Below are 55,912 nucleotides of genomic sequence, written 5' to 3'. Positions count from 1 at the left end.
CCCAACCGTTCTGCCTTCCGCGGTCAGTTCCTTGTGGTCCCTGGTCGTGACTTCGCGCCGCGCCTCGCCGAGTTCATAACGGCCACTCCTGCCAAGCCGCTCCTCGATGCGTGCCTTTGTGGAAATCGTGACCTCCGCTCCTGCCCGTTGCATCGCATGCAAGGTTGCCGTCAGGCCTTTGGGTCCGGAGGAAAACTCCGCCGGATAGCGCGAAACCGGAGTGATCCTGGCGTTACGCAGAGCCGTGTCCAGTCGATCGTCAATCGCCCGAACATTCTCTATGTCCGCAGGTACCCGGTTCGCGCTGCTTCGATCCGACCTGTCTTTCTTTTCGTGAGCGATGATGAGCGCAAACTGCAGACGAGTTCTTCCCTTCACGCCTTCGCTGACACTGAACGCGTAGGTTCGATCTGTGTCGCCATGCAGGCGGAAACCATCTTTTGCCAGAGAAGCAAGAGCACGAGCGATATCGTCGCGATTGGCATTCTCCAGTTCGTAGGTCAGGCGAAGAATATCCTGACTGCCTTTTCGGTTGTCAAACTCGCGCTCCCAGGAGCGGACAGCCTCTCGCAGATCAGTAACCTCACGGCCATCCTGGTCTTGCGCTTTCTCTTCCTTGCTCTGATAGGCGAGCACGTTGCGCGCTGACGCCGCGCCCGCCCCATAAGACAGGACTTTAACGACAACCGCATCGTTGCCAGAAGCACGACTGAAAGCCGAGGCAGCGCCGGGATGTTTGCCCTTGGGAAATCCAGCCTTTGCCAACGGTGGACGTGTTCTAGCCGCACCGCCGCCTCCGCCTCGGCGCCGGAGCTCGTCTTCGATAAGCTCGAAGTAGCTCGGCAGCCGGCGGCCTTCGGACCTAGACGCGAAGCGACTTTTGGACATGTCGTTCATCATGGTTCCTGATCAAGTCCGTGATATAGGTGGAGGGCCGGACATAGGCGGCGTCTCTGATAGCGTCGAGCGCGTCCATCACGTCCTCGAGTTGCTGCACGATCGCTCTGGCGGTTGGAGCATCCACGCTTTCTTCGGTGAGGAACTCCTCATTTCGAAAGGCAATTTCTCGCAGGAACTGGTGGATGTTTGCCAGTTGGCGATCATGTTCCTTGAGCATCGCGGGGATCTGCATGACCTCTCTAGTAACGATCAGCTTGGCGACGATGTTGACCGAGACATCCAGCCTGCGGGCAAGGGCTTCGAGATTGCTTAAAATGTGGGCCGGGAGGCGGAACATCACAGCTGGCTCGCGCATCTGATCACAATCCCCTTGCCTTCAGCGCCTCGACGATCAGCCGGTGGGTCGCCGAGGAGAGCTGTTCATGCTGTTCCAACGACACACGGAATATCTTGGTCAGCACGTCGTCATCGAGGTAGAGAGAGATACGCTTCCGCTTTGTTTCAGTGCCCGTCGAGGTACCTTGTGACGGCAATCGTCCGTGGCGGCGGTTCTTGGCTGGAATCCCCAGTTGCTGGGGCTCAACGCTCGCGATGGCTCTGTCGTCTTGTGCCTCGGGAGCCTCATCCGGCATCAACGTCTCAAGATCGATGTCCGTCGGCATGTAGGACGTGGCACTCTCTTCCACCTCCTTCGCCTGGTCCTCCCTGGACCGGGCAAGGGCAAGAATATTGCCGGCGGGCGTCCGTTCTCTCGACATGCGTTAGGCCGCTTCCGCCTGCAGTAGGCCGATGAATTCGTTGTTGATCTTCTTCACGAGATCAATCGCGTCGAGCACGCTCTCGGATGCTCGCCGCTTTGCCGATGGGGTGAGCGAGGAACTGTTCTCGATACTTGCCAGCTTGGAATAGAGCGAGCCGAAACCGGCTCCGACATCGCTGAAATGGTTGCTTTTCCGGATGACCGTCTCCACCATTGGAATCCGGCCGCTCGTCAGGATCGCATGAACCTCGGGAAGTGACCTGTTGTGCTTGAGCGCGATCATGTCGACGTAATTCCAGATGGCCGCATAGGGGATCGGCCCTGCAGCGCGCTTTTTGGATATTTCCTTCAGGATCGTCGCCACCTTGATTGCAGACGTGGCAGCGGTCGGCTCGGGGATGATCGGAATGAGGACGGCATCGCACTCGTGATAGACCTCGATAGCCCGTTGATGCACGTAGCCGCCGACGTCATAGATACGGATATCCGCTTCAGGTGCATCGGCCAGGCGGTCGCGAAACCTGTCGCCAGGTGCGACTCGCAGATGCAGCAACGTGCCGTCCGTCGGGAGCAGCCCGCGCTTCATTGAGACATTGTACCAGCGCGTCGATGACTCCTGCTCGTCGCAATCAATCAGGAGCGTTCGATGTCCCTGCTGCGCGAACTCGGCTGCGAGATTGACGTTCAGGGTTGACTTGCCGGCACCGCCCTTGAACGTCGAGATCGCTAGGGAAAGGGGTTTAACTGCCATAGAATTCTTCACCATCTTGTGTCGACTATTACTGATGGGCGGAAGGGAGTTGCATGTGCTGCGAACGATTGCAGAGATCCCCGCCGCCACGCTCTGGACGAACCAGCTCTTCTCTCGTCATGCCCGAAGTTGGGCTCGTAGCTCGCGCTGCCGCCGAGCGGCGATCAGATCCTCGTTCAGCCGTACCATTTGGCGTTCACGAGTTGTATCCGCAACCGGATCCCTTCGCGGCCAAAAGCGAAGGATTGGTAAAAACAGCAGCGCGGAGAATGTAATCGTAGCCGCTTTGAACCAAAACGAATGAGCGTAGAGACCAGTCGCCGACAGCCACAGCGCTTGCGTCCATTCTGCGGGGAGAAAGGCGTATGAGAATATCAACGCGACAACGTATGCGACGAACGACGCAAAAATCAGTCCCGCGGCCGACACTATGATAAAATTGGCGATCAGCACGACGAACCAGGCCGCCCGAAACGGGAAGACAACGACCTTAAGTGACTGCCTGAAGGCTGACATGTGCTTTTCTCCACGAGCGATTTTCAGTGCCTGGACAAAGGTACTCCAATCCTCACACCTTTTCTAGACTTGCACTGCAGTATAATTTTGTGCATCATCGCTGGAGCCAATTGATGAGGGACGAAAGCATGAATCCCGGCGCACGACGGCTCGTTCAAATCCTCTTCTGCACCATTGCATGCGCGACAAACGGAGTGGCGCTTGCGGCCGAAGAGGATGCCATCTCAAGATTTGTCGATTACTATCAAAAGGCCTACGCGGAGGGGCGCGATCTGGTCCCTGCCCCGCAAAAGCCCCTCGATATCCCCTCAATGGCCGACCGGCTCGACCTCCAATCTATCACGCCTGAAGGCGCACTGAGCGGAAGCGCGTTCCTCGCCGCCGACGGTACCGTCATTAAATTGGCAGGCGTCCAAGGCTGCCTCTCGACCGAGAAGATGGAATTTGCCGGCCTGCAGACCTTATGCTCTATGGTCTCGCTCGCCGGTCTAACTGCCATGCTCGAGGAGGCTGAGGCTGGCGCCGGCAACGCTTTCCCGTGCCATTTCCTCGGTCAGAATGCCGGCTCGCCGACCGTCCTTTTTGCCGAATGCTTCTTCATGAAGGACGGTGAAACACAATCGCTGTCCCAAGTGCTCATCAGCACCGGAGTAGCGTTCGCGGCACGCGATCGTTCGGGCCCGCCACTGTTTCCGGAATATGCACAGGCAGAGGAAGTCGCGCAGAAGGCAAGAGCCGGAATATGGGCGAGACCGCATTTCCTACATCCTTACGGTGAGCGCTACCGCGCCAATCCCTTGATGAACTGATGCGGATGAGGTTCCTGATGTTGATGTCGGCGCTCGCAGCCTCTGGCCTTTTTGCAGGCATGTCCATCACACCCATGCTCGCCGGCTCGAACCTCGCAGAACTTCCTCGCTCCCAAGCTCCGATTATCCCGGTCCAGGCGATTGAGAACAAAGCGGCCGCCGCGGATAGCCACGAAAGCGATGGGACCGAATTCGCGCCTTTTCCAGGACAGGCGCAGTTCGAAACCGGCGACACCTGGATTTCCGGCGGGCGGCGATATCGTCTCTATGGTCTGCAGGCGTGTTTGCGCGGAACCTCCATCACAATATCTCCTGGCGTTGTCAGGGATTGCGGCGAGCTCAACCTGATCATGGTCCAGGCGTTGATTAATGATACGAAGCCCGTCTGCACAACCATCAAGGATATAGATCAGAACAATGCCGTCGTCGGCTGCCAGACGACAACAGGCAAACGGCGCTATGACCTGGCAACGTACATGATCGCTGAGGGATGGGGATTCGCCGCCGTCGATACCGCCGGGCAATTAATCGTTCCCGGATACAGGGTAGCGGAAGAGAGCGCACGATCGGCGCGCGCCGGCCTGTGGGGCTATTCGGATATGCCTCACCCAGTCGCTATCCTCGCAGGTCGAGGGAGCGAAAAACGATGAAACTTGTTTCGCTGTCGATCTTGTTTTTGACGATGACAGTGGCGGCCACGACGGCACAAGTCCGGCCAGCTGAGATCCCGCGCCAGATTTATGGAAAAGTCCAGGTCGTCGATGCGACCACCCTCGAATTCAGAAAGGGCGCGGAGACCGTCCGGCTTGCGGGATACGAAGCACCTCGCCTCGAACAGACAGCAACGAGCGACGGCGTCGACTGGCCGGCCGGTCAGGTCTCGCGGGCCTGGATGATCCTTCGTACGCTTGGGCAAGACGTCAACTGCGCACCGATTGCTCGCGACGCCAACGGCGTGATCCTCGCACACTGCTTTGTCGGAGAGACAAACCTCGCCGCCACGGCGATCGCAGAAGGGATCGGCTATGCATTCAATTACCGTGGCGAACCTCAGGTTCCCGCCTATTTCGATATCGAGAGGAAGGCGCGCGGCCTCGGATACGGCGTCTGGTCATCGCCAGATCTCCTTCCGCCCTGGCTATATACCGCGTCGACAGCGAATGGGGAGAAAGCCAGGGCTTCCACATCGGAACCCGACACCAGCTTGCCCCTGCCTTTGCCTGTTATCCCGACCAAGTCACCCAATACCCACGACGTGCATGGAGGTTGAATGAGCCGTATTGCTGCAGCCGCTGTAGTAGTCATATTGCTGTCGGGGTCCGCTTCGGTAGCGATCGCCGAGGACAGCGCGACCCAGAAGCAGATAGACCAGCGCGATCCGGAGTTTTGCGGAGCCGGAGGCGCTGGCTGCGATCCCGCCGAGGTGCAACGTTGGAAAGTCGTTGGCAACAGGCTTGCCGATCTCTCGTCAGCCGATCTCAGCCAGTACGCTTACGCATGCGCCAAGCATCCAGATTGGAAACAAGACTGCGAAACAAGTCCTGTCGCTATCCTGAAACGGCTCGGGATCGAGGGATACTGAAGATGGCGCTGAACGAGCCTTCCGGAGGTGCTGTCTTGGCAGTCGTGGCCGCCTTCCTGGTCGGCACGGCTGGCGGCTCTGCGATCAATGCAGTCATCCGGAGCGACCGCGAGACCGATCTGGAACAAGCGGTCGCCCGACTGAAAAACGAAGCGTCACAAAAGACGATAACTGAGGTCCCAAGTGACGCGGAGGCAAGCGCTACGCTCACGAAATCCGGACGGTCGATGCGCGTTTCGGAATGCAAACCGCGCCAGGCAGCGCCGGGTGTGACGTGCTCAGGCATCATCACGACGACCGCTGGATCTTTTGCCGGGGCAAGCCAACCGGGTGTGCTCTCCTTCGCGAAAATCGACGGGGGTCTGGCGGAATCCAATGATAACGTCGAAGGAGCGGACGATGAGACAGAGACTACTATTGGCTGCAATCATCGCCGGATCGGCATTTACGCCATCGGCGGCGCCCGTAAAGGCCGAGGACGCGTCCTGGGGATGCCAGGTTCTGCTTTGCGCCGCGTCACAGAATCCGTCCTGGCAGGGCGTATCCTACTGCGTTCCGCCCATGACAAAGCTCATCGCGGCCATGAAGGAGCCGGGATTTTCGTGGCCTATTTGCCATGAGGCCAATGCCGGCAAACCGGGGCGAGAGACCTACGAAGACTGCCCGTCGGGCACCACGGTTGGCAGCAGTTCGCAGACTGGCAATGGCTGGAGTAGTAAGCCTGACCAATGTATCAGAACTGTTGATGTTTGCCGATCTCCAGGGCTGCGCGCTTCCGATGGCAATCAGAGCAATGTCGTGAGACGGCGGAGCTTCGGCGATCAAGGCGATAACTGCATTCAGCAGATCGCGACGCCGCGGCCGCGCCGTCCGGATCCCTATTACTTCGATATCCCGAACGAACAAGGCGTGAAGCAGAGGTTCTGGTTCAACCTGAACCATTAATCCACGTCGAACCAGTGTCACCGGAAGACCTTACGTCGGCTCGTCGGAGGTTTTCTTTTTCGTCCGACGGGTTCGCCACGCGGCGATCCGAGCAAGATCACTTTCCGAGATTCTGAACAACTCCTCGATCGTCACATTCCACTCGCGCTGCATCTTGTCGAGGGTCGACAGCTTGACATCCCGCATGCCGCGGGTGACTTGCGACATGTATGCTTCCGACACGCCAAGTTGGTCGGCCAGATCCTTGTTTGTCAACCGACGTTGAGCCTTCAACCGCATCAGGCCGATGGCGAGCCGTTCCTGGAAGGAGAGAGACGTCAGATCAATCCCATTCGAAACTTGATCGGTGTGATCGTCCTTCAACCGCGACATCGAACGACACCCTTACCCGGAGGTTCCAAAAACGCGTTCCCAAGCGATGAGGGCCTGTCACCAGCCGAATGGGCGCGCCGACAGTCGCGTGGATGCCGCAAAGTTCTACCGCTCATCCGATCCATAAGGCTGTCCAGAGACCAAAAAAGTTAAGCATCAACGCTCTATTCTTCATCTTCGTGTGCGACTTCAATACACCGCAGCAGGCAGGCTGTGCAAGCGACCCCAGGAACCCTCGAAATGCATGTCATAGTCACCTTGTAGACAAATCTCCGATTGCTCATAACTTTAACTGCAGTTAAATTTTTGATCTGTTTCTTGTAGTGGAGAGCACGGATGGTATGGCTCGAACGGTTAGGCTATCGGATCAACCTGCAGCGATTAGCGATAGCGATCCTATTTCTGGCGATCGCGTTCGTCGCTGCGCGGATGGCCTTTAGGGACAGTCTAACCCTTGGCTACGCGATGGTCATCCCGTCCTATGTCTTCCTGGCGGTCGTGATTGAAGGCGCTCGGACCGTGAGCGGAAGCTTCTGGGACATTCGCGGCTGGGCGGAGACGGTCGTGGCTGTCGCTGGTGCCGCGGGCATCGGGTATCTCGGCTTCAGTCTTTGGCTGATGGGGTACTAACGGCGAGCCATGCGTATCGTGGTCCGCAATAGCCCTGCCCATGTGTTGGCTGATTTGGACGATGGCGACGCCTTTGCGTTACGGGCCTGGTACGGCAACGCGAGCTCCGGCGATGATGAGGCAATTGCGCTTTCTGTTATCCGACGCGTCAAGGTCATGAATGGCTGGATCGAATGCGACTGCCTGGAGGCACAGCATCAGCCGTTGCTTGCACCGATCCAACAGGAACGCACCTTCACGCTGCGGCGGTTGACGCCGAAGGACAATGACCCTGGTCGGCATGAGGAGCGGCCGAACCACGCCCTTGCCTGCCCGTTTCACGTTGACAAGGACGCCAGCCCCGCTCTCATTGACCGCGGCTATCATCTTCGCCCCCCGCCCAAATCCGACCGCTCGTATATCGATGCCCTTCCCGCCATTCCTGATCGCCTGGCCGATGTCTCAGGTCAGGATCCCGCGCGACCGAGCGAACGAAACGACCGGCCGTCCAGACTGAGTGGCGTGCTATGGCGGATGCTTGATAGGGCGGGTGCGAACGTAATACCGCCGTTGCAAGATGGTGTTGATTTCACACTCGCCAATCAGTTGTCACGGTTGCGTTCCGCATCCCGTGAGCTCAGAGTGCTCAGGACCTGGACGCTGAACGCGCTACTATCGACTTGGGGCCCCGACTACTGGAATCCGGAGAGTCGTTGGCAGCAGCTGCTTGCGACCTCGCGGGCCGACTGGCCCGTTGGCCTTCGCCGCACCGGCTTCATGCTGTTGTTTTCGACAAGTGTTTCCACGCAATCCGTCATGCCGGCATCCACCTCGCGAACAATCGACATTCTCTCCAAGGTGCGCCAGCCGCTTCGGGGGGATCCGGCAACCCGAAGACCGTTCCTGACGCTGCTGAACGTGGATTTTCAGGACGACGATGAAGGCCCGGTTCGGGCTGTGCAAGCCTACGCCCAACCGGTCTACAATGGCGATACGCTCTTTCCCGTCGAGTCCGGGTTTGAGCGCGACGTTTCCCATCTGCTGCTTTGGCTTCAGCAATCGCTGTTCGATGCTGCTCCAGAACTCCGGATCTCCATTATCAAGCCCCTCTTCGCCATGAAAACGCCCATGGGCCTGTGCAGGCCAGACTTTGTTTTAGAAACTGCTTATAGAGATCAGCCACCGCGAAGACTGCTCGTCGAAGCCTTTGGGATGGAGATCGAGGAATATCGGAACGCCAAGGAAAAAACGATCCCCCGAATGAAACATCTCGGACCGATCTTTGCTGTTTCTCCCGAGGATCTTACCGAGGCGAATTCTGAACGGACCGGGCGCCGGCTGCAGGCGTGGGTCATAGACAAAATTGGCAATGGCTGAGACTGCGCCGGTACAGATGGACGATGATCGGCGCAACAAGATGGTTAAGCGGATAAATTCTCGCGCCTTTTGCTATGGCTGTAGCGAACCGCCATCAAGCTCGGATTCGGCTGCCTCGAGCAGAGCGGTCTGAACACGAGAGCCGATCTCCGGCAGGCAATTCCTGAACATGGTGGACACAAGCTCGTCTGCGAGTTCGGCAATCGTTGGCTTCAGGCCTGTCGGAAAGAGCCGATCCAGGTCTTTTGCATCCGCCCCTAGGCGTTCGAGTTCGGCATTGATGGCACGCTTTTCCACCGCACGCTCCTTGACCATCAGCCAGAGACCAGCGTTAGCCTTGGCCGCGGCAACAATTCTCTGGATACTCTCGTCTTTCAAAAGACCTCGATTTGGGAGGTATCGGATTTCGCCCACGGTATTTCCTCCTTCCGTCAGCTCCAATTGAAACTGGTCAATGCCGCTTCCCAACCCCGAGTGATATGCCGCGCTTCAGGCCATGCTGTCCGCCTACGCAAACGGGTCTTCTGCCTCGTCGTGTTGCGGACCCTCTTCGCGCAGCGGATCGCGAGCGCGGTCGACAAATTCGCGCACAAATGCTTTCGAGCTATCTTCCGTGAGGCGCTCGGAGAGGGTTCCGATCAAGAGCTCGACATCTGCATTCAACTCTATCGGGTCGAACGAGCCTGCATCCGTCTGCTCAAAGATTGCGTCGTTCAGGGCCTTGCTGTCCGTACCGAATGCGCCACGCACATCTTGTCGCCGTAGAATAGCTGAGGTGGGGAGATCTCCAGCCTCATCCTGAACATCCGAACTCCGTTGAGCTCGATTCCGTGATCCTCGTGGAGAGCCAGAATACACACTGCGGTCCAACTTTGCCTGATCCAGCTCGATATGGGCGTCGTCGACCCGGATGGTGTCGGAACCGCGCGCTGCGCCGCGGTCTCCTTCGCGGCCGCCTGTTGCAGAGTGTTGCTTTTTCTGCGCCGCAGTCTGCTCTGCGTCTCGCAGTTGTTCCTCTGTGCGGCCGGCCTCGCGCGTTTCGTCGAGATCCAGACGCTGACGCAGTTCGTCGAGCGACGAGATATAGACGTGTCGCACACCCTCTTTGACAATAAACCGAATGTGCTGTGGCCGGTTCGGCCGATTGACCGCGCCCAGATCGATGTCCATCCCAACGACCGGCAACCGGCTCTGCGTTCTACCTGATGGAGCGGATTCAGGCTGCGGCGCCGCGAAGGATTCGCTGTCGGCCATCGTCCATTCGACCGGCTGGATGCAGGGTCTGGTCACCGGCTTGAACTTCCGCACCTTCGAGAACATCCGCTCGCCGCCCGAGTCCAGTTTCATGATGCGCATGAGCGGCATGCCGGTGACCTGGAGGATCGCCTCCTCCGGCTTCATCATCATCAGCGTGTTGACGGGGAGAAGGTCGACGGACACTGGCACCTTCGAGATGGATCGTTGTCTGCGACCATGGCGATGGGAGTAAGAGGACTGCTCGACCCACTCGGTCGTCCTGCCGGCTGCGGCAGAGACGGCGGCGGCGTCTTCCTGGTTCTGGAAGTTCATGAACAGCTTGATCGTGGACGCGCCCATCAGGATCTTCTGCCCTGACCGCTGATACAGCCGTTCGAGCTGCGCACCGTCTTGCAGGATAAAGACGAAGCGAACGCCGTTCTTGCGGATCAACGGCGCAAGCGTGAGCACGGTGTCTATGCGCCCGCCATTACCGAACTCGTCGAGCATCATCAGCACTTCGTGCTCTCCGTTGCGCAACGGTCCCATGTGCACAAGCTTATCGGCCATTTGCTGGATGAACATCGAAATCAGCCGCTCGTAGATCTGCATCGCATTCCAGTCGGCCTGGATGAAGATTACCAATTTGCGCTTTCTGATCGTGTCGATCGGGATCGTGGTGATAGAGGTCAGGGCCTCGACCAAGGGGTTCTGGAGAAAATTGAGCTTGGCGACGATCTCCGCCGCGATTCCCTCTCCAAGCTTTTCATGCCGGCCCGCGAACTTGGTGAGCTGCATGCGAGTCTGATCGGAAAGAACGGCCTCGTAATTTTCGAGGAGCTGGATGATCGCCTTGCGTTCGTCCGACATCGAATTGAGGATGCGGTAGAGCTCGCTCAGCGATTTTCGGGTATCGGGGCATTCGAGCACGAAGCCGAGCATCGCCGTCAGCAGGATCCTGGCGCTCTCTTCCCAGAAGTCGGAGGAATCGGAGCGCAGACGCCCGGGCAGCAACATCTGCGTCAGCTTCTGCAGGTCAGTGATCCGCTGATTTGGGTCGGCGCTGATCAGATCGAGCGGGTTATAGCCGTCCGTAAACTTGGAGCCCGGGGCCAGCAGAAAAATCTCGTAGCCCTGATCCTTGAGATAGCCCGACGTCTCCTCGAAAAGCTCACCGCTCATGTCGAGGACCATCTGCGATCCCTTGAAACTCATCATCGTCGGGATGACGAAGCCGCGTGACTTCCCCTGTCCCGGCGAACCGATGACCATCACATGCTGATCGCCGTCATTACGCAGAAGGAGGCCTTGCTTGAGACCGAGAACGATGCCGTGCTTGTCACGCAGCCGGAAATCAGCGGCATCTTTCAGGGTCGCCAGCCGTGCCTTGCCCATGACCATGCGCTGGCGCTTCTGGATCGCTGCCCCGATTGGAAATCCGACCAGGGCGCCGGCCGCCGCCAGACCGGCGAGAGCGGCGAACACAGTCTGCCGTGAGGGCCGCTGAAACGTCCCGGCCGCGTCGGTGGCTCCGAAGGGTGCCTGATACATGGCCGCAAGGTGGGCGCCATAATAGTCCGCTACGCTGGTTAACCCGCCGGCTTTGCTTGCAACGAGATAAAAAGCCGTGCCGTACACAATAACAGCGGCATAGGCCGCAGCGAATATCAGTGCCGTATGGGCAATCAGGGTGAACATCGACCTCACGTGCAAGAGGTAGAGGATCTTGCGCGACAGCCCCCTGCCCGCTTTCAGCATCCAGAGGCTCAACAGGAAAAAGAGAAACGGCGAAGCCAGAACGAGCGCCAGGATTGAGAGCCCGATGGTGTTTTGCGTGCGAATGATCGACCATGTGTAGGCCATGCCATCTGGAATGGGCGCCTGCCCGACATAGTCGTAATAGGAGGTCGACCCGAAGGATGTGACATAGGCGTCGTATATCAGCGTGAAGAACATCAGCCAGACCAGCACGGCGCCTAGAACGGCGACCGGAAAGGTGAAGGCCGAGACCTCTTGAAGCCTCGTCCACTTCGGGCGTTCAGCCTCTGCGTCCGTGGATACGCTTGCCATCTTCGTCCACCTCGTCGGCAAAATAGATCTCGCTGACACCGCGGCCGCCGGCGGCATCGCTCTTCTTCAACTGCACCACGATCGGTATGATCGAGCGGATGTAGCGGATGATATCGTCGCGCTCCATGCGGACGTTGCTGTTCAGCACCAGCGTCGATAGCCGGTTGAACGCGTGATGCGGCGAGTTCGCATGAATGGTCGACATCGATCCCGGATGGCCGGTGTTGATCGCATTCAGGAAGTCGAATGCCTCGTCGCCACGAAGCTCGCCCATGAAGATCCGGTCTGGCCTGAGACGAAGTGCGGAGGCCAAAAGGTCGGTCATCGTCACTCGCGCCTCGCCCTGGGCGCCCTTCGAGACCAGCAGCGAGACGACGTTTTCCTGGCGCGGTTCCAGCTCCGCCGTATCCTGCATGAGAATGAAGCGCTCGTGGTCTGGGATCGCCGTCAGCATTGTATTAAGGAAGGTCGTCTTGCCGGTCGAGGTGCCACCGGAGATCAGCATGCTGCGATGGTTGATCGCCGCGAGCTGCAGAAAGGCGCGCGCCTGTCCCGCCCGCAGCAGGCGTGACAACTCAATATCGACGTCGTCGATATAGTCGTCACCCGTAACCTTCGTGAAGCGGAAGGCGCCTGCTTTCTCATAGTCGTCGAGATCGAATCGCCGGATGAATTGTTTGCGGATGGAAAAAACATGTCCGGTGGCAGATGTCGGATTGAGCACGAACTGGACGCGCTCACCGTTGGTGAGCGTTGCCGACAGCAGTGGATTCTCAGCATTGATGGTCTGTTTCGTGAACGAGGCCGCGCGCGACGCCATATGGCGGATCGCCTCCTGATCGAGCCCTTCGACCTCTTGCCTGACCATGCTGAGCTGGCCGATCCGCTCGAGCCAGATCTCATTGCTGCGCTGGCAGGAAATCTCGACCACCGCGGGATCGTCGAGAAACTGCCTGATGGGTTCGAGCGCCTCGGAGAGAAAGTGCTGCTCGGCGGAGATCGATGGGTGCGCGTTCATTTGCCGGCCCTCTTTCGGCGCAGGCGGTCGAATTCCTCACGCACCGGGTCTGGATAAAGATCCGAGAAATCAAGGTCCCTGGTGACGAAAACAGTGATATCGGAGCCTTGGGCGATGTGGATCGTCGGCCGGATGTTGCGGGAGTCCTGGAAAGCTTCGGTTGCAAGTTGTTGAATGCCCGATGCGATCGTCTCTGCGGCGATCTCGCGCGCCCGATCCTGCGAGGTCGTGCCGTTATCCTGGGGGATGCTGGTCACGGTTCCGTCCGTGTTGACGACCGTGATATTTCGATCCTGTTTCTGACCAAGCTGGGCAATGTATTGCGTTACCCCGCCGATCATCGTCATCAGCGCCGGCGGGCCGAACCGTTCCCAATATTTCCGGTCGACGACACCCGTCATGCCGGAGCGGCCGAGACGATCCGTGCCGTAAGAGCCGAGTTGGACCGAAACACCGTCGCCACGGATCATCCGCGTCCAGACGATGAACAGGCGCTCCTGCCCGCGTTCGACACCGGATTTATAATCGCCGATCAGCGAGGAGCCGGCGGGTATCAGGATGCGCCGGCCGTCGAAGGAGTAGACATCCTCCCGGACAATCGCTTTCACCATGCCGGCGAGGTCGGAGTTGATCGCCGTCTCCAATGTGCCACGGATCATCGTGCCCTGCGGGATCCAGGCATCGATACGGCGGTTCTCAGCGGCTACCGACACCTGTACCCCCTGCCCTCCCATGGCCTTCAGGAAGGCACGATCGCCATCGACAGCACCGCCCGCGTCCGACGGTGCGCCAGCGGGCGTGGCCGTTGAGCCGTTCGCGCCGAACAAGCCGGCTCCCGTCGCGTCTGACGAAGCGGTTGCCGCCCCGCCTGCGCGTTCCGATTGATCGAAAACGACAGCGGTGGAGCGCACGCGCTCGAGCAGCTTAGCCTGCCGCGCAAGCTCGATGCATTTGGGATCGTCAGGATTTTTCCCTCTCGAGCAGTCGACATCGGCCGGCGGCGCCACCTGGGCCGGCGCCGGGATGACGGGCGCCGGTGGCGGGGGTGGCGGAGGGGTGGCGCCTCGGGCACCTGCACCGTCGGCAAAGGCGGCGGCGCTGGCGGGTTGAAGCCCTCGTTTCTAGGCGCTTGCACGGGGCGGAACTCTTCGTGCGGCGTATTGTCGATCCCCGGTTCCCGCTCGCCACCGGAAAGAAGGAAATAGAGGACGACACCAACGCCGGCGATTGCCGCCACCACGGCGATCGGCCGCATCAGCCCAACCCCGGAGCGCCTCACCTGACCTCCGATCGCGGTGTCGTTGTCTATCGAATGATAGTTCGGATCAGACATCGTGCCTCCCTATCGTGATTTTGATGGTGAGCCAGCACCTGACGAGCCGAGCCGCTTCGGCGTCACGGCCCCCTCGATCGGCGCCGGCACATCGGCTGGAGCGGTCCTGAGATTGAACAGGCAGGTCTCGTTCTCGGTGCCGTAACGAAGCGTCCACTGCCGCGAGACCGTGTCGATGACGATGTAGTCGGCCTCACGGCGATAATTGACGAGGCTCTCTCGCCGCTTGTTATCGACAATGAAGATCGCTGGCACGTCGCCGGTGAACTTCATGAAGGTCTTCAAACCGTCATCGAACACCCACACGGGCTTGGCGGCATCGCTTCCTTTGAAGCCATAGTCATAGTTGACCTTGTCGCGGCGGATATTCTTGATGTTTGGATTGCGCTCTGCATCCTGCGCCTGCTTCCACATTTCGGCCGTGCCCTTCAGCCCGGCGTCTTCCGGATAAATGAAGCGCAGCTTGAAGGTCTGGTTCTGGATGGACTTGCTGTCGTTGACCTCAAGGTCGAACGAATAGGTTCGTTTCGTCGTCACCACGGAGAGGTTTGTCGGCGCGTCTTTCTCCATCGGCTTGAGGGTGAGTGAGCGCCTGTCCGCCGACGTCAGGATCTGCCAGGAAACCGTGTCACCCGCGACCACCTGGGTAACCTCTTCGTCAGCACCGAAGAGGATCGTCGTTACCATCCCGTAGGTCCCGGTGACGACGAAGACCTGTTCAGCCGAATAGGGCAAGGTCCGCACGCGCGGATCGAGCCTGCCGGGCCGGGCAGTCAATTCCGCATGAACCGAAGTGGCTGTCAGCAGCAGTGACAGCATTATTCCGACCCTCACCCGCCTCATGGGGTGAGCCCCGAAGGCATGGTCTCGGGAACCTTGACGTATTCGGTGACGACAAAGCCGAGGGGGTTATAAAGCCGGACCCGGTTGCTGGCGGTAAGATTGATCTGGCGGTAGCGGATCGTCGCCGACCAGCGATTGACCACATCGCCGCCGCGGCGCCGTTCCCGGGTCTCGAAGCGCACCGACATTGTGGTGGTATTGAGCGGATTGACGGACAGGATTTCGGGTCGGATCTCGCCCGTCGTTCCCATGGTCTTGACCGGACCTCGTGGATTGGAAGGGTTCATCCACTCCGAATAGTCCTTGAAGGCCGGGGAATCCGGCTCCGACCAAAGAGCGATCATGTCGAAGTTTTCCGACAGATAGCGGGGGTCATAGGTCTCGCGACGTATGACGTAATTGCCGACGAACGAAGCGCGGACGGCCTGGATTTCTGACACGTTCGACCGGTCCTTGTCGAGCGTGGTCACCGTCTCCATGTAGCCCGTGTTCTTGTCCACGATGAGCGGCACGACCTCGGTGCGCACCAGTGGAAAGAGCTGCGCGACAGAGAGGGATAGAACGCCGGCCACGAACCAACCCGCCACCGCGAAAACCAACAGGATGAGACCGATCAGAGTGCGCAGTGACCGATTCTTCTCGCCCCAGGAGAGGTGCTGATCGTAGATCTCTTGTGGTCCTGGCGCACGATCGACCGGAGCGGCTTTCAATTGCCTTTTGAACAATGCCAAGTTTCGAACCTCGAATTCGCAATGAGTGAAATCGCTAATCCTTGCCGCCTCCGCGTCATTCGCTGTTGCGCCGACGATTGGTGAGCATTCGACCAAGCGCACCGACGCCAGCGACACTGCTGCGGCCCGCAAGCGCTGCAGCCGTGACGGCGCCCCTCGGTCCGGCCAGCGTACTGAGTGCTATGGCCGCGGCCTGCCCGGCGCGGGAATTGCTCGAAGAGAGGCGCCGGCGTGTGGTGGCGTAGGCGGTATCCACGCCACCTCCGCCCGGGACGCCAGAGAGGGCCGCCCCATAGGCGAAGGTCCGCGCGAAATCCGGCACCTGGAAAATGAAATAGGAGATCAGCGCGAGGTAGAGCACCATGGCGAGTACGATCGCCAGCGCGTTCTCTTTGGTGGCCATATCGCCGTTGATCGTGTCCATCATGCCGATCAGAAAGCCGAACGACAGGCCGGCCATGACATAGGTGAAGAGCAGCATGAACATGCCGTAGGCGACGCCCCTCACCCAGGCGTCGAAGACAAAGCGACTGATGCCGAAGAAATAGCAGAGGATGGCGATCGGCCCGATCGCCAGCATCACCGCGGTGATCATCTTGGCAAAGAGCGTGACGCCTGTGAGGATCAGCAGCATCGGCAGGAGGCCGAAGACCAGCACGATAAAGACGACGACGGCGCCGGTCACATTCGGCAGCCATCCGGATTCGTAGGAATTGAAGAGCTGCATGGCAAAGTCGTAGACCTTGCGCGCCATGCTGGCGACTTGCTGGGCGATGTCCGCGCCGGCCGATTGACCGCCCATCGCCGAGGATATGGCCGATCCAAGATCCTGCGGCGCCGACAGCACGAACTGTCCGATATTGTCGTAGAACAGCGCCCAGGACATGACGAGAGTATAGGCGAGGGTGAGCTTGAAGGCGGTGATCGCCATGTCCTGAAGGGAAACACTCGAAAGCCCGAGTGCGCCCCAGAGGAAATACAGGATCAGGAAGATCGCCAGGATGCCGGAAACAAGGTTTCTGTTCTCGGCAAATAGCCCCCAGGCCCGTTCCAATGAGGCCTCGTTGATCCTGTCGAAATAACGAAGCGCATCGCCATAGAAGTTTATCGCGTAGCTGACGGGATCCATGTCTCATCCTGAAAATTACTGACCGGTCGCATCGGGCCACAATCGTCCTTGATGGCGCCCGCGAGCGCATTGCCACCTGCCGTGATCGCGGGCTCGGATACGAAGCCGAGGGCCGGGACCGGATTGTCGTCGGCCGAGCATTTGGCAAGCTGCTCATATTTTCCGGCGCAACCGACGAGCACCGCACCGATCAGCCCCAACACAAGAACTGCCCTCACTGGTTCTGATCCTCGAATGCCTTCAGCTGATCGCGAACAGACGTCCCCTGCGGCTGAGTACCGCCGTCACGCATGACACTGTCGGGAAGCGGCGCGAAGGTCTTGAGGTTCTGCGACGAGGTTGCTAGGGCGGCCTTATACTGCTGGTTCAGCAGCATGACCTGGTTGTTGAGCGAGCCGACGGCTTCGTTGGCGGTCTGATTTCCCTGCAGCACCATCTGGGTATTTTGCTCGAGCGCCCCCTTCAGATCCTGAGCCGTTCCAATTTGCTGGGTGGCCTGCATGAACGAGTTCTGCCGGTCCTTGGTGGCGCTGTTCATCGCGTCGGTCAGCGCCGTCAGCGTTGTCAACGCGTTGATCCCTTGCGAATAGGCTTGGTTGGCGCCTGAGAGTTCACCGCCTTTTACGGTATCGACCACCATCTTCACGAGGTTGAGGCCGTTGATCAGCTTGGCCGCCGTATTCTGGAATTGACCGCCAATCCCTCCAAACACGGCTGCGTTGCTCGACAACACCGTGTTGAAATCCGGCGCCTGTCCCATGGTGAAGCCATTGCCGGTCGCGAGCTTGGCAAACTGGCTCGCATCCTGCGTTCGGTCGCCAGTGATCGCCGCCAGGGTCTTCGTGGTGTTGTCCTTGACGACTGACGTGTCCTGCTGGATCTCTGACGAAAGCCGTTTGATCTCTTCGCTGATCGAGATGTTTTCCGAGTCCTTGACGGGTACTTGTGCATAGGCCTGAGGGACGGAAACGATGGCGAGCGCCGCTGCGATCACTGCTGTCTTCATGTGTCTAACCTCTCCTGTTCTCAGTTTGACGTCGGCCTGGAATCGACGACCGTGACGAGGCCGAGTGTCGGGTCCTGCAACGCCGTGAAGGTCGCGACCGCGCCATTTGCACGTGCCTCATCCTGCAGGTCGGAAAGCCAGTGCTGTATCTGTTCGGTGGTGGCGTTGGGCGGAACGGCGAAGCAACGCGTGCCGCCGGTGTTGATGATATTGGTCGGGCACCGGATCTCGGCCATGACAAGTGAGCCGTCATGGTCTTTGGAATTTCCGCCACCACTGCCACGAAGGCTTGCCGACGAGGATTGCAGGCCAGACTGAAGGCGCTGCAGATATTGCTGGTTCGCAGCGAGGGACTTTCCAAGCAGCTCATTCCAAACCGAGCCTCGTTCGATCTGCGCTTGAGTGTTTCGGTCGACCGCCTTCTTCAGCTGCTCGCCGCAGCCGTTTGCATAGCTCGCAGTTTCCGGCTCGGCAGTACCCTCCGACGGGGTATTATCACCGTTATGGGCCTTGTTACGGGCATAGTAGGCGGAGACCTTTTTGACGTAGTCCTGCGTCTCCGGAATGTTGGGAATCTGACCGTTCTGCAGCGACTGCCGATACGGCCCGGCGTTGTAGCCAGCGGCGATCAGATCATAGCGGTCACCGAACATCCCCTGGAGCTGCTTGATGTATTTGACGCCGCCCCGAATATTGTCGCGCGTGTCGTAGGGGTTGACTCCGAGCTGCGCGGCGGTCCCCGGCATCAGCTGCATGACACCGGTGGCGCCGACCGCAGAGCGCGCCGACTGGCGGAAACGCGACTCCTGCTCGGCGATCGCCATCGCGAAATTCGGATCGACGCCCTGCCGGATTGCCTCCTGTCGCACCATGCTGGCGACTTCCTGCTGGCTCGGTGTCCGTAACGATGGCGCTGCGGGCGCAGTGTCTCCCGCCAGGCCGTCGGCCGAGCAATCGGTCGGCGCGCCCGAACCCTGACCAGGTGCCACGCTATCGGTCGTTCCGCCCGAGGCGCCTTTGACTTTGCGCGTATCGGCCTGATAGGACTGATACCAGTTCTCGGTCGCCTGCTGGATCTTCTGGCGCGCCTGGTCGATGACCGGCGCCTGGGCATGACCTGTGCCGACTGGGAGGATGAGAACAAGGGCCAGTGCCCCGGCCGCGGCTCCCTCAAGGTGCTTTGCGTGCTTCATCGACCGTCACCCCATCCCAGTCGCAGAATTTCGAGAGCCAGTTCTTTGGATCGTCGCCGTACTCGTCGAGCAACATCTCGACTTCGCGCACGGTCTCTTCCCTCCCCGAGAGCACCTTGATGAACTCCGGCATGTGGGACATGTCGACGCGAGCGATCACGCTGCTCTTTGCCTGCTTGATCAGCATGAAGCGCGAACTCGGATCACCGTTCTTGACCCAATCGAATTCCGCTCGCGAGAGACCGAAATGCTCCATGTAGGAGTTTTCGTCAGCCTTCGGATTGGCAAAGAAGATATTGGTCGACGTCTGTTCGATGATCGTGCGGCTGACGGTGGAACGCACTACGTCGTCGGCCGACTGCGTCCCGAAAATGACGAGACCATTCCTTTTTCGGATGGTCTTGAAATAGTCCTTCATGGTCCGCTTGAACTCGTCGTCATCGAGCAGCTTCCAGGCTTCGTCCATCAGGTTGATGATCGGCGCCTTGCCGTCGTAGATCGCGTCCAGCCGGTGGAACATGTAGAGAAGGGCTGCCGTGCGTACCGTCGGATCGTCAAGGATCGATGTCATGTCGAAGCCGATCATCGGTCGGGAGATATCGAGATCGTCGGCAGCGTTGTCGAAGAGCCAGGCGTAGGGTCCCTTGTCGACCCATTTGTCGAGCCGGGCGATCAGGCTGCCCTCGGTCCGCTCGCTGCCAGCAAGCAGCGCCCGCAGTGAAGAAAGACGCCGATACGACCTATCCTTCGTCTTGAGGACCGACTTGATCGCGTTGCGAATGATCGCTTCTTCCTGCGGCGTCAGGCTTTCGCCCTCTTTGGAAGGTTTCAGCATGAAGCTCAGGAGCCCATAGAGGAAAACACGGTTCTCCTCGGTGTCATCAAGCAGTAGCGGGTTCCATCCCGACGGCTGGCCGGGCTCCAGCGACATGTAGGTTCCGCCTGCTGCGCGGACCATGATGTCGAGACCACGGTCCTTGTCGAAGACAATCGTCTTCAGCCGCGGGCTGACGCGATAGGACTGCAGGATCAGGAAGGCCATGATGACGGTCTTGCCCGAACCGGTCGGGCCGAAGACTGTCGTGTGCCCAACGTCGCCCTGGTGGAAGTTGAAGAAGAAGGGCGTGCCCGACGTCGTCTCGAAGATCGTGATCGCCGGCCCCCAGTGGTTGCCGTCAGGCTTGCCGTATGGATAGGCGTGAAAGCTGCTCAAGCCGGCGCAGTTCAGCGTGGAGATGAGGGCTCGCCGGGCGATATAGGCCTGATTGCCAGGAAGCTGCGCCCAGTAGGCGGGCTCCGCATTCAGGTCCTCGCGGACGTAGGAGGCGCCGAGCGCGCCAAGTTCGTTGCCGATCAAGGCCACGGCATCGTCAAGCTGGGTGGTGGTCTTGGCGACCGGCATCACCGTGAGATGATGTTCGGTGAAAGCAACCCGCTTGCGGGCCAGTTCGTCCCGGGCAATATCGAGATTGGCCTGGACACTCGAGCCACCTTCGTCTGCCTTCGACATCTGCCGGTCCAGTCGTTCGATCCGGCTGCGCGCCGCCATATCATCGACAAAAGACATCGACTGGGTCAGCACCAGCTCGAATGGCAGCTTGAGGATATAGTCGAGCATGCCGGCGCCGGTCTCTGGCGGATATTCCTTGAGCGAGACCATCGCCGCGTAGCGATCGTCGTCCAGTACGTCGCCCTGTAGGTGGATGATGCGGTTACCGATCGACGTTCGGCGCGCCGGCAGCATCTCATCGATCGGGATGTTGCCCAGCCGGATCGGCCGGACGCGTCCGCCATTCAGCAGTGTGTAGAAAAATTCGCATTGTTCGGAGAACCAAATTTTCCGCGCGGCTTCGTCGACGACCATATCTTCAGAGACATCGCGGAAGACTTTCCTGTTCTCGCCGAGGTCAGCTTGTACGCGTTGCACGTCGCGAAGAACCTTCGGTCCGTAGACGGAAAGCGACTTCTCCAGCGCTCGTGTTGCCTCGACCAGCTTGTCGCGCATCGCGCGGAACTGTTCCTTGCGCACGATCGTGCCGCCTGCGCCCATGAGGCGTGAGAGCGCGGATCCCTTCCGGAACATGGGGCGCACGACCAGCGAGACATAAGTGTCGTTCACGAACATCTCGTTCTTCGAGATGCTCGACTGATAGACGTGATCGAGGCGCTCCATAAAGGGATCGGCGAAGGCCGACGGCAACGACGGCGCAACCTTGCGTCTGATCACGTGGGTATAAAGTGCGAAGCTGCCGATCGAGGAGATCGCACGGAAGGCGGCATTGCGCTGCCGCTGCAGCATATTGATCGTTTCGATATCCGCCGTCTCGAAGGAGAAGCCGGTGAGCTTCAGCGTCGAGACGAGGCAGTCGTTCTTCAGGCGGATGATGCCGTTTTCGATCGGGACGTAGAAAGGAACATGCGTCGCCACATTGCGGTCTGCAAAGATCTCCCAACCCTTCGACAGACTGCCTCTCAGCGATCTCGCCATCGTGTTCATCGCTTACACTCCGTAGGTTCTGACGCCGCCACCGAGCTTCCGGCCAAGAGGGTTGATACCGCACATGCTGAGGCGCCCGACGATCTCGAAAAACCAGAGATCGAGCTTGACGGTGAGCACGTAGAGAATGCTGTGGAGGACCATGAAGGAGACCGGGAACCACAGGATGGATCCCAGGATCATGAACACCATCAGCGAAACAAAACATTCCGCCAGGAAGTAGGTGTAGGGAATTCCCATCACTGTCGGCGGTCGTGTGAGAGCCAATATGACGGGATGGGATTCGATATAGTCGTCGCCACCATCGGAGATGTTCCCGGCCATGGCTAAGACCCGCTGCCAGCGAGGAAGTCGACGAGCTCGGCAGCGGCAAACATGCCGGCAAGGCTTCCTCCAACCCGAAGCAGCGCTCCCCAGGACCAGTAACCGAAGGCTGCGGCCAGAAACATGCCGATGAAGGCGATCGCTCCGACCGAACGACCGAACGGGCCAGTAAAGAATTGCACGAGGCGGTCGGCGGCATTTTGCAGCGCGTCGAGGTTCTGCGCCGCGGCCGGCTCGTACTGGCTGACGAGCAGGATCAGGCTCGCGGCAAGCACGATCGCGGCGTTGCCAACCCATTTCCGCCTGACCATCGAGGACCAGGCAACGCTGCCATAGAGAACGGCCGTCTGGACTGCCAACACGATGGGATTCATTGAGACACCTCTTCCTTGACAATTTTGACCGGCCCGCCAGCATCATTCTGAGCCTCATCACGCTGAGGACGGACGTCTGACGGGGACGGAGTTGCAACAGAGAACACAAGCATGGGGGATTTGGCCCGGTCGGCACGCCCGGTGCTGCGGGGCGCCGAAGTTAGACCTTTGGGCCGGAGAACCGGGGTGGCCGCTGTGCCGGTATAGTATCCGACGACACGGGTGACGTAGTCGGCGGTCTCTCGGATCAATGGCAGGGAATGGCGAAGGTCGACATTCGGCTCGCCAGCATTATAAGCGGCGGCGACCAATACAGGATTTCTGTACTTGGCGATCAAGACGCGGAGAAATCGCGTGCCGGCCCGGATGTTCTGCTCCGGATCCGATAGATCGGTTGCACCGAAGGCTTCGCCGAACTGTGGCATGACCTGCATCAAACCGATGGCGCCCGCGGAGCTCACCAGGTCTGGATCGAACGCGGCATTTTCTGCCCGCATCACAGAAAGCACCCAATTCGGATCAACCTGCTCCTCACTGGCAACCTTCAATGCAAGGCCGGTATAGTCCGTGGGGACACCGGATAAAAGATCCGGTCGGGCCTGTACTGGTGGCTCGCTGACATTGATATGAGGTGCGGTTGCCGGCTCGGCGAGCTCGGGAACGGCTGTTGCCTGGTCAAACGAATAGACGCTGACCATCGAATGCACAGCACGTTCCCGTCGGTCATTCGTGCTGCCAGCCGCTGATCCTGTTGATCGCCCAGCATGGTCACTGAACCCTCCAATGGAATCCAGCGGGCGAGCGCTGGCGCGGAGCGCATTTTCAGTGGACGACCCGCTAAATCGCTCGCTAAAGGTGGCAGAATCGATCGTTGGGATGTCCTGCGTCGAAACAGCAGAGGCGGAGGGCTCCGGATTTGGCGGCAGGGCGTCGACCTCGACCGCCTTAAACTCCATCCGGTTGGCAGGGTGCCGTAGGTGCGTCGACTTTCCCGACACGATTTGACCGCTGCTGTCATCGGGGCCGGAGGCGAAACCGGTGAGCAGAAAAGCCGACGTTCCGGCGAGCCAAAGCACGCTCCGCGAGGATATCTTGTGCGGTCTGTTCACAGGCGAAAGCGGAGCGCTATCCATGGCTGAACCAATGCAAATTATACTGCGGTATAAGATTTTGAACCGCATTCAGCCGTAGAAATCAACCCCAAAGTTTAACTGGAGTATAATTATTGTCTCGCCGCGCTACCTCACGAGAAGAGCTTCATTAAGAAAAATCAGTCCCTTAGCCGTGACCATTTATCCGGAGTCCAGCGATACCGAAGCTGTTCGCGGTCTCCCAAAATACGAGCAAGACGGACGGCGGTCCCGCCCTTTATCAGTACCGAACCAGCGTCGGTGCCCGAAGTCGCGACAGAGATTCGGCACACAAAATTCGGCAACTCTCTTTGTATCCTGTCCACCGGATAACAGGACTCGACCTGGTAGCGCCCACCATCAAGTCCGATCGACAAACCCCTGTTTTGGACTGGGCCAAGACGGTGGCGTCCGAAGTGGTTTCCATATTCAAGCTGGCATTCGACGATGTTGCTGGAGTAGGCTTTACAGGCTGCCAGGGTGAGATAGGCAAAAGGTGCCGGCGGCAGCGGGCGCGGCTGTTCAACTTGATGACCACATCCTGCGAGCAGGGTCATTGCCGCCAGAGATCCTAAGAGCTTCCTGAAAAGACGCATTGTATCGCTTTCTAGCTTGCCTGCCGATAACCGGCATGTTCGAGGGCTTCGAGAAAAAGATCGCGGGCGAGCGCGCAATAGGGTGACGAGGCCTGAGCCAGGTGAAGCTGGGTGAGCACCAGACCGAGATCGGAAACGGTAGTCACGACCTCCTTCAGGTCACTGTTGAACGCGTCTCGCAACACCTCGCGGCCATCGTGGCCTTTGACCACGATCGCGTAGTCGTCACGCGCGATGCTGTGCCACAACTCGATCATGCCGGTTTCGCCGACTGCGCTTTCCGTGTCGCAGATGAGCAGAAGCGCGTAATCCGGATCGCGCATCGCGCTTTCCTCTATAGAGGTGTCCCCACGAAATTCCGTCAGCACCACCTCAGAGGCAAAGAGCATCAAGCGCTCGTTCACCAGAAGGCGCTTCTGCCCGAGCCGTACAAAGGCGTTCATGACGGCGGAGCGGATTGCTGCGGGTGGAAGATTTTCCCCGCAGTGTTCGCAGATCGATGTCAGTTGGCCGTCCAGAAATGCGAAGGTGGTATGGAAGCGGTTGATGACGGATCGCTCGATATGTTCGGTCTGACCGCCCAGCGCCTCAACGAATGCGAACCCATCAAGTCTTCTTCGCGGTTTCGCGAGCATATAGCTTTCCGGCTCAGACCCTGCGTCCCCCACCAGGCTTGAAGGGCCAACGACAACAGCTGCGGACCGTGTCTGTGCACCACAGTCAGGGCAGTCCGCAGTGAACGGCACCATGTACCATTCCTTCGTCACGAGGGATCGATTGTGTATCAGAGTCAAACCTTATTCTTGAAAGACAGAGTACCGGCCCGCCCCGCAGCCTATACCAAATTACCAAATTATACTCCGGTATAATTTATCAGCAGAAATTGGCTTGCTCAAGCGGGAAAAAACGAGGGACCGGGACACGTTGGATTTCCCAGGTTTTAGAGGATCCGGTGATCACGCTGCTCCGCTGACGCGACATTCACCGATGCGCCGGATCGCTCAATAGCCCGTTCCCGAAATGACCTGTTCGCTGATCCGCCCAGTCGCGCGTGCACGCAAACACCCGTTGGGCGATTTGCGCAATCACCGATACACCGACGAGCGGGATCGCCTGAACTCCCATTCGCCATATCGGTGTCGCACCGTCTCCCTTATTTGCTGGCTGACCGATCTGCCGCTTCACCCAACTGCTCAATCACTGGTTCACTCATTCGCCGAAAGGCAGATGCGCTCAAACGGCGATTCACCTTCTTGCGTATAGGCGCAGTTGCCTATTCGCACATTCGCATGTCTGTCGAACCGACCATCCACCTATTGGCGGATTCGCCCCATTCGCTGATGAGCGAAAACGCCTGACCGCCGAGATGCCGCTGCATTTCACGGCGGCCGAAAGCTGTCTGCCCAAAGAGTCCGCTCCGGAGCCTCCCATTCTGCCGACCCGACCTCACTCCCCCACGGCCTTGTTACGTCTGAAAAATGAAAGACCGGGAAACCCTTGCTCCGCCTCTGAAGCGACTCGCCCCTCGGGCGAAAACGGCTATTGGTATACCAATAGCCTATCCTGCCATCTCTCACCAAACCGGTCTGGCCGCCGTGCCCGAAGCGCCCATGCTGTTGCGGGTCATCAGACAAAGCAACAGCGATCACAGGCTCAGGCCTGTGATCCGCGCCGGAGGAATAGCGCGGTGGCCAGACCGGTTTGGTGAGAGATGCTGAAGCGAGCCGTTGTCGCGAGGCGCCGGGATGGCCGTGACCGAAGAGAACGGACGTCGATGGCGCACGAGCGATGAGACGGCGAGCGCACGGCAGGAGAGGAGGATCACCTGCAGCGAATGCCTGAAGACATTAGGGCGCAGCGTAAGGTGATCCTCCTCTCCGTGTTGTTTGGGGAAGTCGCGGCAGCGTCCGTTTAGCGGCCCGAAAGGCCGGGCGGGTCTCGACCCGCACCGTAAGGAGAGGGGTGTTTGAGGGGAGAGGCGGCAAGTCTCTCCCCTCAAGACCGCGTGCAGGCTCGATGCCGGCAAGCGGTCAAGCCCGCAGAAGAGACGAGAGACGGCGAGAGCCGCCTCTCGTCTCGCGTCAATAGTAGACGATGCGTGCGATGCTAATGGCGATACCCGCCTCATTGCGAATGGAGCGGACGATTGGGGCGAGAGTGCCCAGCTCCTCATCGGTGAGGTCAACGAGCCTCGGATAGTTGCTCTCGACGCCGCCGCAATCGGCCGACAGCGCATAGTGCCATTCGCCGCCGTTCACGCGGTACTCGTGGGTGTCGTAGTCGATTTCGAGATCATCGAGCGGCGTAATCCGGAAACGGGCAAAGCATCCCTCTTCGCCATGAAGCTGCAAGGCGACGAGACCTTCATCGTCGGGCGCGGTGGCAAGCTGACGCTCCAGCGCAATGAGGGCTCGCAGCCGCGCAATTGCAGCTGCCAGCCCCTCGGCGAGTTCCGTCATGTAGTTTGAGCAAGAAGTCGTCCTCGCAACCGACGCGACTTGCAAGGATAATAAGCCTGAAGCCCGCAAGCACTGCGAGCTGATGAACGTTGTACCAGTCATCGGACATATCAGTGTCTCCTCTCCGTCTCTGACGAAAGGAGGCTGCGCCGTAGCCGCGAGGGGTCAGGGATCGCGGAACGCGACCGCCAAAGGCGGCAAGCGGAGGAACCGATTTTCTGTCGATGGCCCGAAGGGACTGCGGCGGAAAATTGGAGGGGCCGCGCAGTCCTTGAGGCCGTCATGCGCCCATGACACCCTCGGACGGACTGAGCTGACATTTCCTCTCCGTATCGCACCCGAACACGAGGACGGGCTCGATGCCCGTCTTCGGGTTACTGCTACGTGATCAGGTGAATAACTGTGGAGATCCCTGGCTTTGCGAACGAATTGCCGCAGAGTGTCGATGACAGTGGCGGTCGACGATGTCAGGGATTCTGCATCTCAAACGATGCGGAGCACACAGTTATGACGACAACTAACGAAATCGCCGACAAAATCGCGGCAGAGCACAACCTCACCAAAGTACAGAGCAAGGCTATCGTGGAAGCCGTGATTGCGTCGATCACAGCAGCTGCGGTTGCCGGCAACGAAACGAGCCTCCCCGGCTTCGGTAAGTTCAAAGTAAGGGAAACGCCGGAGCGCGAGGCCCGCAATCCTGCGACCGGCGCGACGATTAAGGTTGCCGCCGCGAAAAAACTGGCGTTCACGTCAGCCAAGGCCTTGAAGGATGCGCTGAACAAGTAGACTTGTTCGCCAGGCAAAAAAGTAGTCCGGCCCGGCCCGGGCTATTTCGTTGTGAGTTTGCATCAGCGGGCGGATGTCCCATTGCGAATATCCTAGATGAGCGTGTCGCTGACCGCGTGATGCGCTTCACGGGCATGGTCATCCAGCAGCTTGTGAAGAACACCTGATGCCAGGGGTATGAAGTCGAAACCGCGTGCGATTGCCGCGGTCCTCAGTCGCGACAGTGTTTCGAACTCCAGGAGGTCGGCGCCCAGCCAGAGCTCAAGATCCTCGCCTTCGGCATGCGGGAATGCCTGGAGGAAGAACGTCTGAAGCGGGCGGTCATAGCCGATGATGGCATCCGGGTCGGTGTGGCGGGATGCGGTTCGGGTGACAGTAATCGTGTAGCGGCTCATGGCGGCCTCCTTTGGAATGGGGAGGCCGGCCCCGATTGCGGGGCCGGCCGTCCGGTTCAGGCCGGGCTGTTCCAGAGGATGACCTTCTTGCCGGGCTCGCCGCCGGGCGCCGGGGCGACGTTGCCGAAGATCACGCCGATCTCGGGTGCTTCGAGCTTCGTGGAGATGTATTCCTCGCCTGTCTGGCGGGAGATGCGGTTCCAGCCTGCGCCGATCTCGAAGCCGGTCTTGCGGTGGATGATGCGATAGTCCGGGGCTTCTTCGCTCGCCTTGCTGGCGTTCGGGATGAGGGCGATCGGGGCGTTGACCCGGATGGTGGCGAAGACGCCTTCGAGAGTGCCGTCGGTCTTTTCGGTCAGGGTTGCGATGGTAGTAGCCATGGGATTGTCTCCTTCGTTGAATCGGGACCATTCCCGATGGCGCCCGAATAATGGGCCGCGCCGCAGGCGTCACCGCAGCGTAGCGAAGGGGAACCCCCTTGCGGGGTTGACGCTGATTGCGGCCGGTCCCTTAGAAAGGCGACATGAAGAACGGGAATGGTACTTGATTGCGACGGCGGCGGGGAGACCTCGCCTTGTCTGCCTTTTGCAGACCCGCCGAGTGCCGCGCTCGTGCATGCGTGAGTGGCATTAGGATCAACGGACCCCTGCCACCAGCCAAGCCGAGGGGACGCAAGTGATCGGCAACGTCCTGAGCCCGGTGCGGCTGGGCCGAATGCGCCCCTCCTTGAAATATGCCACGACAGATGACATATTGTACGCGACACTTGACGCGGAGAACGATGATGGCCCTCGCAGCTAAAGCCCCTTCCACAACGGTCGCCGGTGGGGAATTGCAGAAGATCGAAGCCCTACTTGGCGGTTCGCGGGTGCTCGCGCGCCGGCTGACCAGTGCGCTTGATGCGCATGAGCTGCTATTGCACGGCCTGCCGGCCTTAGCGCTCGATCACCTTGTCGGCAATCTTGTCGTCATAGGCAAGAACGAATCGCTGGAAAAAGCGGTCGGCATGAGCCTGCGCACCTGGCAGCGTCGGAAGGACGCGCTGTCCAAACCGCTCAGCCAGGAACAGAGCGGCCGGGCCTGGAAGTTCGCCGAGATCCTTGCCAAGGCGACAGATGTCTTTGGCTCACAGGCGGAGGCCGAGCAATGGCTGGAACGCCCAGCGATCGGGCTTGATCAGCGCCGGCCGATTGATCTTCTCGGCACGCCCGCCGGCGTCGAATTGGTCGAGGATCATCTCGATCGCCTTGAATACGGCGTCTATGCATGACCCTTCTACCGATTTCGCTCGGCGGAACCGAGCTTGTGGCATGGCGGCTCGATCAAGCCATCCATGCGGCGACATGGGATAGTGGCGAAGGCGCCTATCGGGTTGGCGGACGCTGGAACAGTAAGGGCGTGCGGGCGGTCTACTGCTCGCTCGATCCAGCGACGGCGATCCTTGAGGTGGCGGTGCACAAGGGATTCCGGGCACTCGATACGGTCGCCCATACGATAACGGCAGCCGTCGTTGCCGACCCCGCCCATGTCCACGTCGTTGATCCGGCGACCGTACCCAATCCCAACTGGCTGCGACCGGGCATTCCCGGGGCGGGACAACAGGCCTTCGGAGACACGCTGCTGCGCCGACACCGGTTCGTCGCGATCCCCAGTGCGGTCTCGACGCACAGCTGGAACCTGATCTTTCTAGCGGGCGGTGGGGCAGGTGCCTACGCGCTCAAATTCCAGGAGTCGTTCGCGCTCGACACGCGGCTGCACCCACCCGGATCCTAGACGGTCGGGAATTGGATGGAGCCTGCTCTGCAGGCGGCGGCGCGACGGATATCAGTCCAGGCGGCTGACGTGCCACCCCTGAAGGAAGGCAGCCACAATCTTGATCATGAAGGCCTTGCTGAAGCGACCGAGGATCGGACCGCCTTCCGTTTCACCGCGCTCATCCTGCCATTCCCAAAGACAGGGATAACCGGTCACCTGGCTGAGGCGGAGTTCACGGCTCATCGTCGTAGCCTTCGCCGCGCGCCAGCCGATCGAGCGCCTCGTCGAACAGTGCCGCATGCTCGGCGGGCATCTCCGAGATAGAATGCGCTCGGCGCGGGTCGCCGCCCGTGCAATACGCTCATAGTGCTCGTAGCTCATCAACACGAAGCGCGGCTTCTTGTGCCGCGTCAGCATGACCGGCTCGCGGCTTGCCGCGTCGGTGATATCTCCGATTTGCTTGTTCAAATCGGCGGTCGAGAACCGCTTCATGTATATGGTCTCCGCGATTCTCCATATAATTCAATTTCTCCATATTTTCCATTTTTTACATTTTTCTAGAGGAACGGCGCTCACGCGCCGTCTCCCGAGGCCTGCCAGACCGGGATACCAAGGCGACGTGCCTTGTCGGTGAGATTGCCGGTGATGCCGTTTCCGGGAAAGACGATCAATCCGGCGGGCATGACTGAGAGCATCTCGTCATTGCGCCGGAAGGGCGCGGCCTTCGCATGCTTGGTCCAGTTGGGCTTGAAGGCGATCTGCGTGACCTTGCGCGCTTCCGCCCAGCAGGCGGCGATCCGTTCAGCACCTTTCGGCGAACCGCCGTGCAGCAGAACCATGTCGGGATGCTTGGCATAAGCCTGGTCAAGCTTCGCCCAGATCCGCTCATGATCGTTATAGTCCATGCCGCCGGCGAACGCGATCTTGGTGCCGGCAGGGATCAGCACCTCGGTTTCGGCGCGTCGGCGAGCTGAGAGGAAGTCCCGGCTATCGATCATCGCCGCGGTCATGTTGGCGTGGTTGACCTTGGAGCCGGCACGTGGCCGCCAGGATGAACCGGTCTGCGCCTCGAACAGGTCGGCCGCATAGTCGCGCATGAACTCGAAGGCGTTGCGGCGCTCCAGGAGCGTGATGCCCTCGGAGATGAGGCGTTCAAGCTCGACACTCTTCACCTCCGAGCCGTCCTGCTCGCGCTGGCCGGTGCGCTGCGCTTCCTCGTTGCGATCGAGTTCGCGCTGGATGCGCTCGCCAGCGCGATGGAAGAGATTGGGGATCGACCAGAACAGATCTTCGAGATCAGGCTCCAGCCGGGTGTCGCCGAGCATGTCGGCGAAGGCATCGAAGATCGCAGTGATTGATGACTGGACCTGCGGTTCCTCCGGCAACGGCCGGGGATCCGGCTCGTCCTGCAAGGGGCGATAGCCCAGGACCTGCATCTCGTAGATGAAGCGGTCGGTCGGGGAGGAAGAATGGTTGGGCTCGAAGCTGTCGTCGGCGTGAAGGATCGGGTCCATGATGATCTCCGTTATTTTGGGCCGCGCCTCTCGCGGCCTGACGGCGAACCCGGTCATGCGGATCGAGACCGGAACCGCAAGCGGAGCGCGGGCGGCCCAGCGAAGCGCCGGGCGGCGGAGGGAGGGTTTCTTGACCGGAGAGGAATGACAGGTCGCGCCCGCGGACTGTCAGGGGAAGAAACCCGACCGACCCGCTGAAGGTCGAGCTCCGCGTGATACCGGTCGCCTCTCGGCAGGCCCGCAGGCGCGCCAAGGGAAACCGGAGACCAGCCGATCCTTCCGCCCACGCCGCCTGCGACGCAACCTGCGGCTCCATCCCACCACCCGGCGTCAGGCCATGAAGGTCATCGCGTCTTCCGGCGTGAGTTGCGACATCAGGCTTGCGGCCATCCGATCGGGTCCCAGCCAGCGCAGATCTTCGTTGAAATCGCTGAGCTCGGGCGACAGCACCAGCGGCAGAATCCCGCAGATCTGCGCGCGCCGGCTCAATCGCTCGACGGCGTGGCGGCCGGCGGCATCCGCGTCGGCGGCAATATAGATGCGCTGGCATCCGGGCGGGAAGCGGAAGGCAGCAAGGTGACTGGCCGAGAGAGCCGCGACCAAAGGCATGCCGGGCATCACCTGTGAGAGGGACAGCACGGTTTCGAGACCTTCGCCCGCGGCCACGACCGGGATCGGTGCGTCGAGCGGGAAGCAGAAGCGGACGCCATTGCCGAGCAACGCTCCAAGCGCTCGGCGAGGATTATCGACCCTCGCCTTGCCCCCGCCGGCCGGATCGAGAAAGCAGCGGTGTATCCCGGTGATCTCGCCCCCAGGGCCTGTCACAGCGGCAATCAGCGCCGGATAGCTGCTCGTCTGGCCGGTGACGAGATCGCGGTAGTAGCAGGCCGCATGGAAACGCAGTACCGCGTGGTCAGGACCGCGCAGGATACCGCGCCCCCTGAGATAGGCGTCGGCAAGTGTGCCGGCGAGGGGCTGCGTCGTCCGAAACAGACGCCTGGCACGCTCAGAAGCCGGCGGGGCGACTACCGCGGGATCTTGACTGCCGCTTCGAGAGGGCGATAGCGGCTCCGGCCTGGGGAGGCTGAGGAACCGGCGGGCCTCGAAGGCAACGTCCCGGAAATCGATGAGACCGCAGGTCTCGCGTATGAGATCGAGGAGATCGCCAAACTGGCCGGTCGCTGCATCTGTCCATCGGCCGGCGCGCGGACCGGCGAGATGCACGTAGAGCGAAGCGCCCCTGGTGTTGTCGACATCGCCGACCAGCCAGTAGTGACCGGCCCGGCGGCCGGCCGAGAGATAGTGGCGGCAGACGGCCTCCGCGTCTTGCGCGAGACGCTCCGCCAGTTCGCCTGGGGAGAGCATGGCACGCCCTTCTCATAACCAGCACGCGACATTGACCGGCCAGCCCCGGAAGGTCCGGATCACGGCCAACACAGCGGTCACGATCGCGCCAAGGCTGTCTCCAGCAACGACGCGACTCCGCTGCAGAAACGACCTGGTTTCTTGCGCCGCGAGAGGCGCGTGAAGGCCAGTCCTGACAACACTCGGAACGGCGGAAACGGGGTGTGGCTGCGAGATGATTGTCATCGAAGTATCTCCAGAAGCGAGAAAGAGCGACCTGGCTCGGCGCCCGGCCGGATGGGCTGGACAAGCGTCACCAGGCAGCCAAGGAGGGATCGGCGATCGCCAGCAAGGAGCGCCGATGATCACCGGCGCTTAGCGTGTCTGGCTGCCCATAAAGCCGATGGGATCATCGGCGTCGGGCGGTGGAGGTCAGAGGGGTGGGCATCGGGAAGATCGCCAAGACGCAAAGACGTGTTTGCCGTAACTGCGGCCGACGCCGCAAAGCACGTAAGGCGTGTCGACGCATCGAGGCATTCCAGCAGATCGAGATTCCCACCAGCTGCGAAGCGCGCAGCGGGTGCCGAAGATTGCGCCGGCATGATCGGGGATAGCCCATCACGCACAGGGTGGCCCAGACATAAAGAGGCCCGGCGCCTGACCGGGCTCTAAGATGACGAGGGGTTGGCAGTCGCGCCGGATCTGTGGGCCAGGCGCGCCAACCTATCAGGCAGCGCTTTCGAGCAGCTTCCTGGCCTTGCCTTCGAGTTCGAGACGCGTGTCCTGATTGGTCCTGGTGCGAGCAAGCGCGGTGATGCCCTGGACGAAATCGAAGATCGATTCCGGTGGCCTGCCCTCCTCAGACAGCACCATTTCGATCACCTTGCCGGACTCGGCTTTGGAAAAGCCGCGGCGGCGCAGGAAGGTCTCGCGATCCTCGTCCTTGCGCGCGACGATCCGCTCGCGGGCTGACTTGATGCCGGCGATGAAGGGCGCCGGCGAGGAGTTCGCGAAGCTCGTCAACGCAGGTGCCGCCTCATGGGCAAAGCGCTGGGCGGCAAACTTCGAATGGCGAATGGTGATCTCTTCAAAATTCTCGGTTCCCCAGAGGTTGCGGTTGGCGCAGACAGCGCGGAGGTAAAATGAAGCAATGCCGAGCGTCTTCGATCCAACCTCGGAGTTCCAGGCGTAGAAGCCGCGGAAGTAGAGATCCGGCTCGCCGTTCGCCAACCGCCCGGCTTCGATCGGATGGGTGTCGTCCACCAGAAACAGGAAGACGTCACGGTCGCTGGCATAGAGCGTCGTCGTATCGGTGGTGATATCGACGAAGGGATTGTGGGTCATCGTCGCCCAATCCAGGACGCCCGGCACTTTCCATATCGTGTCGCCGGTCCCATTGCCGGCGATCTCCATTACCGCCGACACCAGCTCATGGTCCCAGATGCGGCCATAGTCGGGTCCGGTCACCGCTCGCAGTTCCAGGCGGCCATCGTCCATCTCCAAAGTCTTGACGAGCTCGGCGCGGTGATTGAGCAGGCCATGCTGCAGATTGATCGCCGCAAGCGGCGCCGGAAGCTGGCGCATATAGGTGGCGGGCGCGCCAACCAGGCTGCAGAGCTGGCCGAAGCTCCAGTGGGTCGGCGCGATCGGCTGGCGCTGGCCGGGAACAAGAAGCGCAAGCCGCTCAGCATTGTCGCGGGTTGCTTCGACCCGGATCGCAGCGCTTTCGATCCTCCGGGCATGGGCGTGCTCAGCGCGGGATCGAACGGTGTCATAGAGATCGCTCAGCGACAGGAAGCGTTCGTCGTCGGGCCGTGAGAACCATTCCGACGAAACGCGGCCGATCCGCATGCCGCGGGAGATATCGACCTTGAAGGCGGAAGAGGCGGTTTGGATGTTGGAAGGCAGGATGTGCATCGATTTGTCTCCATAAACGTAAAACCCGGCGCGATGGCCGGGCGAGGTCGAGGGGTTTTTTCGAAAAAAGCTTAGCCATGTGCCGGCCGGCGATGCGGCAAGCCGGATCGCCAAAAGCCGCGGCGAATTTTGCGCTGGCGATCATGCTGGAAAACCATCGCTGAGAAGACCCGACCGCACCGCGATCGGGTCAGGCTTTTGTGATGCTGGTGAACCGACTGGGCGGCCGTGAGATTCGCTTTCAAACTCACGTCCCGTATCGCCGGGGTCATCGCTTGATGCTTGCGGCTCGTCTTGGAGGTCGGCCGGCTGGTCGGGGATCCCGAAACTGACCCGCCTCGTTCACGCCAATGTAGTCATGGTCGGCGCTCTCCTCCTCGCTTAGACCCTGCGCGCGCAGGGCCAGGAAGGCGCGAAACTGATCGAGCGGATGCAAGGGGACGCGCTGGAGGCCTTCAGCAAGCGGGTCCTCGACCTACTGGGTGTCGTCTCTGCTGACAATGCCGGGACTGCTGGCGGTTCTGGTCAGTCGCTTCTGTGCCACAAGCGTTCGAGAGCGCGATAGCGCGCCCACCGTTGGGAATGCGGCAGATGCCGGTCTCGTTGCCATCGCCGTCGAGTTCAGGCCGGACGTTGAGGCTGGTGAGCAATCCGCGATCGCGATGTCTTGCGCCAAGTCCTCGATCGACAGGCTCGCCCTGAGCTTGCGGACGGTCTGCTGGTTGAGCACCAGCTTGTCGAGGGGAATATTTCGGGCTGCACTGAGGGTGAACTTCTCGATCGCCTTACCCATGCCGTTTCTCCGTAGCGAGCCGGCCAGAAACTCTCTCCAGCCTCCCAACCCGCTACAAAACCCCTTCCCTCCTCTCCCTCTGTCACGCGCCGCTTCGAGCACCTTTCACCGCACAACCTGACCGACCCAGTTATTGAGCGGCACCGTTCTCTAATTCGCGCTCCATTCAGGCGTGGCTCGCCCGTTGTTGAAAAGGCTGAGTCCTGGCTTCTCTGCCTGTTGCGGAACGCCGCAGAGGGCAGATGTCGAGCTGGAGTTCAGGGCGTTCGCAAAGGACCGTTTCCTTCGGTAAAGAAGCCGCAGCCCCGAAGATGAACTTTGCGGGAACACGTTTTCGATCTGCCGCAAGAAAGACCTCGACCAGGACCCTGACTGGATGCTGTCGGACGCGTTCGGATGATGGTTGCGGGAAACGCATCGTGGGCAACCTGTCCCTGCACGCGACGTGCCTCTGTCGCAAGCGTCCGTGAAGATGGGTCAGCGACCGGCGCTGGGGGCGCGGTCTTCTAGCCTTCGGCAAGGTCTCGATCGCGGAGTTCCGTCATGGGCTCAGAGGCTTTCAAGCTTTTACGCCGATGCGCTCGACGTCCGTTTGACCAGTTCGGATGTGCGATCCCTCATTATCAGAACCCATAGTGTGAATACCCACCTTAGCGTGACGCTCGCCCTTTCTGACACATCGCGCCGCCTCTTACCGCTATTGACCCAGCGGGACGAGCTCGTGATGATGGCGGCCGAAGCACATCACGGCATGTCGAGGGTTGATGATGAAAGACGAGTGGCTGATGGAGGACCATCCGCGGTGACGCTGACAACGCAGATGATTTCGGATTTCGTGCGCGCCGCAAATACCGTCCAGGCCCTGACGCTTGCCGAGCGCAAACGGCTTCTTGAACGCGGCATGACGACGTCAGGAGCGCTGCGCGGCTTATTGCTGAAGACCGGCAAGCCTGCTCCGTCGGACGAGCCGACCGGGCGGGTCATCGAAGACATCGCCCAGCATATCGAGGAGATGTCGGACGAGACTGTGGCGAAGGCGCTTCTCGCCCTGGCAAGCCAGATCCGGACGTTGCGAATCCTGAACCAGGAGCGCGCCTGAGAGCAAGACGGCCCGCTCAAGCTTTATGGTCAAGCTTCCCTTGAACCAGCACCTGCTTCGAACGCGCCACGGATGGCCGTGGCAGGGGGGCGTCGGTGCAGTCGCGTTCAATGAGGGTGCGTCATTCCCCGGTCCCGGCATTACCACTCGGATCAGCAAGATGCGCCCTTGTGTCCGAAAGCGGAGCGGTGTCTTACCTCGGCTCGGGCGGGTAAATGACCGGGTTTCGAATAGCGGCCGGCTCGCTCGGCGAGCCCGCGACAAACATGAAGCGTATCGGAGCTTTCAGCATCGCGCCGTGCCTCCGGCGCGGGAAAGCGGGAATTCGCGACGCAGGTCGGGCGCGTCGGGGCAGCCGTAGGAGCTTCAGCATAGCGGTCCGCAGGAGAAGCGGGACCGACTGCCCGCGTCCGGCATGCTCCTTGACGGCCTTGTGCCGGCTTGCACCAGATGCAGGCCGCCACTTTTTGGCGTCACGACAGCTCCGCAAGAGTGTCGAGGAAGGCGCGCACTGCCGGGTTGGACCGGCGGCTTTCTGGCCACAGCGCTGTGATATTGTGCCGTTCCACCGCGTGGTCAGCCAGGACAGGGACAAGCGCCCCGCGGCTGACCCAGGCGCCGGCCATGAAGCTGGTTGCCATTCCGATGCCGGCACCGGCCGCGATCGCCGCAAGCACAGCTTCGCTCGCATCGACGATAATGCCGGAGGGCGGCAGGATCTCCACGTCCCTGCCCCCGACGAGAAATGGCCAACGGAACAACTGGCCGCTGTTCTGGTAGCGAAGGTTGACAGTTTCATGTTCTTCCAACTGGTCGGGACGGGTCGGTGGACTGCGCCCCGCCAGGTAGTGTGGCGAGGCATAGCAGCACAGCCTGTATGGCAGGAGCCGGCGTGAAAGCAGGCTGGAATCTGGAAGATCGCCGATGCGGACCGCCAGGTCGAAGCCGCCTTCGACGAGATCGACCGTATGATCGCTCAAACGCAAATCGATGGTCACCTTTGGATGGAGCCTGCGAAATTCAGGCAGGGCCGGTGCGATGATGTGCAAGCCGATCGGCAACGAGGCCGCGATCCGCAAGGTCCCGGTAGGCTCGGTTCGTGCTGCTCTTACCGCCTGCTCGATCTCGTCTGCGTCGTGCAAGAGCTTGAGCGCGCGCTCATGCAGGTCGCGCCCTTCGGCCGTCAGGGTGAGAGAACGGGTGGTGCGCATAAACAGCGAAATGCCGAACTGCTTTTCCAGCCGCTGGATGCTCTTGCTGACCGCCGAGGGTGAGACCGACAGGGAGCGGGCGGCGGCGGTGTAGCTTCCAAGCGATCCGGCGCGCGCGAAAGCGATTAATCCGGTCAGCCTGTCAATTCCGATTTGTTCCCTCATGGCATGATTAAAGCGAATAGCGCCGCCATTATCAACTCACAAAGATGCTCGTATTTTCTTCTGCGGAAACAAGCACCAGTGAGGCGATGATGACTAAAATGATGAAAGCCGTGCGCATCCACGAATTCGGTGGACCGGATGTCCTTCTCCATGAGGATGCGCCCCGACCGGCAATCTCAGCGGACGACGTACTCGTTCGCGTCCATGCCGCAAGCATCAACCCGCCGGATCTCTACCTGCGCGACGGCTATCGCGCCCTGCCGCCGCAATGGCGTCCCAGCCCGGCTTTTCCGCTGATCCTGGGCACGGACGTTTCCGGCGTGGTCGCGGCTGTCGGCGAAAACGTGTCGCAGTTCCACGCGGGCGACGCTGTCTACGCGATGGTCCGGTTCCCGCACGACTTGATGACCGGAAGCAGCGCCTACGCAGACTATGTTCGCGTTCCGGCATCGGACCTGGCGCTGAAACCATCCGGGATCGACCATATCCAGGCGGCTGCTGCGCCGATGTCGCTGCTGACAGCCTGGCAGTTTCTGGTCGAGCTTGGTCATGATGCGCCGAACCCTTTTCAGTCCTTCCCCCATGCCCCGGTGCCGCTCGCCGGCAAGACAGTGCTGGTGAACGGCGCCGGAGGCGGCGTCGGTCATCTCGCGGTGCAGCTCGCGAAATGGCAAGGGGCAAAGGTGATCGCCGTTGCTTCCGGCAAACATGAAGCGATGCTGACAGACCTCGGCGCGGACGGTTTCATCGACTACACGAAGGTGGCCGCCGAAAGGGTAGTGGCGAATGCGGATCTGGTGCTTGATGCCGTCGGCGGCGCGAAGATGGAACGCTTCCTTTCCAGCATCAAGCCGGGTGGCGCCCTCTTCCTCGTCAACCCGCTTGGCTTTTCCAGCCATGAGGAAGCTGACCGGCGCAAGATCACCGTCTCGACGACGCAGGTGCGCTCGAACGGCAAGCAACTGGCCGACGCTGGCCGTCTGCTTGATAGCTCCGTTCGGGTGGTGATCGACAGCACCTATGCCCTGGCCGAGGCACCGGCAGCCCACCGCCGTGCGTCTGCAGGAAGCATCCAGGGCAAGATCGTGCTGGTTGCCACGTGATCATCGCTTGACCAAACACCTGGCCGCCGCGGGCGGCCGGTCGGGTCTTCTTGATGGAGAAAGTTCTCATGCTGATCATTACGGGTTACGTGCATGTCGATCCAGCCGACCTGGCGCAATTCATGGCGGAACTGAATGTACTGGCATCCACCACTCGCGGGCGTCCCGGATGCATCAGCTATGATGCTGCCGTGGTCGGTTCGCGCACTGGGCGACTGCTAATATCGGAACGGTGGGTCGACCAGAATGCGTTGACCGCTCATCTGCTGGCAGCTGATACCATTGCGTTTATCGGCCGGTGGAGCGGCAGGATGCGGGGCGAACTGCAAAAATATGATGGGTGTAACGCACGCGACGTCATGGATTGCTGATGCCGTTCCGGTCCAAAGTCCTGTCTGCTTCACCGAGAGGCAGACGCACGCCACGCCGCCGTCCGCTTTACATCGATAGAACGTAAAGCCTCGCCGCAATTTTCCGATTGTCTCCGACAAGCATCATCTGGCGAGACATCTGCATTGTGGGGGCCGGCGCCTGAAGTTGCACTCAGTTTCGATGGGTATCGAATGGTACGCTCGCCATAGATCTACGAGGACAACACCGGCTTCTTCAAAATCTTGGGTATTGCGGGCTGCAACCGCGAGCGCCTCACAACTGACATGGTGGTTAAACTCACGGCTCGTCAAGCGGGTGGTGCCCATAGCTGCCTCCATGCAGAAACATACCCACATGAACATACCAGTAAGCGTCCGGACGTTTCTAACGCCATGGAATTCGGATGTAATGCTCTGCGGCAGGGATGAGATGTCGCAGCCGCGAACCGATTTATATGGGATACGCCGGCGCCTGTCGCTGCGCGTCGAAGAGCTCTACGAACGCAGGCAATAGCGTCTTGTCGTGATAGGACGTCTGCCTATCTCCCTGGAGACAGATCATCGGGAGGAGGTCATGGTGAATATCATAGACTGGCTTGACGACCGCGTTCAGGAGATTGTCGATCTGTCAGGCCACCACGCAGAAAAATCCGACTTCTGGGACCAGGCGAAAGCTCTGGTCGAAGCGGGCGTGGCCGAAGGTTTCAGCATAGCCGAGATAAAGGACGCCTGCGCGGGCGATGTCGAGCGCTATCTGCTTGATCATCAAAACGCCATGTCAGACGTATTGGCGCAGCAACGGGGCGACGGCAGTGCGGGGCGAGGTCATGGCTCGCACTGAACCAGATCGTCCGCGGCAGTGGGCTGTGGCTTGCGCGTGATCCTGACGTCGCATTTGTCAATCCGGCGCTGCTGTGACCGCTGACGATAGGGGAAACCTGGCGTCAAGTGGCCATACGTCTGATTGTAAGATCCGTATGATGGCGGCCATTGAGCGCGCAGAACATCGGTGCCGACGCCGTAAAACGCCAGCTCCGTCAATCTTGTCAGGAACAGACGGACCGCGACTGTGGAACCCAAATGGTCATCACGGACGCGAAATGGTTTGTCGGCAAAAGGTCGATTTCGCCGAATCGGCACCGAATAAGTCCGGAGTCCGTGCGAGGTTCATCATCGCCCACGGCTGTCAGGGCGCAGGCGCCGGACCGCCTCAGGCACCCCTAACGACGGTTCCAGGCATGAACATAGCGATGATCTCGCAGGAGCGGTGGCTTGAATACAAAGGTGGAAGGCAGGTTTAGACCCTGCTCCTTTGCAATCATCAGGCTCCTGCCCGCCCCAAGGCACGGATCGCTTCTGCCATGTTTACCGGCTTCATGATACACGGCACGGCGGCATACTCTTGCGGGAGCGCGGACGTCTCGTATCCGGTGACAAAGACGAACGGAATTCCGCTCCGCGCGAGCAGATCCGCGACGGGGTACACCAGCTCGCCACCAAGATTGACGTCCAGGATTGCTCCATCGATAGCGCCACTCTCCTGGATCAGAGCGGTTGCTTGCTCGACGGTCGGAACAGGCCCAATGACGACCGCACCTGTGCCCGAAAGCTCGCTGCTCATTTCCGTGGCAAGCATGTACTCGTCCTCAACGATGAGTATCCGGCTGGTTGGCACGCCAAGATCAATCATGGGGATCCTCCAAGCGGTTGGACACCGGAATTGATATGGTGCAGCGGATACCACCGGCGCCGAGACTGTAGGCCGTCCGCGCACCAAGTTGATAGGGCAGCGCCTTTTCGATCAATTCACGGCCTTGACCTGTCCCCCGCGGCACGCTGCCTGCCGCAGACATGTCTACACCGCTCTCCGCCCAATTGATGTGGAGCCACCGCCTTCCATGATCTTCGTCGGGATCGAGCGACCACGTGACTGACAATCTCCCGCTGGGCCGCCCGAGAGCACCATACTTGACCGCATTGGTGGCCAGCTCGTGGATGGCCATGGCGAGCGTCTGAACCGTCGAGGATCGAAGCCTTACTCCAGCTGGCCCTTCTACGGTTGTGCGCTCGGAACTTGCGCCGACTGCCGAAAGTTCCATATGGATCAGATCATCGAACGTGACGCGATCGACGTCGTCCTTCAGCCGGGATAGAAGACCTTGCACGCGCGCCAAGGCGTCAAGACGGTCGCGATAGCGGACACGGAAGTCAGCCAGATCGATGCTGGATCGGGCTGTATTCTCCGCCACCGAGCGGACGACGGCGATGAGATTTCGCGTCCGGTGCTGCAGTTCGGCGACAAGCACCTTCTGGCGTTCCTCCCAGGCGCGTCGCTCAGTGGTCTCGACCATTGCGCCGACCATGCGCAGCGGCCGGCGGGCGTCGTCGTAGAAGAACTTTCCGCGTCCGGACAGCCAGTGGACGGAACCGTCAGGATGAACGGTTCGAAACTCATGGGCGAATTCCTCCCGGCCCTCCATCGACCTTCGGATGGCTTCCTCCGCCGCAGACCTGTCATCCGGATGTATGCGCGACACCCACGCATCGTAGCTGGGCGTGATTTCACCTACCTCGTATCCTTCCATGCGGAAGTGCTCGTCCGACCAGTGAATGGCACCGGTTTGGACGTCCCAGTCCCAGAGGCCGAGCTTTCCGACCTCGACAGCGCTGCTGAGCCTCTCCTCGCTTTGGACGAGCCGCACTTCGGCAAGCTTGGATTGGGTGACGTCACGCCGGATACCGCCGATCCTCTGCACTCGCCCGTCCGAACTTCGGATCGGAAAGCTGGCGTCGCGCAGCCAGCGTATTTCGCCGTCCGGCCTCCGGATTCTGAAGTCGACGCTTCGTTCATCGCCTGCGCGAACCCGATCGAGATGATCGATGACGCGTTCGCGGTCGCTCTCAACAATCATCTCACGCCAGGTGTCGATGTTGTCGGCTGTGAGCGCCTTCTCGACGGCAATGCCGTACACCGTCTCGAAAGCCGGGCTTAGATACTCCCATTGCAGGGTATCAGCGTCGCGTATCCATATGACGTCCGACGACGCTTCACCGAACTGACGCAGACGAGCCTCGCTTTCCCGACGCCCGCCTTCCGCCCTCGCCCGATCTATGGCGACGCGGAGGCGTTCGCCGACCTCGCGGATGATGAATTGATCAAGACTACTCCAAGTTCTCGGCGATGCGCTCTGCACACCGAGAAAGTTCACGATCGAACCATCGTCGAAAATGACGAGATCGGCGAACGCCGCGACCTGTCTGTTCAGGAGGCTGTCCTTGCCCGCAGCGTTGATACCGGCTTCCGCGGCGACGTCATTGGACGTCACAAGGTTACCCGCCTTGTATCGGCCAAGGAATTCCGCACCCAAAGAAGTCAGGTGGTGACGGCCGAGGAGCGATCGGACACCGGCAGTATATTCGGCCGAAACGTTCATTTCGCTATCCTTAATGGCACCGTAGATAACGCGATGCGCGTTCAAGACGGCGCCGAGGCGCTGCGCCGCTTCAAGCGCGATTTCCTCGACCGTTGAAAGCGACCGAAGCGAATCCGACAGCTCCAGGAGGAACGCCTGTTGATCTTCATTGCGCTTTCGCTCTGTCTGATCCTGACCGATCTTGTAGTAGCCTTTAAGCGTATCACTCGCGTCGCGAAGAGCGATGGTCTGGCCCTCCAGAAAGACTTTCGAGCCGTCCTTGCGAAGATGCCAGCGGATGTCGGCGGAGTGCCCGCATTCGCGTGCGTTGGCGAGTTCGCGTTCGGGAACCCCGTTGGCCCGGTCGTCCTCCGTGAAGATCATGTCGGCACCCTGCCCCACGGCTTCTGCGGCTGTCCAACCAAGAATTTGCTCGGAGCCACCCAGCCAGTCGGTAATCTTATCATCGGCGTCGCTAACAATGAGGACGTATGCACGTGCGTTGTCCACAACGAGGCGAAGACGCTTGTCGGTGGCCCTGAGCTCTGCCACGGTCTGGAGACGGTCGATCACCGGTCCGAGCACCATCGCATATGTCTTCAGGAACTCGATGTCGGCTCTATCGAAGCTGCGGGGATGGCGGGCATCCACCTGCAGGATGCCGAAAGGCTTGCGGCCGGGGAGGATAATCGGAACGTTGACCAGCGCCACGACCCCGTGATCACGCAGAAATCTCGTGAACACGAAGCGACCTTCGTCAGAGATGTCGTTGGTGATCACCGGTTCAGATTTCTCGATGGCGTAGGCCTCCGAGGACCGATCGTTAAGGTCTACCCGTGCTCTCCCAATGACGCCGTCGTGCCACCCGACGCCGGCACGCACGATCGCAGTGTTGCTTCCTCGCTCGATCTCCATGATTTTTGCGAGATCTGCTCCAAGCGCCGCGGCGACGAGCCTGCATCCCTCGGTCAGTATCTCGTCGAGATCGTCGTGATCGAGCACAAAGTCTCCGAAGTCGGCAAGCGCCCGCTGGCGGTCATTGCGGTCCGAGTGATCGCCCATCGCGCGTCTCCTCCTTGCTTAGCGAACCTCCGTCCTGCCCCGAGGTCAAAGGCCGGCGGGCTGCTGACGGCCCGACTACGTCGTGGCAGAGGCCATGTGGAGGATTGAATTCCAACGCATGCATTTGTTCAGCTTGAACAGGTAGGGCACGGCTGCCTCGCGGCAATTGCAATAGGCCGCCTCAAAAAGTCCTGAAAATTTGCCACGGTATCCGGGGGCAACGGGCACCACCTTGGACGCCAGTTCGGTCGCAAGAGGCGCTGCCTCTACAGGAGCGCTTCTATTTAAGACGCGGGCAAGGTCTTCCCCATCGTCGTCGATCGAATTCGGGAATAATCCGGATACACTCGCCGACGAATTGAAGGTGATGCTAGGACACCCCCGCGGAAAGATAATCTGAGATATCATATTACTTTTCAAACGCAGTGCACGGTGCGTGTTCTGTGGATATTTACGGTTCGTGCACCGGCTGTTCGCTCGTATTTTGAAAAAGTATTGTTTAGCACAAGCTTGTTGCTGATGTTCTTATATCGTTCCACAGAAATCGATGGCATCGCGCTTGCGATGCGTTCGCTATCGTTTCTCGCCGCACCGATGATAAACTCTTGTCGTGCTGCTCGATCAGCATGACATCTGCCCGCTTTTCTCTTTTCTCAGGACCTCCCGGCAGCAGCACTGTTCCGGCTTGGCTAACTTGCACGCGGGTAATGGCGACGCAGGCCTCATTTAGGAGGAGGTCATCGTTTTTTCCCTGCAGTCCGGCGATGACCTCACCTAAGTTTGCGACGTGGCGATTGCAGCCCCGTTATCGCGTGGGGGTGCTCGTTTGACCTAACCCTCGCCGGGCAGTTCTCACGTATAAAAAAGCCACCGTGGCGGGCGATGCGACGGTGGCCTTTTTGGCTAATTGCAGTCAGCCTTGAACGTGCGTGCTGGGTCAAAGCGATGACGTTCACGGCACAAACGAGTTGGGCCTTGTCAGGTTCCATCAAGACGAAAAATTAGCGCCAGTGTTTCCACCCGCGCTAAATTGGAACATCCATTGGCAGTGCCACCCGACAGGATGCGGGATAAAAATGGCGGTCAGCCATACGCGCGACGAGAGAACCTGCGAGGGGCCTTGCTTTCGTAGAGGGATTGCCCGAGTAGGAGCTGTCTTGACGTCATCAGGCCGTCCAACTGTCGTGCTCGACCAGACTCCGAGCCACTTTAGACGCCGCTGAGGACGACCTGGGAGGATAAAACGGACGATGGCTCGCATTAAGCTCATCGCCGATATGGCTGAAGCGGAACTGGGGGTTATCGGCCGCGTTTCTTGCATCATAGTGAGCACAGAGTGGATCGGACGTGCACCAAAATTCCGGACGCGAGGTGCAGAAGCGCGATTTGATGGAGGCCTTCGAAGCTGCCTTGGGAAGAAGCAAAGCGTCGAAGACCTGGCAACTGCCACCGCAGCCTTGATTGCGCCGATCTAAGGCGGCCCAACTGACTAGGCTCGTTCTGCTGAGCAAACCGCGCGCTTTCTTTGATAGTCTCAAGAGGATGACACATGAGCAAGATCACCTATCATGTCGCAGAGCACGACGGAGGTTTCGCGTATCGACTAGGCGAGGTGTGGTCCGAGTCCTTTGCCGACCATGACGCGGCGCTTGCCGCGGCAAGATCTGCTGCAGAGCGACAGCACCTGGAAGGCCGCGACGCCGAGATTTCATATCAGCTTGCGGACGGACGCTGGCAGACCGAGCATGCATCTGGCGGAGACCGTCCGGAGACCGACGTCGTCGATGATGCAGCGGAGAAGTCGGCATGAGAACGCTGGTCGGTTCCTGCTCTTGTGGCGATGTGAAGGTTGCTGTGCGCGGCGAACCCCTGCGCACCGGCATCTGTCATTGCACCGACTGTCGTCAAGAAAGCGGATCGGCGTTCACGTTCTTCGGCGTCTGGCCCGCGAGCGGGTTCGAATTGAAAGGCGAAACACGTGAGTTTCGCGGTCGATCATTTTGCCCAAAATGCGGGTCGCGGCTGTTCTCGGCCAACGAACGGGAGGCCGAGGTCAAGCTCGGCGTTCTGTCCGACGCGCCGACGCCGCTAAGGCCTACATACGAACTTTGGGTAAAGCGCCGGGAACCCTGGCTAGCGCCGATCGCGGGGGCAGAGCAATATGACGAAGATCGACCATAACCGGTAGTGTGCGTAGGACAAGGATCGATCATCGTGGCTTCCAGTTGCTGGACAAGATCACTTGTTTTCGGAAGCGAGTTCGCCCGGCTTGAAGCTTCCCGGCTCGTTTGAACGGATTGCGTCCGAGGAAGTCTCGCTTCCGTCCGGCGGTACGACCCCGCCACCATGGTCCGAAGACCACGTCTGTGGTGTCCCGCTCGATTTCGACCGGTGGGCCTCTTCGGCCTCGCGCCAATGTCGCTCGTGCTGGCCTTCAGGGCGACCTTCGTCCTCCCACCGCTTGTATGCGTCCTTTCGAATGTCGTCGTCCATGATTGCCTCCTGTGGCTTATGATTGGCGGCCTGCTCCTGCGCCTTCAGGCGAGCCTTTTCGAACGTTCCCTCATCTCGTGGCGCCGTCGACGCTCTTCGGCCAGCGCTTCACGGCGGGTGAATTCGTACACTCGCTCGCAGCGAGCCGATTGGCCGCGTCGTGGCATTCCTGCTTTTGCTAATTCCGTCCGTCATGGTTGCGTTCTCCGGGAGAGTAACGCGCCAACGAGCGGATCGATCAGTCCGATCGCGTTCTGAGCTCGCCTTCTTGCCGAGTTGGATCGATTTTTCTACGGGAATCGCCGGTCCAACCAACAGACAGCTTCACGGCGTTTTTCTCTTCGCGTTGTAGCGCGCTTCGTGATCCTGTCCGCCGGCTACCTGGGCGCGGCCTCTCCGATGTCTTTCCATGGTCGTCCTCATTACCGCCCAAAAACGGCGTCGATTGAAATTCCCGTTTGTGGCCAGCAATCGTGCCCTAGCGCCGTTGGGCCCGTGGAAGCATCATCGCGTTGATTATCAGGTTAAGGAACGCTTCAGAAATATCTGCAGTGTAGGGGTAGCCCTCTGAAAACAAAACATATCTTTGCGTGAGAAGAAGTGAAATGGATCTTAGTTTCCGTCATCCCTTTCCTCAAGGTGTAGGACTGCTTTTTAGTTTGCATGGGCTTTCATCATCGGGCCTTACGGTTTGCATGCGACTTTCAACTGTTCTGACGGCTACCTCGCAACAGTGCCTGGAGCATGGGGCCTGGCTGGAAGGAGCGATGCCGCGCTCGAAGGGTGAGGCTGCGCAGGTATCCACCCGGCGAGTTTATCCGCTCTGCGCCTTCAAGAATGCACGCCGTGACGATTGCCGCCCCTTCGGCACCCATAGCGAGGACCGCATCCTGATAGGCCGAACGACTGATGCCAAGCATGGTGCGCACGATCTCTGTTGCAGCAGCGAGATCCTGCCAGTTTCGGACGGCTCCGTTCGGGCCGTAGGAGTTCACTTGCGGGCATGCCTTCAAGACAGCGCCGAGATTGACCGCTGACGTTGTATATTCTCCGCCTCCCATCTGAGTGACGAAGGTCTCCGGACCTGACTGCTGGATTTCTTCGTGGTGATTTGCGGCTTCAATTTCAAAAAGGGATTCTGGATCTGAATCCTGTATGTGGCGCTCACCCTGCGATTCATTGGCGCCTGTATTTTGTGCTTTTACATGAGTTTCCAATTGGTTGACGACACCGGAGCGAATATCTTCGAGCTGACGCAATGCAGTTTCGACCTCCAGGAGAGTGGCCTGGCGAGGCAATCCATCGACAACGCGGCGGAACGCCCCAAAAAGCGATGTCCAGTCACCGGGGACTTCCTCGAGCGTAGCTGCAGCAATCAGTTTGCCGATATCACGGCGGCAGATTGAAAGACGTTCCTTGGCAAGGCGAAGGTGTTCCCGCTCGAGGCGCAGACGTTCGGCGACAGCTTCGATCTCATCGGCGCGGGCAAGCAGCGGGGCCAGGTTGAACCCGAAGGCCTCATCGATTTCCCCACCCTTTCCCCGCCGGGCATAGCGCTTTCCATTGGGACTGTCCTTGCGGGCAATCAATCCGGCGTCAACGAGCATAGCCAGATGCCGGCGTAGGGTCGCTGGCGTCATGCCCCGGGCCCGGATTGAGAGCTGAACATTCGACGGAAACACAACGAGGGAGGCACTGCCGGACAGGTCATCATCAGGCAAAAACGTCAGCAAGGCATCAAGAACCGTCAGCGCCCGGTCGCTCACGCAGAGATCACGGCGTGCCTCGCAGACCGATCTGAAGAGCTTCCACTTGTTGCGCCGGTGGTCCTTTGGCAAGGTACCGGCCTTGTGCTGTGCCAACATCATGGCAAGCGTCATCGGCCGCCGCCCAACAGGCGTCGTCACATATGTCGTATCCATTTTTCTTTCACCTACGTTGAGGCAAAAGAAATCCGCTCACCAAAATGGCGCCAAGACTCTTGACTGTGATTCGGGGAAATGCGATTCTTGATTTGCTTAAGATCGAGAAGGGCTTCCACGACGGCGACGTTTGGGGGCCTTTTTCTTTTGCGCGTTACGCTCCTTGTTGCTGTTGGTATTCGGCGAAGAGCTGCGAAAGCCTCTCCTGCACAAATCGGTCGAATCCAGGTGCGGCCTTGTTGTTGAAGACAAAGGTGGCACTCTTTGCTGACGTCTTCAGGGTGACGGGCAGGCCTGGAATTTCTGCCTTGGTAGCGGCCGAAACAGTACGCTGCTCCTTGTTTTGTGCAATTTCGAGAGCTCTTTGGAACCGTTCCGGACTGCTCAAGGCACGCCAGTTGTCCGCGGACAACTCGGTCGCAATGGTCTCGCAATTGCTTGGGGTCAGTCTTTCTGCCAGCTCTGCCCAGCGTCGCCGGCCGACATCTGGAGCAGCGCCGATTGCCGTAAGGACGGCCATCGGAACCTGAGAAATGACCGACATCATCTTGGACAGCGCAGCCTTGTCGACGCCGAGAGACGCCATGATTACGTCGCGACCGAAGCCGCGTTCCTCCAGGCGTGCAGCAAACAATGCCCGCTCGATGAATGACAGGTTGGTGCGGGCGCTGTTTTCCTGTCCTTGGCTGACCACCAGCTGTTCGTCGGTCAGTTCGCGAATGACGGCACGGACCTTGATGCCGAGCATCCGCGTTGCCGCCAAACGACGATGACCATAGGCAACCTGGTATCTCGATCTGGCCCCGGGATGCGGCCTGAGCAGAACCGGAACCTGCTGCCCGTGTTCGCGAATCTGCTCGACGAGTTGTGCAAGTTCAACGGGATCGATTTCAAGTCGATCGGCAACGAATGAGGCGTCAACGAGAGCCGGATCAATCTCGACGATTGTCTGTCCCTGTGCCAGCTGCCTTTCAAGGTCGGTGGCGCGCTCCATCTTCTCGGTTATGTTTCCGAGGGTTTTTGTAATGCCCCCGACAGGTGAGCCTGAGCGGACCGTCGGAGCAAGGCCGGCCAATGGCCGGCTGTCACGATGAGGTGCCGGTTCGGGGCGTTCCCCGTTCGGGCTCGAAATCTCAAGCAGGTTCTTTCTCGACATTCACTTACCTCCTTCCCCAGGTCGACCGGATGTGGGCCTCGATTTCGCTATTGACGAGATTGAGGGAATCCAGTGCGCGATCGTAGGTCCCGCGGGTAAATTGCGCGCGGTCCACCTCATAGAGTGTCTGCTTCGTTACGCCGGCATCGGAGACAGCCGTCGATTTGAGCATCGCATTGTGAAGCATGCGATTGCCGAAGATCGCGCGCATGAAACCGGTCATCTGGCTCTGCGGTCCATCATTGGGCTCGAAGCGGGTCACGAGATACCGCATCCAGTCGTAGCTTGTGCGGCCCCCTGCCCTTTCGACCACGGACATCAACTCGCTGGTCATCGTCAGGAACTGCGACATCGACATGACGTCGAGCATCTGGGGGTGAACGGTGATCAATACCGATGTCGCCGCGCAAAGGGCAGACATCGTCAAAAATCCGAGTTGCGGCGGGCAATCGATAATCACCAGATCATAGTGGCTTTCGATGTCCGTCAGTGCTTCGCCGATACGGGCAAAGAACATCGTCTCGGCGTTGCCCGATGCCATAGCGCGCGGCGTCTCGTGCTCGAATTCCATCAGTTCGAGATTGCCCGGAATAAGATGGAGGTTCGGCGTATAGGTCGCGCGCACGATTTCGGCGATTGGCCGCGGATCCTCGTAGCGGATAGCGCCATGGAGGGTTTCCCCCTCGCCGACATCCAACTCAGGCTGATGACCAAACAGCGCCGACATCGACGCTTGCGGGTCGAGGTCGATCGCCAGAACACGGTAACCTCTCAGTGCCAGATATTGCGCCAGATGCGCGGCGGTGGTTGTCTTGCCCGATCCGCCCTTGAAGTTCATGACCGAAACGACCTGGAGTTTTTCGGAGGCCTTGCGGGCAGGAATATATTTGGTGTTGCCGTTGCGCTGGTCGAGCGCATGGCGAATACGATCCATGTCCTCGGCGCTGTAGAGGCGGCGGCCATTGGCCAGGGGATCGGGGCCGTGGCCCTCGGCTGCAATCTGGCGCAGGTAGCCCTCGCCGATGCCGATGAAGCTTGCCGCTTCGGCCGGCGAGAATGTCCGCAGGGTCTTGCGTGCCAGCGGCGAAAAGATCTTCGCCTGGTGCTGCTGAAGCTGGTATGAGAGTTCCTGCGCATCTGTTGCCAGAAGCGAGGGGAGGTGCTCTTGATCATCCTGAAGGGCGAGACTCGGCTGCATAGTGTTTTTCCAATCAACTGCGCAAATGTTCGAATAGGGTGGAAAACTGCGCAGTTAGAGTATGCTCCGATTCGTTACCAATTTACAAACGCTTAACCATGACCTGTGGAGAGCCGATTTGATGGGCCTTTCGGGCCAAGAAACGGTGTTCGCCACGCCCTGATTTGCGAGTTGTCCGCGGACAACTCGGCGGGTTGTCCGCGGCCCCCGTGAAGCGGAAACTCTGCGACAGGTCCGTTCCAGCCGGCGCCAGCGGCGATGCACCCCGTTCATCAATGTTGCGGTGGGCCGCGAGACCCCTGTCCAGTCGCCTTGCAGAAAGGGCCGGTCCCACACGGGCGGCGAACGCTGGTGCCAGGCATGGCGAGCATGCCAGTCAGGATCAACGATTTTGCCGCTGAGCTTGTAGTCAGTTCTGCCCGGCGGTCGGCAGGAACTTTTCAACTGCATTGGGTTGGTCCTGTCGTGGCCGATGTGTGGCGCTGAGTGCTGTGCGTCGCGACGTCGGCGCGGCGGTGCGGCTCTCACCCGCGGCCTTGTCCCACGAAATTGATAGGCGGCGACAGCACATCGCATCATTCGAACCTGGAGCCTTACAGCTTCAAACGGGCACCGCTCTCGCCGCTCCGTCAATGTTCCGGATTGTGGTGCGCAGTCCAATTTGAGATGCGTCCCAGAAGGGCTTCCAGTCAGACAGTATGACAATGGTTGGTGGCGGCGCCTTGCGTGGGGTAGCCACCTAAAGATGGTGAAGATAAGCCGCGCCAACGATCTCCATCACGCGCTGGATGCCGCAGCGGTCCGTGTCAATCGCCAGCAAGGGATTGGGAGCGACGCATCCCAGCGTCAGGCGATTGCGAACGCGCGACCTTAATGAGACGACGGTTCGCGTTGGGAGTTTTGTATCGAGGCGGATAGGTGATTGCGCGGCTTGTTTTCTACCAGCCGGCCAACCCGCCCCTGTGGCAAACCTCGGCTAGCGCTCTGAGCTTGCTGTAAGAAGGTCACGCTCGAAACGGTCCCGGCACCTTGCGAAGCCGACATGTCGGGAAGATTGCTCACTCGTTCCCACGCTTTCGAGCGCTGGTGGACCGTCAGCGCCGATGCCCACCCGCCAAGATGTAAAGCAGCACAACAGTTGTCCGCGGACAACTCCGGTGCCCCAATGCTTGCGCTCATCTTGCCGATGCGACACCCACAAAAGGCCGTACACATCGGCGCCACTCAGGATGCGATCTCTTCGCGCCGGCGCTTGTCAGGGTCCAGTTGCGATCGCCATGCGCGCCGAAGCTTCTTCCTGTCTCAGTCGCGTCGCCAGAGGCCGTTGACGATCGCGACGCAGCTTTTGCGACTTTCCTGCGTCGCGCCGGAAAACAAAGGGGACGTGAGACCGGCGAGGGGGCTCCCCTGGCATCGACGCGAGGATCGGTTCGCATCAGACCAGACCGATGCTCGCAGCTGGATAGCAGATCCAGAGCCTTCCGGCGGATGCCAATGCCCGCTCGGGGTTGACGAGCTGCGCTGGACGAACATTCAGGGGAGGGGATTTGCTGCGCGGGGCGTCCGGCCTTGGAATAAGCCGCGATAGGAGATCCTGCGGCGCATCAATCCGTGATGCGATCACGGCGTGCAGCGCGGGGGCTGAGGCAGGGTCCCGCGCGTAACGTCCCGCCACGGCCCGTAAGGGGTGCCTCGGCACGGGGGGCTGCGGCTTGATTCATGCTGCTCCGAAGCATCACGTCAATCTGCTGGTGCCCGGCAGGCCGCCCCGTCGCCCTTATCCCTGCCCGGTCGGTTCGAATGCCAAGGACATGCCGCTTGTCATTGACAATTCCGAGGTCACTTAACTCCTGGCGGCACTGCCTCACGGGTTGCCCGCGGGAAACATCTGTCGGACGCTCGATTTTCTGCTTGGAAGGCCTCCGCCTTGGTTCGTCGATGACACTAATATCTGCCTTCTTGATCGCAACGCCGGCCGGCACCGGCCCTGTTGCTTCCCCCTGTTGATCTGCGCGCAAAGCCAATTTGGGCTAGGACTTTGCCCGGGATCTCGAACCCATTCCTCCACAGGTCTTCATTGCAGACGCCCGCGGCGAGGTCGCCATAGTCGCGTTGCGTGCCGTCCGAAGACGTCGCCCATCTTTCGCGACCGGCACCGCAATTCTGCTGACGCCATTGGGTCGGGGGCTATCCTTGGCAACGCGTGGATCGGAAATTGCGAACATTGGCCCTATGTTAGAGGCGGTTCGGCTTGATAAATCCGTCGCCAACGGGTATGTTTGCCAGGTGCCAGACTGGTTGGCCACGTGCGCCGGATGCCATGCACAGTACTCTCCAGCGATCGACTTCCAGGGCCCGGAAATAGTGGCTTCGTAGGCTGTACGGGCAGCGGAAGAAAAGGCCGATATTGCTTCCGGCACGGAAAATAATGTCATTTCTTCAGATGGTTAACAGTAGAATAATCTAGGCAGCGCAGGATCGAAATCCAGCGGTCGTGCAGGCGTGAGCTGAGAACAGCAGATGGGGATTATGCGGAGCACATTGCACTTTCGCAAAAGACCCCGGACGGTAAATAGTGGCAAGCGAGTGATGCAAACTTCCCCTGTTCCGGCTGGTTTTTTCCACCCCCTCTCGGAGCTTGCCCGTGCGCTGACGATCGAGTGGACAGAGGCGAAGTAGGGCCGTCAGCCGAGACTTCAGTCACAGGGTGAGGAGGGGGCGCCCGCACATGCGGTTTTCGCGGGCTCCCTCCGGCGAGGGGCATGCCACTCGGCTGATAGTACTGTCGGCTGTCTTATCGTGGCGCCGCCGCGACAGGGCGAAACAACACGGCGCTGTCTGCGCATAAGGTCGAGCGATGCAGCAGGTCGATCGGCCTTCTGCCGGATCCGCCGTAGACAAACTCTTCGCTCGCCCACTCCACTGACCATCGTGTTCCCGAAGGCGCCGCCAAAAGCGGATCTGCACGGCTCATGACCGGGAGATCCCGGCCCAAGTTAACGATCAGCAGTCTCTCGTCCAACGGGTCCGGGGAAAAAAACCGCAACTGGAAAGCCGACTGAGCAAGAACGCTTCCATCAACGTCGCCGTTGCCGGCTATTGCTGGCGTCTGCTGACGCAGAGCAATGAGATCCCTGTGCAACGCTATGACATGCCCGCTCGCTTCGGTCTCCGACCAGTTGAGTTTCGAGCGTTCAAAAGTGCTCGGTTGAGCCGGATCGGGCATCCGTTCGACGAAGCTATCGTCCTGCAAGCTCGGAAACTGTTTGAGGAAGTCGATCCGCCCGTTGCGCACAAGGTTCGCGAGTTCGCCCGACTGATCGGCGAAGTAAAAGAACGGACTTGAGGAGCCGAACTCCTGGCCCTGAAACAGCATCGGCGTCTGCGGACCTAAAAGGAGCAGCGCCGTCATCGCCCGGACCCTTGCGGGTGACGCAAGCTTGTCCATACGGAGGCCCACGCCGGAATTGGCGATCTGGTCGTGGTTTTGCAGAAAATGGACAAAAGCGCTGGGACGCAGGTCGAAGCCCGGCTGCCCTCGCGGCGCGTCCTGCCAATCATATCGTTGACCCTGGAAGAGATAGCCGTACTTCGCAGCAGAAACGAATTCTTGTGCGCAGCCCAGATGGTCGTGGTAATAGGCTTCATTGCGTCCGGTCAGCGCGACGGTCGCGGAGTGGTGGAAATCGTCATTCCAAAGCGCATCGAGACCGTAACCGCCCTGTTCCAGGCTGCGCACCAGACGGGTCTGCTGAGGCTCGTTCTCCGCCACGAGGTATATCGACTTGCCTTCGCCGGCTCGGCGCGCCTCCCGGGCAATCACCTCCAATATATGCTCGTCGCCTTCATCGAAGAGCGCCTGTGTCGCATCCAATCGCAAACCATCGAAATGAAATTCATCGATCCAATAGGCAGCATTTTTCGCGAAATATTCGCGCGCACCGGCACTGTTGGGACCGTCGAAATTGATCGAGCTGCCCCACTCGTTGGCGTAGCGATCCGTGAAGTAGTCCGGCGAAAAATCCTTAAACCGGTCGCCGGCACCAAAATGGTTATAGACGACATCCAGAATAACCCCAATTCCGTGTTTGTGGGCCGTCTCGACGAAGAAGCGCAAGTCATCGGGCGATCCGTATAGGCGTGTCGGGGCATAGGCCAGAACGCCGTCATAGCCCCATCCGAACGATCCGCAAAATTCATTGACCGGCATCAGCTCCAGGCAGGTGATGCCGAGTTCTTTGAGGAAGGGAAGCTTCTCGGCCGCTGCCCGATAGCTTCCCTCAGCCGTGAACGTTCCAATATGCATTTCATAGAGCACCTGACCGCCTGGGCTGAGGCCCGTCCATTCGTGATCATGCCAGTCAAAGTCTCCCGGATCGACGACCATCGATGGACCGGTGGGCCCGTCGGGTTGAAACCGCGACGCCGGATCTGGGGCAAGTTGGTCACAGCTTCCCAGCTTGAAGCGGTAAAGGGCGCCCGGCCTGAGGTTATCGACTTCGATTTGGAAGTAACCGTCATGCTGACGACGCATGTCGAACGTCTGTCCCTCGTCAAGCACAATTGTCATGCTGTCCTGTGCCGGTGCCCATACGCGAAAGGACACGCACGCGCCGATCGGTTCAGCGCCGATCGGATATCGCCGGTTTTCCCCGATCTTTTCGTTACCTGCCAAGACGTCTTGATTGGCGCTCATGTTTCACCCTCCAACAATGGACCACGAGCATCAGACAGCCATGCGCGGGCGTTGGTCGTAACCATGTTGCCCGGTCATTGTTCCATTCGCCTAGGTTCGCATGACAAGAATGGCAAAAGCCTCATATGGCTGGAGTTCGACGACACCGGCTAACCGTGTGACGGGCGCATAATTGCTGATCAGGCATTGACCGGAGACGAGCAGCTCTTCCGGCAGTTCGACGGTTATGATGCGGGCGGAAAAACTGGCGACCACCACCATGAACTCGTCGCCGAGCCTGCGCGAATAGACGAATACATCAGGGTGATGGTCCAAGTAGGACTGGTAGCGCCCGTGTACGACGATGGGACTGTTTTTCCTAAGCGCGATCAGCTTGCGATAGTGGTTCCAGATGGAGTGTTCATCAGAAATAGCCTGTTCCGCGTTGATCACCGTGTAGTTCTCATTGATTTCAATCCAGGGGATGCCAGTGGTGAAGCCGGCATTGGCCTCAGGCGCCCACTGCATCGGCGTGCGGGCATTGTCCCGGCCATTTTCGTTGGCACCCTTGATGAAGTCTTCGGGCGAAAGGCCGGCTTCCAGGTGCAGACGGTGCATGTTGAGGGTTTCGATGTCCCGATACTGCTCGATCTTGGAAAACGGCACGTTGGTCATGCCGATTTCCTCGCCCTGGTAGATAAAGGGCGTTCCTTTCATCAGATGCAGAACCGTTGCCAGCATCTTGGCCGACTCGACCGGATAGCCTTTGACGTCTCCATACTTTCGACACAGCCCGCGGCAGATCGTGATTGCCCCAGAAAAGGGAATTCCAACCGTCGTCGGCTAGCGCATATTGCCATTTGTTCAAAACGGATTTCAGCCTGATCAGATCGAACGGCCGCGAGCGCCACTTGCCGTAGACTTCATCCCATTGCTGCGTCACATGCTCGAACTGGAAAACCATCGAAAGTTCATTGCGG

Annotated in this window: 55 protein-coding genes and 3 pseudogenes (1 of these 58 cut by a window edge); 17 read left to right on the top strand and 41 right to left on the bottom strand. The window is 59.9% G+C overall.

All coding sequences use genetic code 11. The annotated features are described in order from the left end of the window. The 5 genes from F2982_RS27945 to F2982_RS27925 form a co-directional block, all read right to left on the bottom strand. A protein-coding gene (locus F2982_RS27945; protein WP_246777715.1) for a relaxase/mobilization nuclease domain-containing protein crosses the window boundary here: on the bottom strand, positions 1–900 show its beginning. The gene continues 1,119 nt to the left of window position 1, outside the view; only the first 900 of its 2,019 coding nucleotides appear in the window; it begins with the start codon at positions 898–900; its stop codon lies off the left edge, out of view. Then, positions 863–1,255 carry a hypothetical protein gene (locus F2982_RS27940; RefSeq protein ID WP_203431422.1) on the bottom strand — a complete coding sequence of 131 codons (393 nt, stop codon included), beginning with the start codon at positions 1,253–1,255 and terminating at the stop codon, positions 863–865. The genes F2982_RS27945 and F2982_RS27940 overlap by 38 nt, the downstream gene beginning before the upstream one ends. Before the next feature lie 4 nt (positions 1,256–1,259). Then, on the bottom strand, positions 1,260–1,658 hold the full coding sequence (locus tag F2982_RS27935; protein WP_203431421.1) for a hypothetical protein: 399 nt from the start codon (positions 1,656–1,658) through the stop codon (positions 1,260–1,262). A 3-nt stretch (positions 1,659–1,661) separates the two neighbouring features. After that, the gene (locus tag F2982_RS27930; RefSeq protein ID WP_281438230.1) at positions 1,662–2,411 is read right to left on the bottom strand and encodes a ParA family protein; all 750 of its coding nucleotides are present in this window, start codon (positions 2,409–2,411) and stop codon (positions 1,662–1,664) included. A gap of 117 nt (positions 2,412–2,528) precedes the next feature. Continuing rightward, positions 2,529–2,927, bottom strand: a complete 399-nt coding sequence (locus F2982_RS27925; protein WP_203431420.1) for a hypothetical protein — start codon at positions 2,925–2,927, stop codon at positions 2,529–2,531. Between the two features lie 113 nt (positions 2,928–3,040). Between F2982_RS27925 and F2982_RS27920 the strand changes: the two genes are divergently transcribed. The 5 genes from F2982_RS27920 to F2982_RS32210 are packed head-to-tail and all read left to right on the top strand — an operon-like array spanning position 3,041 to position 5,938. Beyond that, positions 3,041–3,736: a nuclease gene (locus F2982_RS27920; RefSeq protein WP_246777714.1), complete on the top strand. Its 696-nt coding sequence runs from the start codon at positions 3,041–3,043 to the stop codon at positions 3,734–3,736. Between the two features lie 17 nt (positions 3,737–3,753). Continuing rightward, positions 3,754–4,386 carry a thermonuclease family protein gene (locus F2982_RS27915; protein WP_203431419.1) on the top strand — a complete coding sequence of 211 codons (633 nt, stop codon included), beginning with the start codon at positions 3,754–3,756 and terminating at the stop codon, positions 4,384–4,386. After that, on the top strand, positions 4,383–5,006 hold the full coding sequence (locus tag F2982_RS27910) for a thermonuclease family protein (protein WP_203431418.1): 624 nt from the start codon (positions 4,383–4,385) through the stop codon (positions 5,004–5,006). Before F2982_RS27915 ends, F2982_RS27910 begins: the two co-directional genes overlap by 4 nt. Continuing rightward, positions 5,007–5,318 carry a hypothetical protein gene (locus F2982_RS27905; RefSeq protein ID WP_203431417.1) on the top strand — a complete coding sequence of 104 codons (312 nt, stop codon included), beginning with the start codon at positions 5,007–5,009 and terminating at the stop codon, positions 5,316–5,318. A gap of 2 nt (positions 5,319–5,320) precedes the next feature. Further along, on the top strand, positions 5,321–5,938 hold the full coding sequence (locus F2982_RS32210; RefSeq protein WP_203431416.1) for a hypothetical protein: 618 nt from the start codon (positions 5,321–5,323) through the stop codon (positions 5,936–5,938). Between the two features lie 355 nt (positions 5,939–6,293). On the opposite strand, the gene F2982_RS27895 is transcribed toward F2982_RS32210, so the two are convergent. Beyond that, the gene (locus F2982_RS27895) at positions 6,294–6,635 is read right to left on the bottom strand and encodes a helix-turn-helix transcriptional regulator (protein ID WP_203431415.1); all 342 of its coding nucleotides are present in this window, start codon (positions 6,633–6,635) and stop codon (positions 6,294–6,296) included. A gap of 336 nt (positions 6,636–6,971) precedes the next feature. On the opposite strand from F2982_RS27895, the gene F2982_RS27890 reads away from it, so the two are divergent. Both F2982_RS27890 and F2982_RS27885 read left to right on the top strand, forming a co-directional pair. Continuing rightward, entirely contained in the window at positions 6,972–7,265 is a 294-nt protein-coding gene (locus tag F2982_RS27890; protein ID WP_148195461.1) for a hypothetical protein, read from the top strand. Between the two features lie 9 nt (positions 7,266–7,274). After that, positions 7,275–8,621, top strand: a complete 1,347-nt coding sequence (locus F2982_RS27885) for a hypothetical protein (protein WP_203431414.1) — start codon at positions 7,275–7,277, stop codon at positions 8,619–8,621. Between the two features lie 72 nt (positions 8,622–8,693). Here the strand turns inward: F2982_RS27885 and F2982_RS27880 are convergent, their stop codons facing one another. The 17 genes and pseudogenes from F2982_RS27880 to F2982_RS27800 form a co-directional block, all read right to left on the bottom strand. Continuing rightward, positions 8,694–9,035 carry a hypothetical protein gene (locus F2982_RS27880; protein ID WP_203431413.1) on the bottom strand — a complete coding sequence of 114 codons (342 nt, stop codon included), beginning with the start codon at positions 9,033–9,035 and terminating at the stop codon, positions 8,694–8,696. 93 nt (positions 9,036–9,128) lie between these two features. Next, positions 9,129–11,927: a type IV secretory system conjugative DNA transfer family protein gene (locus F2982_RS27875; protein WP_203431412.1), complete on the bottom strand. Its 2,799-nt coding sequence runs from the start codon at positions 11,925–11,927 to the stop codon at positions 9,129–9,131. Beyond that, positions 11,896–12,945 (bottom strand): P-type DNA transfer ATPase VirB11, encoded by a 1,050-nt coding sequence (virB11, locus tag F2982_RS27870; protein ID WP_203431411.1) that lies wholly within the window; start codon positions 12,943–12,945, stop codon positions 11,896–11,898. The genes F2982_RS27875 and virB11 overlap by 32 nt, the downstream gene beginning before the upstream one ends. Further along, positions 12,942–13,952, bottom strand: a complete 1,011-nt coding sequence (gene virB10 / locus F2982_RS27865) for a type IV secretion system protein VirB10 (RefSeq protein WP_246777712.1) — start codon at positions 13,950–13,952, stop codon at positions 12,942–12,944. The genes virB11 and virB10 overlap by 4 nt, the downstream gene beginning before the upstream one ends. A gap of 335 nt (positions 13,953–14,287) precedes the next feature. Further along, a complete protein-coding gene (locus F2982_RS27860) occupies positions 14,288–15,097 on the bottom strand; it encodes a TrbG/VirB9 family P-type conjugative transfer protein (protein WP_203431410.1) in 810 nt (269 codons plus the stop codon). A 20-nt stretch (positions 15,098–15,117) separates the two neighbouring features. Next, positions 15,118–15,852, bottom strand: coding sequence for a type IV secretion system protein (locus tag F2982_RS27855; RefSeq protein WP_203431409.1), 735 nt, complete (start codon positions 15,850–15,852; stop codon positions 15,118–15,120). A gap of 55 nt (positions 15,853–15,907) precedes the next feature. Continuing rightward, a complete protein-coding gene (locus F2982_RS27850) occupies positions 15,908–16,981 on the bottom strand; it encodes a type IV secretion system protein (RefSeq protein ID WP_203431408.1) in 1,074 nt (357 codons plus the stop codon). Continuing rightward, positions 16,957–17,181, bottom strand: coding sequence for a hypothetical protein (locus F2982_RS27845; protein ID WP_246777711.1), 225 nt, complete (start codon positions 17,179–17,181; stop codon positions 16,957–16,959). The genes F2982_RS27850 and F2982_RS27845 overlap by 25 nt, the downstream gene beginning before the upstream one ends. A 14-nt stretch (positions 17,182–17,195) precedes the next feature. After that, complete coding sequence (locus tag F2982_RS27840; RefSeq protein ID WP_203431406.1) at positions 17,196–17,987, bottom strand: conjugal transfer protein; 792 nt, start codon at positions 17,985–17,987, stop codon at positions 17,196–17,198. Between the two features lie 20 nt (positions 17,988–18,007). Then, a complete protein-coding gene (locus tag F2982_RS27835) occupies positions 18,008–19,180 on the bottom strand; it encodes a lytic transglycosylase domain-containing protein (protein WP_203431405.1) in 1,173 nt (390 codons plus the stop codon). Beyond that, positions 19,158–21,677 (bottom strand): VirB4 family type IV secretion/conjugal transfer ATPase, encoded by a 2,520-nt coding sequence (locus F2982_RS27830; protein WP_203431404.1) that lies wholly within the window; start codon positions 21,675–21,677, stop codon positions 19,158–19,160. The genes F2982_RS27835 and F2982_RS27830 overlap by 23 nt, the downstream gene beginning before the upstream one ends. A 3-nt stretch (positions 21,678–21,680) precedes the next feature. After that, positions 21,681–22,001, bottom strand: coding sequence for a VirB3 family type IV secretion system protein (locus F2982_RS27825; protein WP_203431403.1), 321 nt, complete (start codon positions 21,999–22,001; stop codon positions 21,681–21,683). Positions 22,002–22,003: 2 nt separating this feature from the next. Beyond that, entirely contained in the window at positions 22,004–22,375 is a 372-nt protein-coding gene (locus F2982_RS27820) for a TrbC/VirB2 family protein (RefSeq protein ID WP_203431402.1), read from the bottom strand. Continuing rightward, entirely contained in the window at positions 22,372–23,451 is a 1,080-nt protein-coding gene (locus F2982_RS27815; RefSeq protein WP_246777710.1) for a transglycosylase SLT domain-containing protein, read from the bottom strand. The genes F2982_RS27820 and F2982_RS27815 overlap by 4 nt, the downstream gene beginning before the upstream one ends. A gap of 194 nt (positions 23,452–23,645) precedes the next feature. Beyond that, entirely contained in the window at positions 23,646–24,062 is a 417-nt protein-coding gene (locus tag F2982_RS27810; protein ID WP_203431400.1) for a hypothetical protein, read from the bottom strand. Positions 24,063–24,112: 50 nt separating this feature from the next. Continuing rightward, positions 24,113–24,736 (bottom strand): hypothetical protein, encoded by a 624-nt coding sequence (locus F2982_RS27805; protein ID WP_246777709.1) that lies wholly within the window; start codon positions 24,734–24,736, stop codon positions 24,113–24,115. Between the two features lie 1,446 nt (positions 24,737–26,182). Further along, a pseudogene (locus F2982_RS27800) lies at positions 26,183–26,669 on the bottom strand (hypothetical protein). A 398-nt stretch (positions 26,670–27,067) separates the two neighbouring features. Between F2982_RS27800 and F2982_RS27795 the strand changes: the two are divergent. After that, the gene (locus F2982_RS27795; protein ID WP_203431399.1) at positions 27,068–27,346 is read left to right on the top strand and encodes an HU family DNA-binding protein; all 279 of its coding nucleotides are present in this window, start codon (positions 27,068–27,070) and stop codon (positions 27,344–27,346) included. A gap of 92 nt (positions 27,347–27,438) precedes the next feature. Here F2982_RS27795 and F2982_RS27790 read toward each other — a convergent pair whose 3' ends face one another. Together F2982_RS27790 and F2982_RS27785 are read right to left on the bottom strand one after the other, a co-directional pair. Beyond that, positions 27,439–27,741: a hypothetical protein gene (locus F2982_RS27790; RefSeq protein WP_029867688.1), complete on the bottom strand. Its 303-nt coding sequence runs from the start codon at positions 27,739–27,741 to the stop codon at positions 27,439–27,441. A 56-nt stretch (positions 27,742–27,797) separates the two neighbouring features. Then, the gene (locus F2982_RS27785; protein ID WP_037115718.1) at positions 27,798–28,121 is read right to left on the bottom strand and encodes a DUF736 family protein; all 324 of its coding nucleotides are present in this window, start codon (positions 28,119–28,121) and stop codon (positions 27,798–27,800) included. A 404-nt stretch (positions 28,122–28,525) separates the two neighbouring features. Between F2982_RS27785 and F2982_RS27780 the strand changes: the two genes are divergently transcribed. Beyond that, positions 28,526–29,011 (top strand): DUF2384 domain-containing protein, encoded by a 486-nt coding sequence (locus F2982_RS27780; protein WP_025555388.1) that lies wholly within the window; start codon positions 28,526–28,528, stop codon positions 29,009–29,011. Continuing rightward, positions 29,008–29,514, top strand: coding sequence for an RES domain-containing protein (locus F2982_RS27775; protein ID WP_203431398.1), 507 nt, complete (start codon positions 29,008–29,010; stop codon positions 29,512–29,514). Before F2982_RS27780 ends, F2982_RS27775 begins: the two co-directional genes overlap by 4 nt. Before the next feature lie 51 nt (positions 29,515–29,565). Here the strand turns inward: F2982_RS27775 and F2982_RS27770 are convergent, their stop codons facing one another. From F2982_RS27770 to F2982_RS27745, 6 genes and pseudogenes are all read right to left on the bottom strand, one after another. Then, on the bottom strand, positions 29,566–29,739 hold the full coding sequence (locus tag F2982_RS27770; RefSeq protein WP_246777708.1) for a hypothetical protein: 174 nt from the start codon (positions 29,737–29,739) through the stop codon (positions 29,566–29,568). After that, positions 29,729–29,988: pseudogene (locus F2982_RS27765) on the bottom strand (type II toxin-antitoxin system prevent-host-death family antitoxin). The gene F2982_RS27770 and the pseudogene F2982_RS27765 overlap by 11 nt, the downstream one beginning before the upstream one ends. Before the next feature lie 80 nt (positions 29,989–30,068). After that, complete coding sequence (locus F2982_RS27760; protein ID WP_203431397.1) at positions 30,069–31,010, bottom strand: DUF2493 domain-containing protein; 942 nt, start codon at positions 31,008–31,010, stop codon at positions 30,069–30,071. Between the two features lie 330 nt (positions 31,011–31,340). Then, on the bottom strand, positions 31,341–32,375 hold the full coding sequence (locus tag F2982_RS27755) for a toprim domain-containing protein (protein ID WP_203431396.1): 1,035 nt from the start codon (positions 32,373–32,375) through the stop codon (positions 31,341–31,343). 705 nt (positions 32,376–33,080) lie between these two features. Next, positions 33,081–34,271, bottom strand: a complete 1,191-nt coding sequence (locus F2982_RS27750) for a DUF932 domain-containing protein (RefSeq protein WP_203431395.1) — start codon at positions 34,269–34,271, stop codon at positions 33,081–33,083. Positions 34,272–34,746: 475 nt separating this feature from the next. Further along, a complete protein-coding gene (locus tag F2982_RS27745) occupies positions 34,747–35,064 on the bottom strand; it encodes a hypothetical protein (protein WP_348652539.1) in 318 nt (105 codons plus the stop codon). 802 nt (positions 35,065–35,866) lie between these two features. Here F2982_RS27745 and F2982_RS27740 point away from each other — a divergent pair. Further along, complete coding sequence (locus F2982_RS27740) at positions 35,867–36,163, top strand: hypothetical protein (RefSeq protein WP_203431394.1); 297 nt, start codon at positions 35,867–35,869, stop codon at positions 36,161–36,163. A gap of 473 nt (positions 36,164–36,636) precedes the next feature. Here the strand turns inward: F2982_RS27740 and F2982_RS27735 are convergent, their stop codons facing one another. Further along, complete coding sequence (locus tag F2982_RS27735; RefSeq protein ID WP_203431393.1) at positions 36,637–37,539, bottom strand: LysR family transcriptional regulator; 903 nt, start codon at positions 37,537–37,539, stop codon at positions 36,637–36,639. A gap of 89 nt (positions 37,540–37,628) precedes the next feature. Between F2982_RS27735 and F2982_RS27730 the strand changes: the two genes are divergently transcribed. From F2982_RS27730 to F2982_RS27720, 3 genes are all read left to right on the top strand, one after another. Further along, a complete protein-coding gene (locus F2982_RS27730) occupies positions 37,629–38,642 on the top strand; it encodes an NADP-dependent oxidoreductase (protein ID WP_203431598.1) in 1,014 nt (337 codons plus the stop codon). Positions 38,643–38,710: 68 nt separating this feature from the next. After that, positions 38,711–39,013, top strand: a complete 303-nt coding sequence (locus tag F2982_RS27725) for a putative quinol monooxygenase (protein WP_203431392.1) — start codon at positions 38,711–38,713, stop codon at positions 39,011–39,013. A gap of 574 nt (positions 39,014–39,587) precedes the next feature. Beyond that, the gene (locus tag F2982_RS27720; protein WP_203431391.1) at positions 39,588–39,854 is read left to right on the top strand and encodes a hypothetical protein; all 267 of its coding nucleotides are present in this window, start codon (positions 39,588–39,590) and stop codon (positions 39,852–39,854) included. A gap of 480 nt (positions 39,855–40,334) precedes the next feature. Here the strand turns inward: F2982_RS27720 and F2982_RS27715 are convergent, their stop codons facing one another. Both F2982_RS27715 and F2982_RS27710 read right to left on the bottom strand, forming a co-directional pair. After that, complete coding sequence (locus F2982_RS27715) at positions 40,335–40,703, bottom strand: response regulator (RefSeq protein ID WP_203431390.1); 369 nt, start codon at positions 40,701–40,703, stop codon at positions 40,335–40,337. Continuing rightward, positions 40,696–43,488, bottom strand: a complete 2,793-nt coding sequence (locus tag F2982_RS27710; protein WP_203431389.1) for a PAS domain-containing protein — start codon at positions 43,486–43,488, stop codon at positions 40,696–40,698. Before F2982_RS27710 ends, F2982_RS27715 begins: the two co-directional genes overlap by 8 nt. Before the next feature lie 1,250 nt (positions 43,489–44,738). Here F2982_RS27710 and F2982_RS27705 point away from each other — a divergent pair. The 3 genes from F2982_RS27705 to F2982_RS27695 all read left to right on the top strand — a co-directional run bounded on the left by F2982_RS27705 (position 44,739) and on the right by F2982_RS27695 (position 45,669). Then, on the top strand, positions 44,739–44,963 hold the full coding sequence (locus F2982_RS27705; RefSeq protein WP_203431388.1) for a hypothetical protein: 225 nt from the start codon (positions 44,739–44,741) through the stop codon (positions 44,961–44,963). A 74-nt stretch (positions 44,964–45,037) separates the two neighbouring features. Then, positions 45,038–45,298 (top strand): DUF2188 domain-containing protein, encoded by a 261-nt coding sequence (locus tag F2982_RS27700; RefSeq protein ID WP_112717245.1) that lies wholly within the window; start codon positions 45,038–45,040, stop codon positions 45,296–45,298. Beyond that, positions 45,295–45,669, top strand: a complete 375-nt coding sequence (locus tag F2982_RS27695) for a GFA family protein (protein ID WP_203431387.1) — start codon at positions 45,295–45,297, stop codon at positions 45,667–45,669. Before F2982_RS27700 ends, F2982_RS27695 begins: the two co-directional genes overlap by 4 nt. 57 nt (positions 45,670–45,726) lie before the next feature. On the opposite strand, the gene F2982_RS27690 is transcribed toward F2982_RS27695, so the two are convergent. The 7 genes and pseudogenes from F2982_RS27690 to F2982_RS32205 all read right to left on the bottom strand — a co-directional run. Beyond that, positions 45,727–45,981 (bottom strand): DUF2934 domain-containing protein, encoded by a 255-nt coding sequence (locus F2982_RS27690; protein WP_203431386.1) that lies wholly within the window; start codon positions 45,979–45,981, stop codon positions 45,727–45,729. A gap of 704 nt (positions 45,982–46,685) precedes the next feature. Further along, entirely contained in the window at positions 46,686–47,903 is a 1,218-nt protein-coding gene (gene repC / locus F2982_RS27685) for a plasmid replication protein RepC (RefSeq protein WP_203431385.1), read from the bottom strand. A 154-nt stretch (positions 47,904–48,057) separates the two neighbouring features. After that, positions 48,058–49,059 carry a plasmid partitioning protein RepB gene (gene repB, locus F2982_RS27680; RefSeq protein ID WP_203431384.1) on the bottom strand — a complete coding sequence of 334 codons (1,002 nt, stop codon included), beginning with the start codon at positions 49,057–49,059 and terminating at the stop codon, positions 48,058–48,060. A 4-nt stretch (positions 49,060–49,063) separates the two neighbouring features. Beyond that, positions 49,064–50,257, bottom strand: coding sequence for a plasmid partitioning protein RepA (repA, locus tag F2982_RS27675; protein ID WP_112717235.1), 1,194 nt, complete (start codon positions 50,255–50,257; stop codon positions 49,064–49,066). 2,794 nt (positions 50,258–53,051) lie between these two features. Beyond that, positions 53,052–54,953, bottom strand: coding sequence for a malto-oligosyltrehalose trehalohydrolase (gene treZ / locus F2982_RS27670; RefSeq protein ID WP_203431383.1), 1,902 nt, complete (start codon positions 54,951–54,953; stop codon positions 53,052–53,054). A gap of 90 nt (positions 54,954–55,043) precedes the next feature. Beyond that, positions 55,044–55,673 carry an alpha-amylase family glycosyl hydrolase gene (locus F2982_RS27665; RefSeq protein ID WP_348652541.1) on the bottom strand — a complete coding sequence of 210 codons (630 nt, stop codon included), beginning with the start codon at positions 55,671–55,673 and terminating at the stop codon, positions 55,044–55,046. A gap of 88 nt (positions 55,674–55,761) precedes the next feature. Next, a pseudogene (locus F2982_RS32205) lies at positions 55,762–55,896 on the bottom strand (hypothetical protein); the annotation flags it as partial. Positions 55,897–55,912: the final 16 nt, after the last annotated feature.

This window comes from Rhizobium sp. BG4, from assembly GCF_016864575.1.
Classification (GTDB): Bacteria; Pseudomonadota; Alphaproteobacteria; order Rhizobiales; family Rhizobiaceae; genus Rhizobium.
Note: the sequence above shows the minus strand (reverse complement) of the source record. Positions and strands in the feature narration are given on the sequence as shown.

What these genes read in the sequence shown, in the direction of transcription:
- F2982_RS27850 (WP_203431408.1), bottom strand. Translation starts at nt 16,981, where the DNA reads ATGGATCCCGTCAGCTACGCGATAAACTTCTATGGCGATGCGCTTCGT.
- repA (WP_112717235.1), bottom strand. Translation starts at nt 50,257, where the DNA reads ATGCAGCCGAGTCTCGCCCTTCAGGATGATCAAGAGCACCTCCCCTCG.
- F2982_RS27750 (WP_203431395.1), bottom strand. Translation starts at nt 34,271, where the DNA reads ATGCACATCCTGCCTTCCAACATCCAAACCGCCTCTTCCGCCTTCAAG.
- F2982_RS27860 (WP_203431410.1), bottom strand. Translation starts at nt 15,097, where the DNA reads ATGCTGTCACTGCTGCTGACAGCCACTTCGGTTCATGCGGAATTGACT.
- F2982_RS27875 (WP_203431412.1), bottom strand. Translation starts at nt 11,927, where the DNA reads ATGGCAAGCGTATCCACGGACGCAGAGGCTGAACGCCCGAAGTGGACG.
- F2982_RS27885 (WP_203431414.1), top strand. Translation starts at nt 7,275, where the DNA reads ATGCGTATCGTGGTCCGCAATAGCCCTGCCCATGTGTTGGCTGATTTG.
- F2982_RS27760 (WP_203431397.1), bottom strand. Translation starts at nt 31,010, where the DNA reads ATGGACCCGATCCTTCACGCCGACGACAGCTTCGAGCCCAACCATTCT.
- F2982_RS27745 (WP_348652539.1), bottom strand. Translation starts at nt 35,064, where the DNA reads ATGGGTAAGGCGATCGAGAAGTTCACCCTCAGTGCAGCCCGAAATATT.
- F2982_RS27910 (WP_203431418.1), top strand. Translation starts at nt 4,383, where the DNA reads ATGAAACTTGTTTCGCTGTCGATCTTGTTTTTGACGATGACAGTGGCG.
- F2982_RS27710 (WP_203431389.1), bottom strand. Translation starts at nt 43,488, where the DNA reads ATGGGCGATCACTCGGACCGCAATGACCGCCAGCGGGCGCTTGCCGAC.
- F2982_RS27905 (WP_203431417.1), top strand. Translation starts at nt 5,007, where the DNA reads ATGAGCCGTATTGCTGCAGCCGCTGTAGTAGTCATATTGCTGTCGGGG.
- F2982_RS27720 (WP_203431391.1), top strand. Translation starts at nt 39,588, where the DNA reads ATGGTGAATATCATAGACTGGCTTGACGACCGCGTTCAGGAGATTGTC.
- F2982_RS27770 (WP_246777708.1), bottom strand. Translation starts at nt 29,739, where the DNA reads ATGAGCCGTGAACTCCGCCTCAGCCAGGTGACCGGTTATCCCTGTCTT.
- F2982_RS27805 (WP_246777709.1), bottom strand. Translation starts at nt 24,736, where the DNA reads ATGCTCGCGAAACCGCGAAGAAGACTTGATGGGTTCGCATTCGTTGAG.
- F2982_RS27730 (WP_203431598.1), top strand. Translation starts at nt 37,629, where the DNA reads ATGACTAAAATGATGAAAGCCGTGCGCATCCACGAATTCGGTGGACCG.
- F2982_RS27810 (WP_203431400.1), bottom strand. Translation starts at nt 24,062, where the DNA reads ATGACCCTGCTCGCAGGATGTGGTCATCAAGTTGAACAGCCGCGCCCG.
- F2982_RS27695 (WP_203431387.1), top strand. Translation starts at nt 45,295, where the DNA reads ATGAGAACGCTGGTCGGTTCCTGCTCTTGTGGCGATGTGAAGGTTGCT.
- F2982_RS27840 (WP_203431406.1), bottom strand. Translation starts at nt 17,987, where the DNA reads ATGAAGACAGCAGTGATCGCAGCGGCGCTCGCCATCGTTTCCGTCCCT.
- F2982_RS27775 (WP_203431398.1), top strand. Translation starts at nt 29,008, where the DNA reads ATGACCCTTCTACCGATTTCGCTCGGCGGAACCGAGCTTGTGGCATGG.
- F2982_RS27755 (WP_203431396.1), bottom strand. Translation starts at nt 32,375, where the DNA reads ATGCTCTCCCCAGGCGAACTGGCGGAGCGTCTCGCGCAAGACGCGGAG.
- F2982_RS27825 (WP_203431403.1), bottom strand. Translation starts at nt 22,001, where the DNA reads ATGGCCGGGAACATCTCCGATGGTGGCGACGACTATATCGAATCCCAT.
- treZ (WP_203431383.1), bottom strand. Translation starts at nt 54,953, where the DNA reads ATGAGCGCCAATCAAGACGTCTTGGCAGGTAACGAAAAGATCGGGGAA.
- F2982_RS27890 (WP_148195461.1), top strand. Translation starts at nt 6,972, where the DNA reads ATGGTATGGCTCGAACGGTTAGGCTATCGGATCAACCTGCAGCGATTA.
- F2982_RS27930 (WP_281438230.1), bottom strand. Translation starts at nt 2,411, where the DNA reads ATGGCAGTTAAACCCCTTTCCCTAGCGATCTCGACGTTCAAGGGCGGT.
- F2982_RS27915 (WP_203431419.1), top strand. Translation starts at nt 3,754, where the DNA reads ATGTTGATGTCGGCGCTCGCAGCCTCTGGCCTTTTTGCAGGCATGTCC.
- F2982_RS27735 (WP_203431393.1), bottom strand. Translation starts at nt 37,539, where the DNA reads ATGAGGGAACAAATCGGAATTGACAGGCTGACCGGATTAATCGCTTTC.
- F2982_RS27835 (WP_203431405.1), bottom strand. Translation starts at nt 19,180, where the DNA reads ATGAAGCACGCAAAGCACCTTGAGGGAGCCGCGGCCGGGGCACTGGCC.
- F2982_RS27920 (WP_246777714.1), top strand. Translation starts at nt 3,041, where the DNA reads ATGAGGGACGAAAGCATGAATCCCGGCGCACGACGGCTCGTTCAAATC.
- F2982_RS27895 (WP_203431415.1), bottom strand. Translation starts at nt 6,635, where the DNA reads ATGTCGCGGTTGAAGGACGATCACACCGATCAAGTTTCGAATGGGATT.
- F2982_RS27780 (WP_025555388.1), top strand. Translation starts at nt 28,526, where the DNA reads ATGGCCCTCGCAGCTAAAGCCCCTTCCACAACGGTCGCCGGTGGGGAA.
- F2982_RS27700 (WP_112717245.1), top strand. Translation starts at nt 45,038, where the DNA reads ATGAGCAAGATCACCTATCATGTCGCAGAGCACGACGGAGGTTTCGCG.
- F2982_RS27795 (WP_203431399.1), top strand. Translation starts at nt 27,068, where the DNA reads ATGACGACAACTAACGAAATCGCCGACAAAATCGCGGCAGAGCACAAC.
- F2982_RS27830 (WP_203431404.1), bottom strand. Translation starts at nt 21,677, where the DNA reads ATGAACACGATGGCGAGATCGCTGAGAGGCAGTCTGTCGAAGGGTTGG.
- F2982_RS27940 (WP_203431422.1), bottom strand. Translation starts at nt 1,255, where the DNA reads ATGCGCGAGCCAGCTGTGATGTTCCGCCTCCCGGCCCACATTTTAAGC.
- F2982_RS27705 (WP_203431388.1), top strand. Translation starts at nt 44,739, where the DNA reads ATGGCTCGCATTAAGCTCATCGCCGATATGGCTGAAGCGGAACTGGGG.
- F2982_RS27935 (WP_203431421.1), bottom strand. Translation starts at nt 1,658, where the DNA reads ATGTCGAGAGAACGGACGCCCGCCGGCAATATTCTTGCCCTTGCCCGG.
- F2982_RS27820 (WP_203431402.1), bottom strand. Translation starts at nt 22,375, where the DNA reads ATGAATCCCATCGTGTTGGCAGTCCAGACGGCCGTTCTCTATGGCAGC.
- F2982_RS27785 (WP_037115718.1), bottom strand. Translation starts at nt 28,121, where the DNA reads ATGGCTACTACCATCGCAACCCTGACCGAAAAGACCGACGGCACTCTC.
- F2982_RS27925 (WP_203431420.1), bottom strand. Translation starts at nt 2,927, where the DNA reads ATGTCAGCCTTCAGGCAGTCACTTAAGGTCGTTGTCTTCCCGTTTCGG.
- F2982_RS27790 (WP_029867688.1), bottom strand. Translation starts at nt 27,741, where the DNA reads ATGAGCCGCTACACGATTACTGTCACCCGAACCGCATCCCGCCACACC.
- F2982_RS27725 (WP_203431392.1), top strand. Translation starts at nt 38,711, where the DNA reads ATGCTGATCATTACGGGTTACGTGCATGTCGATCCAGCCGACCTGGCG.
- repC (WP_203431385.1), bottom strand. Translation starts at nt 47,903, where the DNA reads ATGGATACGACATATGTGACGACGCCTGTTGGGCGGCGGCCGATGACG.
- F2982_RS32210 (WP_203431416.1), top strand. Translation starts at nt 5,321, where the DNA reads ATGGCGCTGAACGAGCCTTCCGGAGGTGCTGTCTTGGCAGTCGTGGCC.
- repB (WP_203431384.1), bottom strand. Translation starts at nt 49,059, where the DNA reads ATGTCGAGAAAGAACCTGCTTGAGATTTCGAGCCCGAACGGGGAACGC.
- virB11 (WP_203431411.1), bottom strand. Translation starts at nt 12,945, where the DNA reads ATGAACGCGCACCCATCGATCTCCGCCGAGCAGCACTTTCTCTCCGAG.
- F2982_RS27690 (WP_203431386.1), bottom strand. Translation starts at nt 45,981, where the DNA reads ATGGACGACGACATTCGAAAGGACGCATACAAGCGGTGGGAGGACGAA.
- F2982_RS27715 (WP_203431390.1), bottom strand. Translation starts at nt 40,703, where the DNA reads ATGATTGATCTTGGCGTGCCAACCAGCCGGATACTCATCGTTGAGGAC.
- F2982_RS27665 (WP_348652541.1), bottom strand. Translation starts at nt 55,673, where the DNA reads ATGCTGGCAACGGTTCTGCATCTGATGAAAGGAACGCCCTTTATCTAC.